Source organism: Geoglobus acetivorans (genome assembly GCF_039641995.1).
Lineage (GTDB): Archaea > Halobacteriota > Archaeoglobi > Archaeoglobales > Archaeoglobaceae > Geoglobus > Geoglobus acetivorans.
The window spans coordinates 938106-995060 of sequence record NZ_CP087714.1 but is presented as its reverse complement, the minus strand read 5'-3'; the positions used below and the strand labels follow the sequence as shown (position 1 = coordinate 995060).

The 56955-nt window shown below is 46.3% G+C and carries 57 protein-coding genes and 2 tRNA genes (2 of these 59 running past the window's edge); 27 read left to right on the top strand and 32 right to left on the bottom strand.

All coding sequences use genetic code 11. The features are described 5' to 3' along the window. From LPQ35_RS05845 to LPQ35_RS05835, 3 genes are all read right to left on the bottom strand, one after another. Positions 1–1133: the 5' portion of a transglutaminase-like domain-containing protein gene (locus tag LPQ35_RS05845; protein ID WP_193807733.1), read on the bottom strand. 160 nt of this gene lie to the left of the window's left edge; 1133 of the gene's 1293 nt are visible here — the first part of the coding sequence; it begins with the start codon at positions 1131–1133; its stop codon lies off the left edge, out of view. A gap of 5 nt (positions 1134–1138) precedes the next feature. Beyond that, entirely contained in the window at positions 1139–3412 is a 2274-nt protein-coding gene (locus LPQ35_RS05840; RefSeq protein WP_193807732.1) for a C13 family peptidase, read from the bottom strand. Positions 3413–3800: 388 nt separating this feature from the next. Then, positions 3801–3872, bottom strand: a tRNA-Arg gene (locus LPQ35_RS05835). A gap of 188 nt (positions 3873–4060) precedes the next feature. On the opposite strand from LPQ35_RS05835, the gene LPQ35_RS05830 reads away from it, so the two are divergent. Beyond that, positions 4061–5461: an MATE family efflux transporter gene (locus tag LPQ35_RS05830; RefSeq protein ID WP_193807731.1), complete on the top strand. Its 1401-nt coding sequence runs from the start codon at positions 4061–4063 to the stop codon at positions 5459–5461. An 18-nt stretch (positions 5462–5479) separates the two neighbouring features. Here the strand turns inward: LPQ35_RS05830 and LPQ35_RS05825 are convergent, their stop codons facing one another. The 6 genes from LPQ35_RS05825 to LPQ35_RS05800 form a co-directional block, all read right to left on the bottom strand. Then, on the bottom strand, positions 5480–5902 hold the full coding sequence (locus LPQ35_RS05825) for a hypothetical protein (protein WP_193807730.1): 423 nt from the start codon (positions 5900–5902) through the stop codon (positions 5480–5482). A gap of 50 nt (positions 5903–5952) precedes the next feature. Continuing rightward, positions 5953–6963: an oligopeptide/dipeptide ABC transporter ATP-binding protein gene (locus tag LPQ35_RS05820; RefSeq protein WP_193807729.1), complete on the bottom strand. Its 1011-nt coding sequence runs from the start codon at positions 6961–6963 to the stop codon at positions 5953–5955. A 5-nt stretch (positions 6964–6968) separates the two neighbouring features. Further along, positions 6969–7934 carry an oligopeptide/dipeptide ABC transporter ATP-binding protein gene (locus LPQ35_RS05815; RefSeq protein WP_193807728.1) on the bottom strand — a complete coding sequence of 322 codons (966 nt, stop codon included), beginning with the start codon at positions 7932–7934 and terminating at the stop codon, positions 6969–6971. Between the two features lies 1 nt (position 7935). Continuing rightward, positions 7936–9363 carry an ABC transporter permease gene (locus LPQ35_RS05810; RefSeq protein WP_346297579.1) on the bottom strand — a complete coding sequence of 476 codons (1428 nt, stop codon included), beginning with the start codon at positions 9361–9363 and terminating at the stop codon, positions 7936–7938. 7 nt (positions 9364–9370) lie between these two features. Then, positions 9371–10414 carry an ABC transporter permease subunit gene (locus tag LPQ35_RS05805; RefSeq protein WP_193807726.1) on the bottom strand — a complete coding sequence of 348 codons (1044 nt, stop codon included), beginning with the start codon at positions 10412–10414 and terminating at the stop codon, positions 9371–9373. Positions 10415–10512: 98 nt separating this feature from the next. Continuing rightward, positions 10513–12855 (bottom strand): ABC transporter substrate-binding protein, encoded by a 2343-nt coding sequence (locus tag LPQ35_RS05800; RefSeq protein WP_193807885.1) that lies wholly within the window; start codon positions 12853–12855, stop codon positions 10513–10515. Between the two features lie 138 nt (positions 12856–12993). On the opposite strand from LPQ35_RS05800, the gene LPQ35_RS05795 reads away from it, so the two are divergent. Then, positions 12994–13323: a nascent polypeptide-associated complex protein gene (locus LPQ35_RS05795; RefSeq protein WP_193807725.1), complete on the top strand. Its 330-nt coding sequence runs from the start codon at positions 12994–12996 to the stop codon at positions 13321–13323. Then, entirely contained in the window at positions 13320–14060 is a 741-nt protein-coding gene (locus LPQ35_RS05790) for a methyltransferase domain-containing protein (protein ID WP_193807724.1), read from the top strand. The genes LPQ35_RS05795 and LPQ35_RS05790 overlap by 4 nt, the downstream gene beginning before the upstream one ends. A 3-nt stretch (positions 14061–14063) precedes the next feature. On the opposite strand, the gene speE is transcribed toward LPQ35_RS05790, so the two are convergent. Beyond that, positions 14064–14882: a polyamine aminopropyltransferase gene (gene speE / locus LPQ35_RS05785; protein WP_193807723.1), complete on the bottom strand. Its 819-nt coding sequence runs from the start codon at positions 14880–14882 to the stop codon at positions 14064–14066. Positions 14883–14940: 58 nt separating this feature from the next. Beyond that, positions 14941–15795 carry an EamA family transporter gene (locus tag LPQ35_RS05780; protein WP_193807722.1) on the bottom strand — a complete coding sequence of 285 codons (855 nt, stop codon included), beginning with the start codon at positions 15793–15795 and terminating at the stop codon, positions 14941–14943. A 93-nt stretch (positions 15796–15888) separates the two neighbouring features. Here LPQ35_RS05780 and LPQ35_RS05775 point away from each other — a divergent pair, with 93 nt between their 5' ends. The 6 genes from LPQ35_RS05775 to LPQ35_RS05750 all read left to right on the top strand — a co-directional run bounded on the left by LPQ35_RS05775 (position 15889) and on the right by LPQ35_RS05750 (position 20214). Beyond that, the gene (locus LPQ35_RS05775) at positions 15889–16215 is read left to right on the top strand and encodes a DUF7344 domain-containing protein (protein WP_346297578.1); all 327 of its coding nucleotides are present in this window, start codon (positions 15889–15891) and stop codon (positions 16213–16215) included. 64 nt (positions 16216–16279) lie between these two features. Beyond that, a complete protein-coding gene (locus LPQ35_RS05770) occupies positions 16280–16867 on the top strand; it encodes a DUF1102 domain-containing protein (RefSeq protein ID WP_193807720.1) in 588 nt (195 codons plus the stop codon). A 14-nt stretch (positions 16868–16881) separates the two neighbouring features. Then, the gene (locus LPQ35_RS05765; RefSeq protein ID WP_193807719.1) at positions 16882–17421 is read left to right on the top strand and encodes a DUF1102 domain-containing protein; all 540 of its coding nucleotides are present in this window, start codon (positions 16882–16884) and stop codon (positions 17419–17421) included. A gap of 26 nt (positions 17422–17447) precedes the next feature. Beyond that, positions 17448–18464, top strand: a complete 1017-nt coding sequence (locus tag LPQ35_RS05760; RefSeq protein WP_193807718.1) for a signal peptidase I — start codon at positions 17448–17450, stop codon at positions 18462–18464. Continuing rightward, positions 18461–19285 carry a hypothetical protein gene (locus LPQ35_RS05755; RefSeq protein WP_193807717.1) on the top strand — a complete coding sequence of 275 codons (825 nt, stop codon included), beginning with the start codon at positions 18461–18463 and terminating at the stop codon, positions 19283–19285. Before LPQ35_RS05760 ends, LPQ35_RS05755 begins: the two co-directional genes overlap by 4 nt. A gap of 5 nt (positions 19286–19290) precedes the next feature. After that, positions 19291–20214 carry a hypothetical protein gene (locus LPQ35_RS05750; RefSeq protein WP_193807716.1) on the top strand — a complete coding sequence of 308 codons (924 nt, stop codon included), beginning with the start codon at positions 19291–19293 and terminating at the stop codon, positions 20212–20214. Here the strand turns inward: LPQ35_RS05750 and LPQ35_RS05745 are convergent. The 3 genes from LPQ35_RS05745 to LPQ35_RS05735 are packed head-to-tail and all read right to left on the bottom strand — an operon-like array spanning position 20211 to position 21652. Further along, the gene (locus LPQ35_RS05745) at positions 20211–20747 is read right to left on the bottom strand and encodes an HD domain-containing protein (RefSeq protein WP_193807715.1); all 537 of its coding nucleotides are present in this window, start codon (positions 20745–20747) and stop codon (positions 20211–20213) included. The two genes, LPQ35_RS05750 and LPQ35_RS05745, sit on opposite strands and share 4 nt — an antisense overlap. Beyond that, on the bottom strand, positions 20744–21463 hold the full coding sequence (locus LPQ35_RS05740) for a pyrroline-5-carboxylate reductase dimerization domain-containing protein (protein ID WP_193807714.1): 720 nt from the start codon (positions 21461–21463) through the stop codon (positions 20744–20746). Before LPQ35_RS05740 ends, LPQ35_RS05745 begins: the two co-directional genes overlap by 4 nt. A 9-nt stretch (positions 21464–21472) precedes the next feature. Next, positions 21473–21652, bottom strand: a complete 180-nt coding sequence (locus LPQ35_RS05735; RefSeq protein ID WP_193807713.1) for a hypothetical protein — start codon at positions 21650–21652, stop codon at positions 21473–21475. 180 nt (positions 21653–21832) lie between these two features. On the opposite strand from LPQ35_RS05735, the gene LPQ35_RS05730 reads away from it, so the two are divergent. The 4 genes from LPQ35_RS05730 to LPQ35_RS05715 all read left to right on the top strand — a co-directional run bounded on the left by LPQ35_RS05730 (position 21833) and on the right by LPQ35_RS05715 (position 25887). After that, entirely contained in the window at positions 21833–22495 is a 663-nt protein-coding gene (locus LPQ35_RS05730; RefSeq protein WP_193807712.1) for a DUF4350 domain-containing protein, read from the top strand. A gap of 142 nt (positions 22496–22637) precedes the next feature. Further along, positions 22638–24500 (top strand): DNA topoisomerase (ATP-hydrolyzing) subunit B, encoded by a 1863-nt coding sequence (gyrB, locus tag LPQ35_RS05725; protein ID WP_193807711.1) that lies wholly within the window; start codon positions 22638–22640, stop codon positions 24498–24500. A 2-nt stretch (positions 24501–24502) separates the two neighbouring features. Beyond that, complete coding sequence (locus tag LPQ35_RS05720; RefSeq protein ID WP_193807710.1) at positions 24503–25363, top strand: ARMT1-like domain-containing protein; 861 nt, start codon at positions 24503–24505, stop codon at positions 25361–25363. Beyond that, the gene (locus LPQ35_RS05715; RefSeq protein WP_193807709.1) at positions 25360–25887 is read left to right on the top strand and encodes a cysteine-rich small domain-containing protein; all 528 of its coding nucleotides are present in this window, start codon (positions 25360–25362) and stop codon (positions 25885–25887) included. Before LPQ35_RS05720 ends, LPQ35_RS05715 begins: the two co-directional genes overlap by 4 nt. Here LPQ35_RS05715 and LPQ35_RS05710 read toward each other — a convergent pair. Together LPQ35_RS05710 and LPQ35_RS05705 are read right to left on the bottom strand one after the other, a co-directional pair. Beyond that, positions 25832–26887, bottom strand: a complete 1056-nt coding sequence (locus LPQ35_RS05710; RefSeq protein WP_193807708.1) for an iron-containing alcohol dehydrogenase — start codon at positions 26885–26887, stop codon at positions 25832–25834. The genes LPQ35_RS05715 and LPQ35_RS05710 overlap by 56 nt on opposite strands. A gap of 54 nt (positions 26888–26941) precedes the next feature. Continuing rightward, positions 26942–27370 carry a thioredoxin fold domain-containing protein gene (locus LPQ35_RS05705; protein WP_193807707.1) on the bottom strand — a complete coding sequence of 143 codons (429 nt, stop codon included), beginning with the start codon at positions 27368–27370 and terminating at the stop codon, positions 26942–26944. Between the two features lie 74 nt (positions 27371–27444). Between LPQ35_RS05705 and LPQ35_RS05700 the strand changes: the two genes are divergently transcribed. The 3 genes from LPQ35_RS05700 to LPQ35_RS05690 all read left to right on the top strand — a co-directional run bounded on the left by LPQ35_RS05700 (position 27445) and on the right by LPQ35_RS05690 (position 32342). Next, complete coding sequence (locus tag LPQ35_RS05700; protein WP_193807706.1) at positions 27445–29529, top strand: DEAD/DEAH box helicase; 2085 nt, start codon at positions 27445–27447, stop codon at positions 29527–29529. A gap of 99 nt (positions 29530–29628) precedes the next feature. Continuing rightward, positions 29629–31092, top strand: coding sequence for an AMP-binding protein (locus LPQ35_RS05695; protein WP_193807705.1), 1464 nt, complete (start codon positions 29629–29631; stop codon positions 31090–31092). A 2-nt stretch (positions 31093–31094) separates the two neighbouring features. Continuing rightward, on the top strand, positions 31095–32342 hold the full coding sequence (locus LPQ35_RS05690) for an acyl-CoA dehydrogenase family protein (RefSeq protein WP_193807704.1): 1248 nt from the start codon (positions 31095–31097) through the stop codon (positions 32340–32342). Here LPQ35_RS05690 and LPQ35_RS05685 read toward each other — a convergent pair. Together LPQ35_RS05685 and LPQ35_RS05680 are read right to left on the bottom strand one after the other, a co-directional pair. Continuing rightward, positions 32333–33496 carry an MFS transporter gene (locus tag LPQ35_RS05685; RefSeq protein ID WP_193807703.1) on the bottom strand — a complete coding sequence of 388 codons (1164 nt, stop codon included), beginning with the start codon at positions 33494–33496 and terminating at the stop codon, positions 32333–32335. The genes LPQ35_RS05690 and LPQ35_RS05685 overlap by 10 nt on opposite strands. After that, positions 33484–34842: an aminotransferase class V-fold PLP-dependent enzyme gene (locus tag LPQ35_RS05680; RefSeq protein WP_193807702.1), complete on the bottom strand. Its 1359-nt coding sequence runs from the start codon at positions 34840–34842 to the stop codon at positions 33484–33486. The genes LPQ35_RS05685 and LPQ35_RS05680 overlap by 13 nt, the downstream gene beginning before the upstream one ends. Before the next feature lie 85 nt (positions 34843–34927). Here LPQ35_RS05680 and tatC point away from each other — a divergent pair, with 85 nt between their 5' ends. Further along, positions 34928–35665 carry a twin-arginine translocase subunit TatC gene (tatC, locus tag LPQ35_RS05675; protein WP_203218999.1) on the top strand — a complete coding sequence of 246 codons (738 nt, stop codon included), beginning with the start codon at positions 34928–34930 and terminating at the stop codon, positions 35663–35665. Positions 35666–35749: 84 nt separating this feature from the next. Then, a tRNA-Ala gene (locus LPQ35_RS05670) sits at positions 35750–35821 on the top strand. 306 nt (positions 35822–36127) lie between these two features. Here the strand turns inward: LPQ35_RS05670 and LPQ35_RS05665 are convergent. From LPQ35_RS05665 to LPQ35_RS05650, 4 genes are read right to left on the bottom strand one after another with little or no spacing between them, the layout of a single operon-like run. Then, a complete protein-coding gene (locus LPQ35_RS05665) occupies positions 36128–36466 on the bottom strand; it encodes a DUF555 domain-containing protein (RefSeq protein WP_193807701.1) in 339 nt (112 codons plus the stop codon). Position 36467: 1 nt separating this feature from the next. After that, positions 36468–37994, bottom strand: coding sequence for a helicase HerA domain-containing protein (locus tag LPQ35_RS05660; RefSeq protein ID WP_193807700.1), 1527 nt, complete (start codon positions 37992–37994; stop codon positions 36468–36470). Beyond that, positions 37984–38187, bottom strand: coding sequence for a hypothetical protein (locus LPQ35_RS05655; RefSeq protein ID WP_346297577.1), 204 nt, complete (start codon positions 38185–38187; stop codon positions 37984–37986). Before LPQ35_RS05655 ends, LPQ35_RS05660 begins: the two co-directional genes overlap by 11 nt. Further along, positions 38162–39493, bottom strand: a complete 1332-nt coding sequence (locus LPQ35_RS05650; protein ID WP_193807699.1) for a mannose-1-phosphate guanylyltransferase/mannose-6-phosphate isomerase — start codon at positions 39491–39493, stop codon at positions 38162–38164. Before LPQ35_RS05650 ends, LPQ35_RS05655 begins: the two co-directional genes overlap by 26 nt. A gap of 127 nt (positions 39494–39620) precedes the next feature. Between LPQ35_RS05650 and LPQ35_RS05645 the strand changes: the two genes are divergently transcribed. From LPQ35_RS05645 to LPQ35_RS05615, 7 genes are all read left to right on the top strand, one after another. Further along, a complete protein-coding gene (locus LPQ35_RS05645) occupies positions 39621–40772 on the top strand; it encodes an acyl-CoA dehydrogenase family protein (RefSeq protein ID WP_193807698.1) in 1152 nt (383 codons plus the stop codon). A 44-nt stretch (positions 40773–40816) separates the two neighbouring features. Continuing rightward, positions 40817–42514, top strand: coding sequence for a methylmalonyl-CoA mutase family protein (locus LPQ35_RS05640; protein ID WP_193807697.1), 1698 nt, complete (start codon positions 40817–40819; stop codon positions 42512–42514). A gap of 22 nt (positions 42515–42536) precedes the next feature. Beyond that, entirely contained in the window at positions 42537–42962 is a 426-nt protein-coding gene (locus LPQ35_RS05635) for a cobalamin-dependent protein (protein ID WP_193807696.1), read from the top strand. A gap of 2 nt (positions 42963–42964) precedes the next feature. Beyond that, positions 42965–44017, top strand: a complete 1053-nt coding sequence (gene meaB, locus LPQ35_RS05630; protein WP_193807695.1) for a methylmalonyl Co-A mutase-associated GTPase MeaB — start codon at positions 42965–42967, stop codon at positions 44015–44017. Beyond that, positions 44014–44508 (top strand): ATP:cob(I)alamin adenosyltransferase, encoded by a 495-nt coding sequence (locus LPQ35_RS05625; protein ID WP_193807694.1) that lies wholly within the window; start codon positions 44014–44016, stop codon positions 44506–44508. The genes meaB and LPQ35_RS05625 overlap by 4 nt, the downstream gene beginning before the upstream one ends. Beyond that, positions 44505–44783: a helix-turn-helix domain-containing protein gene (locus LPQ35_RS05620; protein WP_193807693.1), complete on the top strand. Its 279-nt coding sequence runs from the start codon at positions 44505–44507 to the stop codon at positions 44781–44783. Before LPQ35_RS05625 ends, LPQ35_RS05620 begins: the two co-directional genes overlap by 4 nt. 111 nt (positions 44784–44894) lie before the next feature. Next, positions 44895–45662 (top strand): nitrilase-related carbon-nitrogen hydrolase, encoded by a 768-nt coding sequence (locus LPQ35_RS05615; protein ID WP_193807692.1) that lies wholly within the window; start codon positions 44895–44897, stop codon positions 45660–45662. Here LPQ35_RS05615 and LPQ35_RS05610 read toward each other — a convergent pair. Further along, positions 45659–46999: a sodium:solute symporter family transporter gene (locus LPQ35_RS05610; protein WP_193807691.1), complete on the bottom strand. Its 1341-nt coding sequence runs from the start codon at positions 46997–46999 to the stop codon at positions 45659–45661. The two genes, LPQ35_RS05615 and LPQ35_RS05610, sit on opposite strands and share 4 nt — an antisense overlap. A 200-nt stretch (positions 47000–47199) precedes the next feature. On the opposite strand from LPQ35_RS05610, the gene LPQ35_RS05605 reads away from it, so the two are divergent. Together LPQ35_RS05605 and LPQ35_RS05600 are read left to right on the top strand one after the other, a co-directional pair. Beyond that, a complete protein-coding gene (locus LPQ35_RS05605; RefSeq protein WP_193807882.1) occupies positions 47200–47940 on the top strand; it encodes an MBL fold metallo-hydrolase in 741 nt (246 codons plus the stop codon). A gap of 32 nt (positions 47941–47972) precedes the next feature. After that, a complete protein-coding gene (locus LPQ35_RS05600; protein ID WP_193807690.1) occupies positions 47973–48740 on the top strand; it encodes a DUF166 family protein in 768 nt (255 codons plus the stop codon). Positions 48741–48785: 45 nt separating this feature from the next. On the opposite strand, the gene LPQ35_RS05595 is transcribed toward LPQ35_RS05600, so the two are convergent. From LPQ35_RS05595 to LPQ35_RS05555, 9 genes are all read right to left on the bottom strand, one after another. Further along, positions 48786–48947 carry a hypothetical protein gene (locus LPQ35_RS05595; protein WP_193807689.1) on the bottom strand — a complete coding sequence of 54 codons (162 nt, stop codon included), beginning with the start codon at positions 48945–48947 and terminating at the stop codon, positions 48786–48788. 41 nt (positions 48948–48988) lie between these two features. Next, positions 48989–49651, bottom strand: coding sequence for a triose-phosphate isomerase (gene tpiA / locus LPQ35_RS05590; RefSeq protein ID WP_193807688.1), 663 nt, complete (start codon positions 49649–49651; stop codon positions 48989–48991). Positions 49652–49663: 12 nt separating this feature from the next. Then, positions 49664–50848 carry a bifunctional 5,6,7,8-tetrahydromethanopterin hydro-lyase/3-hexulose-6-phosphate synthase gene (locus LPQ35_RS05585; protein ID WP_193807687.1) on the bottom strand — a complete coding sequence of 395 codons (1185 nt, stop codon included), beginning with the start codon at positions 50846–50848 and terminating at the stop codon, positions 49664–49666. 20 nt (positions 50849–50868) lie between these two features. Continuing rightward, the gene (locus tag LPQ35_RS05580) at positions 50869–52044 is read right to left on the bottom strand and encodes a CBS domain-containing protein (protein ID WP_193807686.1); all 1176 of its coding nucleotides are present in this window, start codon (positions 52042–52044) and stop codon (positions 50869–50871) included. Positions 52045–52152: 108 nt separating this feature from the next. Further along, positions 52153–53253 (bottom strand): Glu/Leu/Phe/Val dehydrogenase, encoded by a 1101-nt coding sequence (locus LPQ35_RS05575; RefSeq protein WP_346297711.1) that lies wholly within the window; start codon positions 53251–53253, stop codon positions 52153–52155. Further along, a complete protein-coding gene (locus LPQ35_RS05570) occupies positions 53225–54145 on the bottom strand; it encodes a 3-methyl-2-oxobutanoate dehydrogenase subunit beta (protein ID WP_193807685.1) in 921 nt (306 codons plus the stop codon). Before LPQ35_RS05570 ends, LPQ35_RS05575 begins: the two co-directional genes overlap by 29 nt. Next, positions 54142–55278 (bottom strand): pyruvate ferredoxin oxidoreductase, encoded by a 1137-nt coding sequence (porA, locus tag LPQ35_RS05565; RefSeq protein ID WP_193807684.1) that lies wholly within the window; start codon positions 55276–55278, stop codon positions 54142–54144. The genes LPQ35_RS05570 and porA overlap by 4 nt, the downstream gene beginning before the upstream one ends. Further along, positions 55278–56150 carry a 2-oxoacid:acceptor oxidoreductase family protein gene (locus tag LPQ35_RS05560; RefSeq protein ID WP_193807683.1) on the bottom strand — a complete coding sequence of 291 codons (873 nt, stop codon included), beginning with the start codon at positions 56148–56150 and terminating at the stop codon, positions 55278–55280. The genes porA and LPQ35_RS05560 overlap by 1 nt, the downstream gene beginning before the upstream one ends. A gap of 112 nt (positions 56151–56262) precedes the next feature. After that, positions 56263–56955, bottom strand: partial view of a helix-turn-helix domain-containing protein gene (locus LPQ35_RS05555; protein ID WP_193807682.1) — the 3' portion only. Its footprint extends 42 nt past the window's final position; the window shows 693 of its 735 coding nt (coding positions 43–735); its start codon lies beyond the right edge, outside the window; its stop codon occupies positions 56263–56265.

The window sequence follows — 56955 nt, the reverse complement described above, 5'->3', positions numbered from 1 at the left end:
CCCGGGGATATCACATTCCCGTAAACGTCCCTGACATTTTCAAGCTCATAGTAGAGCAGGTTTCCGAGGGTTTTCTTGAAGACTTCAGCATCATCTCCTATCTTGACAATGGCTGCTGCGTGATCCACCAAACCCGGAGTGGAAGTGTCTACTCCAACCACATAGGCATCTATGCCGAAGTACCTGTAAAATGCCACCTCAAGCGTCGCCATGTCCTCGCAGTCTCCAGCTTTTTCGCTGAGAGTTTCGACAGGAGTTTGTCTGTAATCTTTTCCTTCCCTGCCATCACCTACCTCAAGCCCGACAATCGTGTTCTCGGCCTCTTCATCGTCGTACCTGTAAGCCACATTGTTTTCCACCCAGTAAAAGAACTCCTGAGCCTCCCCAATGCTGAGCTTCCCGTTTTTGTCAGCATCAAAGCTCTCAAAGAAATCTGCGACGCTCTTGGATATGAACCCAGACTCTGTGTTTTCCGCGCTCATAAGTTCCCTTTCCGCAACAGGAGTGTAACCTTCTGCCTGAGTCTTGAGGATATCCTTGTATTCAGAAAGAGAGTTAGCGAGCTGGTATGTGGAGTTTGACAGAGCGTAAATTATCTCCACTTCCTCCGTGCCAATGCCAGCCTTCTGCAGGGTGTTTAGGTTGGCGTTCAGGAAGTCTGCAAGCTCATTCCAGTCATCCGCATTCTCCCTGTAGGCTCTTTCGAGAAGCTCGACTTTCGGAAGTGTAAGCTCAGCATCCTCCTCAATCATCTGGTCGAGGATTGAGCTTCCAATCTCCCTGACATTTGCCGTCTTGTAGGAAAGCGTCGCCCACCTATCCTCATACTCTATCAGTGTACTGAGAAGCTCAGCGTCTTCTTCACTCAAATATGGCTCCACCTCCCCGTAAACCTTCCTCGCCTCACCAACATGCTCCTTTGCTTTAATCGCAGAGCTTCTCGCTCCGTCGTAATTGCCATTTACGAGAGCCTGCATGCTCTCTTCAACACCCATATCTGCAGCTCTCACCATCCCGGCAATTCTGTCTGCACTTTCCTGAACGTCTCTCTGACTCACCTCATCACTGCACCCGAAGGTGAAAGAGCTGAGTAGCAAGAGAGCAAAAAGGAGGTAAATGGAAGTTCCGTTCATTAAAATCATCCCAGAAGGTCGCTTATGATGAAGTATATCTTCACAATTACTTTCACAACCTCAACCTTGATGCTCTCAACAAATCCCACGCCGGAGTACTGGATATCCCCATCACTGTAGGCTTTCTGAACCTCAGCCACAGGATCATCAGAGTTTATGATCCTCCTGACAGTCTCCTCACTCAAACTTGCTTTCGCACTGGCATCGCTCAATTTTCCTTTCTCGAATTCGTTTATGTAGGCGTTTTCCACAACCATGTAGATATCCATAACGCTGCCGTCATCCATCAAAATCTCCACATTCACCCTCGTGTTGCCAAGCCAGTCCTTTATGAATCCCGGAACCAGATTCGTGTTGTTGTTGTACCAGTCCTTCTTCTTCTCCATCAGGACAAACAGGTCTCCTGAGGCAATAAGCTCTGAAATCTCATCCTCAGTCAGAACGGGGCTGTCAGAGAGAATCAGGGTTCCGTTCACCACATCAAAGACTGGAGTGAGTTCTAATACCAGCTCTGGAAGAGGTGGTTCCTCCACAACGGGCTCTCCAGCGTCTATTATTCTCGGGATGCTGCCGGTTGAGATTATCAGCATCTCGATTAAGAATGGCTTGAACATCTCCGGCTGGTCGAAGGACAGCTCTATGACGTTCTCCCTGCCCAGAATCCCTTCATCATAGACTGGAAAGACCACCTCAAATGCATCAAGGTCTGGTGACTCGTCAAGGGCATAAACAGGCTCGATTATCTCTGGGTCGAGGTCGAGTTCGTTCAGATGAAGTGTGACGTTCCCCAGAAACTCGGAAGTCTGGTTCTCTTCAATAATATCTGCAGGTGGTAAGATCATCAGGCTGATGTAGGGCACGTTGTTATCTGTAACGTTGAGAATTTCCAGGAAGTCCTCGTCGAGTACCCACACATCCTCATTCCCCAAGGCCTCATTTTTCACTGGAATTGGCTGCCTGACCGGGTCCCTTATGAGCAGATCAAGTGCCTTTTCTGTCTTTTCAAGGTTGCCGTGATCGGTCACGAATACTACAAGCTGCTCATCCTTGTTCATTTTCCCGGAGAGATCCTTTAACGCATTCCATAAAGCCTGCTTCGTTCCAGCTCCATCCACATATGGTTTAGCAGCACTCATTCCAGAGCCTGCCAGCACCACTATGTCTTCGTCAGAGAAGCCCTGTCCCTTCAGCATGTCCACGAAGCCCTTGACTTCAGTCCAGTCGTAGGTGTCGTCGGGATCTCCGGCGAAGACTATCGCGTGCTTGCTCTTCACCCCACTCCCATCAGCATTCTTCCCAAGCCGCACCTTGTCCCCATCCCCTTCGGATTTGTACTGTGTGTGTTCTCTGCTTTTCTGCACATCTCCGCTGTACCTCTTCACGCCATACACACCATAATCGTCATTCCTCTCGACATCCCTGGCAATTTCCTTGGCTGACTTTCCGCTCTTCAATCCCGACATTACTTCTCTCGAAAACGGATCGACCTTCACTCCGACATTTGTCTCATTGTAGCCGTAAGCCACCTCATCGTGTTTTGCTGCAGAGGTTATTGCAATGTCACCATCAATCTTCTCCAGAATGTCGTCCGTCATTCCCCCTCCGAAGCACTGCTGAAAGAAAATGAGCATATTTGCGAAGCCTCTGTCAGCTATCCACATCTTGAGCATGTTGGCAAGCTCGAAATCGTAAATATTGGCCCCGCTTTTTGTAACTATGCTGCTCGATTTTGTGTCAGACTGGTCGAAAAAGTAGGAACACCTGTCAGAGTCCTCTCTAACAGGAACTGCCTCAACATAAACCTTCACAAGGAACTTCCCTGGAATGATAACGCTGTAAAACTTTTTATTCAGCGTTTTGTCCACCTTGAACTTCACGCTTCCAAGATCGTCGTCAGGGTCAACTGGCGGGTTGTCAACATCTGTAGCCCTGATCTCAACCTCCAGATCCACAGGCCAGCACTCCCGGACTTTGTACAGGATATTCATCACATCCTTACCTTCCTTGTTCTTTGGAGTGACTTTTCCGCTTAGAGAATCATGATCGTACTCGAAGTAAGTATAATAGCTCTCCCCATCCTTAGCGCTGCCGAATGCTTCGAAACGAATGTCGGACTTGCCGTTCCACCCGTCGTCGAAGTTGTCGAGCGGAGTGAAACTGAGCAGCCAAACTCTGACTTCGACTGCTGGAGGACCGGGGGGATCGTATTCAGCATCAACAACTCCCGCAAGGCTAAGGGCAAAAAATACCAGAACGCAAGAGAGTATCGATTTTCGCATCTTTTCCACCCAATTTTTTAAAGTGTGAAATTCATCATATTTAAACGTTTCTAATTAGTTCGATATACTAAACAGTATGGTCAGAAAAACTGAATAGAAAAAATACTTATTAAAAATAAATAGGCGTAAAATTATAATATTATTGGCACAACAAAAAACCAGAAAATTCAAACAAATTACCCAGGAGGTTTAAAATGAACAGTCACAGAGAAGCCGGGTACCCCCTTGAATACATGCAGCACTCGATCGCTTTAACAGGACCTCATAAACCCGGTTTGCCATCTGGATGAAGTCTTTAAAGGGGTTTTCTGGAGAGCTGATTCGAAAAGTAGATCTGTATAGAGCGGACTGAAAGTTATGGGGTAGGGATTAGTACCAGAAAATGGAGCGCCCCCGCCGGGAATTGAACCCGGGTCGAGGGTTCCGGAGACCCTCAGGATATCCACTACCCTACGGGGGCTGAAGTGAAATCATGCGAGAGTTTGAAAAGTGTTTCGTCAGACCGTTTATCCCAACCATCTGGTGTGAAACTACACCCACACATGCAGCACAGAAGATACACAAGTTCTGATTATGCACCAGTTTGCAAAAATTCTATTGATTATAGAAGAACAATTATATTTATTAACCAGACAACTTTCAATTTTCGTGGGAGAATTCGTATCGGATGGCGAACGCAAAAACAACTGGGTTCTCGAGGACAGCATTCTGAAAGTAATGATAAAGCTCGGAATGCCAATAGCAGCGAGTGAAGCGCTGAACATAATGTACTCTATGGCAGACATATACTGGCTTGGAAGGGTGGGCAGAGACGCTTTAGCATCTGTAAGTGCATCCTGGCCAGTTATCTGGCTGATAGTCTCTGTTGCAGCTGGTGTGTTCTCTGCGGGGCTTGCACTTGTATCACAGTACTGGGGCATGGGCGATTATGGCCGGGCAACCAAGGCAGGAGGTCAGGTGCTTACACTCTCCATAATGTTTGGCATACCCATAGCTGCCGTGAGTTTCCTCGCTGTCAGGTCATTTCTGTCGGTTGTGGGTGTACCAGAAACCACACTCGAATACGCTACAGGATATGCCAGAATAATCTCGCTTGGCATACCCTTCATCGCAATTTATGAGAGCTTTTCTGCGATTTATGCAGCTGCAGGAAACACAATGACTCCACTGAAGATCCGAAGTCTCGGAGTCATTATCAACGTCGTACTGGATCCGGTATTCATATTCGGATATTTCGGGATCGAGGCTCTCGGGGTAGAGGGTGCCGCAATCGCAACAGTGATCAGCGAGATGATTGTGGCGGCCGTCTCAATAACATATATTGCACTGAAAGGCATTGAAGGCCATTACCTGACCCTCAGTACGCTCATGCCAGACAGAAACTTCATCGTTCAGATTGCCAGAATAGGCTACCCCATCTCTGCCCTGACCGCGGGAGAGGCGAGCGGTTTTGTCATTCTTGTCCACATCATAAGCATCCTTGGCCCCGCCCCTCTTGCAGCATGGGGGATTGCGGACAGGTTGCTGAGCCTGTTCCATGTATTTATAGCGGGAATGCTGGGAGCAACGTCCACAATGATAGGGCAGAGTCTCGGAGCCGGAATGTACATGAGAGCCAAAAGCATCGCAAAGAGGACCTCTGTTTACGGATCAGCCATAATGGCTGCCGGCATACTCGTACTGATTCCGTTCAGATATCAGGTTGCGGCCCTGTTCTCGCCAGGAGATGAGGAGCTTATAAACCAGGTTGCGGATTTCATTTTGATAATGGGTCCGTCAGTTATCTTCTTCACAGTTTATCTCACATCAAGAGCCATCGCAAGGGGCTCAGGACATACCAAGCCAGTTATGCTGTTCGGACTGTTGAGGCTCTGGGTTCTGAGAAACAGTCTGGCATATCTGTTTGCGATTACAATAGGACTGGGTGTGAAGGGTTTGTGGATTGGGATGGCCATTAGCAATTACATAACTGGATCTGTGGCTCTCTGGTGGATACTTTTTGGCAACTGGACGAGACCTGTCGTTGGAAATGACACGAAAGGCCAGTAATTTCGCCCAAATGCCAGATTAAAGCTCTGAAAAGATTTTCATCAACCCAATGTTGACGATTACCGTGCCAGAAACCATCAGAATTAAAGCCAGATAGCCTAAGAGAGAATATGGATATCTAACAACACTTCCCGTGAGGGAATAATCCACAGCACCCTCAACGACAGAGATTTTGAGCCGGGGCTGGGTGAGATCTATTATCTTCTCCCCGGTAAAAGTTTCTTCGAGAGTGGAATTGGTGGAGAAGATGACGATCTTTGAATAATTTGACCTCAGTACAATTTTACCCCCTCTGAGATCCCCGGAAGGTAGCATCTCATTTACACTCATCACATCATGCTTTTCCAGGCTCCCGGACAGAGAAAAACTCACATAAGACGGATACATCGAAATTAGTGCCAGTAATGCAGCAAAAACCAGCATCAGTAATCCGATTTTCACCTCTTTAAACCTTAAAAGTTTCAAAAATTTCTTAATGTCGGTTTTGAGACTCATACGCTTCCGGCAAGATGGCACTCGACGTAATGATTCCTCTCAAATTCCACTGTTTCCGGGTGCTTAACATTACACAGACCCTCTTTTGCGTGGATGCACCTGGGATGGAATCTGCATCCCGGAGGAATATTGATGGCACTTGGAACTTCACCCTTTATGGGAAGCATTTTGATAATATCCTTTCTTTCGGGATCAGGTTCCGGAACTGCTTCAAGCAGCGCTTTTGTATACGGGTGTAGTGGATTGTCAATCACCCTGTCAACCTCACCCATCTCGATTATCCTGCCGAGATACATCACTCCAATCCAGTCTGAAAAGTATCTTGCAGTTGAGAGGTCGTGAGTGATGTAGAGGTAGGTCAGACCGAGATCGTTTCTCAGTTTTCTCATAAGCTCAAGAATTTCTGCCCTGATTGAAACGTCAAGCATGGAAACAGGCTCATCCGCGACCACAAACTCCGGGTTCAGAATAATCGCCCTCGCAATCGCAACTCTCTGTCTCTGTCCTCCGCTGAGCATGTGAGGGAACCTGCTCACAAATTCATCTGGAGGTGTTAGCCTCACCAGCTCAAGCGCTCTGTGTATGAGCTCCTCCCTTTCTGACCTGCTATCGCCCACCCCATGGATTATAAGGGGCTCCTCCAGAACATCATATACCCTGAATCTCGGATTGATGGAAGAAAAGGGATCCTGATATATCATCTGAACCGTTTTTCTGTATTTCAGCACCTCATCTTTCGACTTAAGATGAGACACATCCTTTCCTCTCAGAAAAATCCTTCCCTCTGTCGGTTCAATAAGTTTCATTATCAGCTTTCCCGTTGTTGTTTTCCCGCAACCAGACTCGCCAACAAGAGCAAAAATTTGCTGCTTTCTAATTTCAAACGAAATCCCATCTACGGCTCTGACAAATCTGGGAGGCTCTCTTTTCAATACGCTTTTTATCCCCCTTTTAACAGGGAAGTACTTTTTCAGTCCCTCGACCTTCAGCTCCACATTCTGTCCCATAATGATCACCCTGAAACATTATGACAGTAAACCTCCCGCCCATCACTGAGAATCGTCCTCTCCGGCTCCTTTTCCCTGCATATCCTGCTTGCATAGGGGCATCTTGGATGGAACCGGCACCCAGAGGGAGGGTTTGCCAGATTTGGCGGGGCACCCGGAATGAACTCCAGCTTATCAACTTTTTCGTGGACTCTCGGAATAGCCGCAAGCAGCTTCTGAGTGTATGGATGCTTTGGATCCCTGTAAATTCGGTCACTGTCTCCAATCTCTACTATCTTTCCTGCATACATTATGGCAATCCTGTCAGAAACTTCTGCCAGAATGCTCAGATCATGTGTGATGAAAATAAGCGAGATCCCCAGGTCCTTTTTCAGTTTCTTCAGAAGATTGATTATCTGAGCCTGAACGATGACATCAAGAGCCGTTGTGGGTTCATCTGCAATGACCAGATCAGGCTCAAGGAGAAGAGCCATTGCAATCATTACTCTCTGCTTCATCCCACCACTAAGCTCATGCGGATATCTGTTCACTATTTCAGGATCCAGACCAACATACTCAAGATATTTCGCAATACTCTCTTTGGCCTCACTTTCAGGAATATCAGTGTGGTACTTGAAGGGCTCCATCATCTGGTAACCGATAGTGTAAACGGGATTCAGAGCGTTCATGGCTCCCTGAAACACCATGGATATCCTCTTCCACCTGATTTCTTTCCTGAACTCATTTTCGCTCATCGACACCAGTTCCATGCCATCAAGTTCAATTCGCCCTTCTACAATTTTTCCAGGAGGTGGGACAAGCCTTATGAGCGAATACCCAAGAGTCGATTTTCCACATCCACTTTCTCCGGCAAGACCCAGAACATTTCCCTTTTCAAGAGTAAAGCTCACACCGTCCACTCCTCTGACAACACCTCGCGTTGTGAAAAAGTGAGTTCGTAGATTGTTAACCTCAAGCAGCATCTTCAACACCTCACAGTGTCCTCATCCTCGGATTCAGTATCCTGTCCAGCGCAACGCCAATCAGCACGAAAGCCAGTCCAACCAGTGCAATCGCTAAGCCCGGAGGGATCACCCACCACCAGTATCCGTTTATTGTGGCTCCAGCATTCTGAGCATCATAAAGCATCTGTCCCCAGGTTACTGCCGTCGGATCACCAATGCCAAGAAAGCTCAGGGCAGCTTCAGTCATAACTGCATACGGAACAGAAAGAGCCATCTGAGAGAACGCGTAGGGCATTATCTGTGGCATTATGTGCTTGAAGACAACCCTTCCTGAGCCAGCACCCAAAGCTCTTGCAGCCTCAACGAAGGTCTGCTCCTTTATCTGAAGAGCCATGCTCCTTGCAACCTTTGCAACACCGACCCATCCGAAAAGTACCAGAAGTAGAACGATCTGGGAGAGAGCCATATGACCCAGATATGCACCCAGCAAAATCAGTATTGGTAATACCGGCATGGAGAACATGAATTCGTTAAACCTCTGCAAGGCCTCGTCTTTCCACCCTCCAAAATACGCACTTGCAACACCGTAAACAATCCCAATAAGGACGCTCAGCACAGCGACCGCAATACCAACCGACAGAGAAACCCTCGTTCCCCACACGAGTCCTGCCCAGATATCCCTGCCCTTGCTATCGGTGCCCATCAACCCATAGGTCCTTCCCGAAAAGATTGCTGTTAAGTTTGAAAGGTCAAGGGTGTTATCTCCATCCTGATATGTTATTTTCACTTCAAACACATAATCTCCGTGCAGGGGGGAGGTTCCTTCAAATATGTTTTCGTCTGCTTTACCAAACAGAATTTTCATTGTGTCCATCAACGCCTGAAGCTTTATTTCTTCCGAGGGAGACAATTTTGCTCCAGAAACTTTTTTTGCCCACTCAAAAACGTTTTTTCTCACCTCAGTATTCGTTGCTATCTGAATCACCGTATTGGAGGAAACTTTTCTATCTTCAATGAGGACAACCTCGCTACCATCCGGCCTCTTCAGAGTGATCGTCATCAGCGGTTTATTTCTTGCATCGGAAGAAGACACATTAAAACCCTGCAGAATTATATCCTTCGGAGGGACATCATACGTGTTTTTGTACACAATCCTGAGCAGCACTCCCCCACCATCGAGCTCCTCCACCTGCATGTCATCCAGAGAGAGAATCTCATGAGGAGCCAGTTTTTCCGACGAAAAGTAGTTTATCCATGTAGGCGGGACGTTCGGGGGGTTTTCAACCCAGAACTCTTTTGACCATCTCTCAGGTACGTCAGGCGAAGTGATGTTTGGAGCAAAAACCGCAGCCAGAATGAGGAGAATGAGCAAAATAAACCCCAAAATTCCGCCCTTCTGATACCTGAATTCATACAGGAAATCTTTTGCGCTGTCAACGACGTCTTCGAGCCTCATTGCCAGATCACCTACCAACCCTTACTCTCGGGTCCAGATAGCCGTAAATCACATCGGCAATTATCATCGAAGCCAAGAAGAGCGCAACCGTAACGTAAGTCACACCCATGAGCAGATTAACCTCACTCTGCTGCAAAGCCACCCAGTACAGCCTTCCCATACCGGGCCAGTTGAACACCGCCTCGGTGATTATGGCTCCACCTAAGGATCCGAGAAGACCGATAATAACGTTGGTAACTATGGGTGGTGATGCTGCTTTGAGAGCATGCCCGTATATAACTCTGTTTTCCGGAACGCCTTTGGCCCTTGCAACGGTTATGAAATCCTCATGCATGGTGCTGATCATTATGTTCCTCGTGGTGTATGCCCAGCCTCCAAAGCTGACGAATACCACAGTTATCAGGGGAAGGACCATCCTCCAGAGCAGATCCTTATAGTAGGCAAAACCCTCCAGATTTGGATTTGGAAGGCTGGAAGCAGGAAATATTCCAAGCTGGAACGAAAATGCAAGGATAAAGACCATACCCACCCACCACATTGGGAGACTTGCGGTGAGCATGGCGAGAACAGATAAAAGCTTGTCCACAAACTTACCGGCCTTTTGAGCTGCTTTTATACCGAGAAGGAGGCCAATAAACGTTATAATTATCTGAGCAGTCGTGAAAAGCAGGACTGTTCTTGGAATCGCTTTTTCAATAATTTTTGATACCTTTATCTCACCAAATACCGGGCTTCTTGCGTTTCCAAAGTTAAGCAGCAGAGTATTTTTTGTTTTGGATATTACTCTCTCCCAGAAAGGCTTATCCAGCTCAAATTCTCTCCTCAGCTGTTCTTCTCTATTGCTTTTCCATTTTTCAAATGCTTCTGGATCACTTGCTTTAAGCCTCAAAATTGCCGGGTTCCTTGCCTCATTGTTTATTACCTCAGCAATCCTCGTTTTCGCATCATCCTCTGCTACTTTGACAAACAGAATCGATACAACAAATGTGACAAATATTAGCACTAATAAAGCATTAAAAATTCTGATTCCAAGATATCTGGCAAAGCTCATTGCCCCACCTTTTTTTGAAGATTGTTTTTAAAATTTTTGACGGGACAGACGCTCGCAGAATTTGTTAATAAAAATAAAAAATTTTGAAAATTCTTTAATCACCTGGCCCTTCTTCTGGCGACGTATGCTACAGCCAGAAGCCCTGCCAGTGCGAAGACTGCCTCAAAGCCTGGCGTTGACTTTTCTTCTTTGGTTGGTGTTGTTGCAGGAGTTTCAGTCTTTGCTGGCTGTTCTGTTGGGGTTGAAACAGGAGTCGGTGTCTCCACAGGCTTTGGATTCATGCTCTTCAGTTCAATGTACAGAGACTCTGGATCATACTTTGCAATGAAGTACGGACCGTTGCTTATAACCGCGTGTCCGTAGGTGTCAATGAACTTGATGTCAGCATCATATCTCTTCGCCGCTTCGTCTGCTGAGACCATTCCCTGAAGTGCTGATGGCACTTTGCCCTTCATCTCTTCAAGCGCGCTCTTTATCTGATCAACATGGTCTTTGAGCAGCATATCTATCTGGTTAATCCCCTCGGATGCTTCACTGAAGGACCATTTCTGGTCAGCATATCCGTTTGCTACCATCTCACCCATGACGTACCAGAGTTCCCATGGCAGGTCAGGGAAGAATGCGTAGTAGCTTGCAGTAAGGTCGTCGGCAACAACATGCGCGTAGTTGCCATAGACCACGTAGCCATCATCCGTGAAGACAATACCCTCTATGTTGTTGAAGACTTCAGCATTTGCCTCAAGGCTCTCGTCATAGTATGTATCGTTCTCGCCGTCCTGCGTGCTCCACTCCTTCATGAATGCTATGTAATACTTCAGATCTGCTGGCGTTACAGGCTCACCATTGTGCCACTTGCCCCAGTCGAGGACCTTGTAGGTAACCCTAACCTTCGCGGTGCCACCCTTGGCAGGTTCCCACTGATCGGTTGTCGAGTTGTAAACCACCGCATCCGCTGGCACCTGGAACTCGCCTTTCTCAACCTTGTACTCCAGCTTGACAGGCTGATACACACCGTTCTGGTCGAGCCAGAGTGCAGGAGATGTTATGAGCCTCCAGATGAGCATCGCATAGATGTCATCGCTTCCAATCGGGTTGAATGCGCTCATGAAGAGTGCACCAGTCGAAGAGTATTCGATGACCTTGAGAATTCTGTCGGATGTCTGTGCGGTGAGCAGAGCGTTTCTCGTATAGAGACCGCTAACGGGATCGACCATCATTGCGTTGACATTAACTCTGTCCTTGTTCACAGGGAAGTACTCAGTCTGAGAGATCGTGAAAACTCTAACGGAGTCCATTATACCGAGTCCCAGCCCGAGTTTCTGCAGGTCCCAGTACTGGTCAACATTCTCGAGAGTATAGGTCTTGTTGTCTTTCTCCAGTTTTCCATTCACGAGCAGCATTGTTATGTCATCCACCGTGAAGTCCAGAATTTCGTTGAGCTTATCGCCCTTGTAGTAGTTAAGCTGAATCTTATCAGCACCACCAATTGTATCAATCAGGTCTTTGACTGTAACTGTTGGTGTGTGCTGCCATCCGACGATACCCGGAAGGCCCCAGTACCAGGATGAATAGAACTGCGGCAGTTCGGTTTCTGGCCACGCTTCTGCAGCCTCAGCAACCCAACCGCCTGTATAGTAGTTCCACTCATAGTTCTTCGGATCAGTCAGATATACGGCCTGAATGGCTTTCTTTCTGTCCCAGATGTTGTTCTGGACCGTGAATCCTGCCTTCTCAAGAACCGTTGCAAAGTAAGTTCCAACATCCTTTCTCTCATCCTCAACTCTCGAGATGCCCTTTATAACCACAGGCTCTCCATTAAAGTACCATTTCCCGTCCTTCTTTTCAAGCGTGTATCCTGCCTCAGCAAGCTTCTGAGCAGCCTTGTTCATTGCATCATCAATCATCTGAATTGCGAGCTCCTCATTGCCTTCAGGCGTGAGGCCAAGTGCATTGTAGAGGTCCTTCATCTTCTCGTTGAACGGGTAGAATGTGTTGAATGCACCATACTGAACTGCTCCAGAGCCCTGATAGATGTTCTGAACTATGTGTTCCCTGCTTATGAGCCAGTTGACTGCATATCTTACCTCCCTGATGGCGAACGGGTTCAGATATACCTTGTCTCCGACCGTAACTATCGGGAGGTCTCCTTCGTCGTGCACAGGATTGAGTGTGAGCTCAGCATAAACCGATGCAGACCTTATCAGCTCAAGATTGTCAAGTATTGATGGATCGAGGTCTTTGTAAGCACCTGAAGGCCTTGAAAACAGAAAGATGTCGTATTCCCCGTTAGCTACAGATACTATGGCCGTTTCCTCGTTGGACATTGCATATACCTGTATATCATTTGCGTATCCGTCATTCGGCAGTACTTCTGCGACAGCCGGAAGAATTGTCGCTAACAACAACGCCGCCAACAACACCAAAAACCCAGCTTTTTTCATGCGTTCCACCTCTCCATTCAAGTTGGTTCACTCGATAGGGTTAGTTTCTGAATTATTAAATAACATATATTTAAAACTTCCCAAAACCTGGAAGGCATACTGAACAATTTTTATACAACAACATGAAAAGTGTCTCCAATGATGCCAATGAACCCCAAGCAAATGAAGAAGATGATGAAGCAGATGGGAATAGAAATGGATGAGATTGAAGCTGAAGAAGTGATCATAGTGACCAAGGGAGAAGAATGGATATTCAAAAACCCATCCGTGGTTAGAATTACTGCAAAAGGCGTCGAAACGTTCCAGATTTCAGGGAGTTATGAAGTTAAAGAGAGAATAGTCATAAGCGAAGACGACATAAAGCTCATCATGGAACAGGCCGGTGTGAGCGAGGAAGAGGCGAGGGAAGCTCTTGAAGAGGCAAAAGGAGACATAGCCGAAGCTTTACTGAAGCTGACAGAAGAATGAAGGCTCCAGTAGTGTTAAAATCAGGAAAGAATTTCTATCTGGTTAGCGAGTTCAGCGGGGAGCTTCACACTCACAAAGGGATAATCAGGCTCGAGGAACTCAAAGAAAAAGATTTTGGGGACACTATCCGAACACATCTCGGAGTGGAGTTTAAGATACTCCCGTTCAGAGCCTCAGATTTTTTCAGACTCTTCAAGAAAGCACCCACTCCAGTAATGCCAAAAGACATAGGCATGGTCATTGCTCATGCAGGACTTCAGCCAGATTCGCTGATTTTTGATGCTGGAACCGGAAGTGGAGTCACGGCAGCATATTTCGCATATTTCAACAAGTACGGAGAGGTAGTGACTGTAGAGAAAAGACCAGAATTCGCGAAAGTTGCAAGGGAGAATTTCAGAATGGCAGGACTGAAAAACATACATCAGATTGTTGGCGATGCAGTCAGCATTGCAGACTGTTTCAAAAAGGAATTTGACCTGGTCTTCCTGGATATGAAAAACGACGTGGAAATGGTGCCAAAGGCTCACAGCATGCTCAGACAGGCGGGATTCCTCGCCATCTACAATCCCTACATCGAGCAGACAAGAGCAGTATACGAAAAAATGCTTGATGCAGGTTTTAAAGATGTTGAGGCATTTGAAGCAATCAAGGTAAATCTTGAGTTCAAGAGAGTTGGAACCCGTCCCTTTGTAAACATATTCCACACAGGATATATAGTAATGGGCAGAAAAGTGTGAGACCTACCTATCCTTCACAATCCTTTTGACCCATTCGGGCAGTGCAAAACTTGCAGCATGCACTTCAGGATTATAATGTTCAGTTCGGATTCCTCTGTCCGCAAATCTCTTTTCAATGTCATCCAGAGAGGGAGATTCATCGGAGTGGATAAGATAGCTCCAAAGCCCGAGAGGATATGTTGGAACAAAGTTGATATATACTCTTACATCCATTACACTGGAAATGTTATCGAACATCTTTTTGAAATAATCCGGCTGAACAAAGGGAGACTGGCTCTGTGTTGCGAAAACGTCGGCTATTTTTGAACACGCCTCATAGAACTCCCGACTCATTATGTGTTCGCTGTAAGGATTCGGATCGGTGCCATCTACAATAATCACATCAAACCTTTCACCCAGGTTTTTCACAAATTCTATGCCATCCTCTATCAGAACCGTTGCCCTCGGGTCTTCAAAGGCTCCATTGTCTATACCGAGGTGTTTCTTTGAAAGCTCCACAACCTCCCCGTCAAGCTCAACCAGCACAGCCTCACTCACATCGTGCTTCAGAACCTCTCTGAGACTACCTCCATCACCCCCACCGATGATAAGAACCTTTTCCGGGTTTCTGTGAGTGAACATGGGAACATGAACGAGCATCTCGTGATAGAATGCTTCGTCCCTTTCTGTAAGCTGTATTTTCCCGTCAAGAACAAGCATTTTACCGAATTCAAACGTGTCGAAAAGCTGAATATGCTGATATTTGCTGTGAAAATCTGCAATGATCTTTTTAATTTTAATTTTTAAGGCCACATCACCATAATATTCCTCAAACCACTCCATAAACCCCAAAAATCAGTCAGATTTATAAATTTAGCCCCCTCAGTTTGGCGACCTTTCATCACCCATCAGTGGCGGGAGTAATCATCACGGGGGGCTGAGAAATCGTTATGACTGAGAGAAACACAAGTATGAGTGCGATTGCATGCCTGATTCCAATTTTCTCCTTCAAAAATATTTTGCCGGCTATGCTCCCGATGACAGGAGATGTTGCAGATAGGGGGGTGACAAGATTGCTGCCAATCAGACTCACAGAAGTTACAAATGACAGGATTCCTGCCACGGATATAAGACCGCCTGCAAATCCCATGAAAATCAAAAGATTTCTGCTTAAGGGTATTCTCCTGACGAATCCAAAGAGCAAGACTGAATTCAAGCTGAGACGCAGGAATGCCAGAGTTACCGGAGACAGATAGTCGGTGAGGTAGTCGAGAGTTACAATGGAAACCGACCAGGAAAGCGCTGCCAAGACGGCTGTGAAGCTTTTAACAGTAAATTTTCCGGTTTCTTTGGGAATGGCGATTATGGCAGATATCGTGAGCAGAGACGCCAGCAGGACATTGAGCGTTATAGGATAACCATAAACCACCAGATCAAGAATTGCAACGAAAACAGGATATGTCGAGGCGAGTGGCAGTGCGTAGCTCACCGGAGAGTTTTTCAGAGCGTTGAAATACAGAATGTCTCCAATAAAGAAAGAAAATATCGTTGACAGCACAATAAGGGCTGCAAGTTCGGCATTCAGGGGTTGCATGCCAAACGCAAATACGAAGGGTAAAAGGAAAAGTACTGAAAAGATACTTCTTATCAAATTCCCCGAAAGTTCACTCTCACCTTTTAGACCGATTTTGAACACTATCCCCCCGATTCCCCAGCATACAGCCGAAATCAGAGCAAGAACGATGCCAGTAATCACTCCGCGTAGTTTTCCATGGAGGGAATAAAAAATTGCTGTTCGAATCTCATAACAATTACTATACAATTAGTTCAATACAATTAACTATATATAATGACCAGAAGAATAAAGGTAATGGCAAATTTATCGGAGATAATTGGAAATGAGCGGAGAATGCTCATGATAATTTTTCTTCTCGAAAACGATGGAAACGCAACAGTGAGAGAGATAACAAACTACATTGTAGAGAAAAACAAAAAGGACGGGCACAAATTCCGGAAAAGCGTTTACGTCAGTCTGAAGCAGACCCATATCCCGATGCTCGAAAGAGAGGGTTTTTTGAGGATGGAGAGAGACAGAGTGATTGTCGAGAATTCCAAGCTATTTTCCGACTTTGTTTCTCTTCTTCAGGCTTTTAAGCCTCTTTTTTTCGAAAAGTAATTCGCCATTAACAGAATAACCTTTCTCCATACTACAGTTTAGAAATAAAAAAGGAGTTGAAAAAATGAGAAAAACAGGAATTGGCTTGCTGGGAATTTTCGCTACCCTGGCGATTATTCTCGGTGTGGGTGCAAATTTCAGCGACTACAACGCTGATAGAAGTGCCCACTGGACAATAGTAACAGACGATACAGAGCTTATAGATTTGGAGCCTATTCAGCCTTACGCATACATAGGTGAGGATGGTATGCTTGCAATCGATTTTTCGGCAAATAACCCGAATTATCCAGGGTATGGTGATGGAATCAGTCCGTCAAGCGAATACAATTTTGATGAGGTTTTTGCAGTTAGTAACGATTTGTGGGAGCAGTTCCCTATAGTTGTTAGAGTTACTTCGTCAAACGCAAATATTGAGTTTTACGGACATGAGGGTGGAGTGTACGCAGTTGATGGTGGACAGGCTGCAACAGCATCAGATAGCGCAAGAGAAGACGTGTGCTTTGTGGTTCAGCCAGGAGATTCAGTCAAGATTGGAATCGACCTGAGTGCAAACGGCGATAGTCCGGGAGATGTATGGGACGAGACCATGACAGTGAAAGCGTACAGAAGTGGAACTGAGCCTGCAGAGCTAAGTAATTGCGGGCAGGACTAATGAGGTGAATGGAAATGAAAAAACTATTTGGAATAGCGCTTCTTCTTGCAGGTTTGATCCTGGCAATCAGTGCCGGAGCAAACTTCAGGTATTATGAAGCAGACAGAAGTATGTCAGTCGCGATAGTTGCAGACGATAATGAATTCATCGATCTCACACCTCTTCAGCCCTACGCATACCTGAACAACGGTAAGCTAACGGTTGAAATCAGCGCAAACAACCAGAACTACAATGAAAGTCTTGGCTTCGGTACGGGTTTGAGTCCGAATACAACATATGTGTTCGAAGAAGTGTTTGAAGTGAGCAACGAGCTCTGGGAAAACAACGAAACCGCATATCCAATATGTGTGAAAATATCGAGCAACGACGGTAACCTGATGCTCTTTACCGGAGACTATAACGAATCGGCCACGTACGGCACGCAGCTTGAGTTCACAGTTGAACACGGAAGTCCGGTTACAATCGGAATGATATTCGACAACTATGGCCTGGGTCTTGGAGCACACACTGCACAGATGAGCCTAAGCGCAGATGCTGGCGAATGCCAGACATAATTTTTTAATTTTTGAGTTGAGAATAAATGCGAATTTTTCAGGTTCTTAGCAATGTCTTTATTGTGATTTCATTCATATTCCTCATATCATCAGTCCTGGGCCTGGTTTTGAACCAGCCAGTTTTGTTCTCTTACGCCATTTCAGAGAGCATGGAACCCACAATAGGCGTCGGTGATCTCTTTCTGATCAATCCACTATCAAAAGGAGATACGGGAAGCATAATAGTATTCCAAATGGGCGATATGTATGTCGTCCACAGAGTGTATGCCACGGAAGGCGATGCATACATTACAAAAGGAGATAACAACATAGCCACAGATCAGCAAAACGGGAAGAACCCCCCCATCAGCACTGATAAAGTTGTGGGAGAGGTCGTAAGCTTTGCCGGAAAGCCCATTCTCGTACCCGGAGCAGGCAAACTCGTTGAGGTTCTGCATTCAAACAGCCTGTTCCTGGCTGCTCTGCTCATAAGTCTCGGATTCCTATCCCTCGGTAAAAATAAGAAAACAAAAAAAGACAGGAAGAGAATCAAGATATCAGCAGGTCTGTTCTACGGAATTGCCTCGTCTGCCCTCATACTATCACTCATAGCATCCACGATGCTTTCATGGGGGACGCTGTCCTTCAGCTATGCCTCGACTTCTGCGGGAGGGCAAAACGAGGGGTGGTATCTACCCGGTTCCGAATTTGAAAAAACACTGAATTTCGAGAACAGAGCGTATTACCCAATGATCTTTTTCTTCGAAAAAGATGGAAAGCTTATTGGTAGTAGCCCGGCATATCTGAATCCACGAGATTCCAGAGACATCACACTGACTGTATCCGTGCCTGAAGATACGAGAATATATTCGGAAGGTGTTGAGGTTTACGCTTACCTTCCCCTGTTACCGGTTTCTGTAACGGAAGGGCTGTACAGAACCAGTCCACTTCTGCCGCTGATAGTACAGGTCTCGGCACTGTCTGCGATCCTGATAGCAGTTTACAGGCTCACAGGATTTGGGGAGGATTTCATAGTTTTGAAAAAAAGGAGGTTAAGAATATGAGAATAGTATACGGAGTTATCCTGCTTGTCTTCAGCCTGACAGTTTTGCTGGGTTCAAGCGGGAATTTTAGAGAGTACGGTGGAGAAAGAACCGCCGTCTATCAGATAACAGATAACAGCAGCTCATTCATCGCCTTTTCATGTCCCGTAGGGTCCCTCAGAGTTACCAATGGAGACGTTGTAACAGTCCTGACACTCACGAACAACCTCAATGAAAATGCAGAATTCTACATCACACCTGATGTGAACGTCCTTGAATTCAACAACCCTGTGGCCATTGATGCAGGAGATTCTGCAGACATTCAGGCGACATACGTTGGTGGAGAGGGCGAATACACCGTGCTGCTGGCAGTAGATGCTGTCTGGGCAAACGGCTCAGCAAGAGTTGAGACCTGCACGATAAACATCACTGATCCAACACTTGAAATTGAAAAAGTTCTTCTGAGCGGAAATAAAAGTGTCAGGATGGGAGAAAAAGAATACTGGACATACAGAATCGTCCTGAAAAATTACGGCAGTGATGAATTGCTGACAGTGAAGGATGTTGTTCCAGCCGAGTTTGAAGTTATCGGATTCAACCAGTCATCTGGTAACGTTACGGTAACCCAGACCGGTCACGGAATGATGGGTGCATCGAAAATTCTGTGGATCGTTAATGCAGGAGATGTGGAATACCTGGATGTTGAAATTTCGACAAAAATGAATCCTGCAGGAAAGCAGGAATTCACGAGTCCAGGAGAATATTGCATGAATAACGGTGCAGAGATTGTTGAACATGGCATTAAAAGCAATGCACTGACAGTCATTGCCGAGGAGAAGTGATTGAAATGAACGAAAACATTAAACGAATCCTTACTGCTTCGCTGATTATTATTTCAGTCCTTTCTGCAGGAATCGCAGCCTATGCATACACAATTCAGCCAGAAAATGTTGAGGAAAAAACAGTTCAGATTTCAACCTTGAAGGGCAAGCTTATACACAGTGCAATCCTTTCGAATCAATCCATTTACGGAAGTGAAGTGTCGAGGGAGTATTACCCCGCAGAAATGACGGAGAGTTTCCTAGGCAGATACCTCTTCACCACAACCACCGAAAAGACAGGAAGTTACGTGTTCACAATAGATACATCATACTACATCCAGGATGGCAAAAACAGAATTGAAATGTGGAACGAAACCAAATTTTATCAAAGCGGAAAGTACGAGAATTCTGCATCAATAAACTTCACCATAAACCCTTCAGAGCTCAGAAGCGACCTTGAGAGGGTGAAGGAAGGAACAGGAGTCTCAAGAATGCAGCAGGACATCAGGATTAATTTCAGGGCAAGTGACGAAAGTGGCGTCTTCCAGCACTCAGTATCTCTTATCAAAAAATCAGAGCTATACAGATTCTCAGATACTGAAAAAACCGAGCAGATTACTGAAAATATCAGAAACGTAAAACAAAACTATCTGACCGGAATGGAAATTCAGGATGCGAGAGTGATATATGCCACACTGACTTTCTCAGCACTCATACCCGCAGCAATCCTGAACAGAGACTATTTCCAGAACATCAGAGCGAAAAGGATGGAAAGCAACTCATACATGGTGAGCGGCAGAAAAACGGGCAATAAGGTTGTTGTGGAAAGTCTTGAAGACCTTAAAAAGGTGTTTCAGCTCACAGATAGCCCCATACTTAAAGCTGAGGAAAAAAATGAAACAGTTTACAGCATTGAAGCGAACGGCCTGACCTACGAGTTCAGAAATTAGCTCAGGCCCAGCTCATCTTTTATTTCTTTCAGGCTCTCTATCCCTACCTCATAGAGCTTTTCGAGGGGCATTAAACCTTCTATAAGCCGTATTCTGTTCCTGTCGCAGCCGGCTGCAAAGCTCTTCTCCTTGAATTTCTTTTTGACAGTCTTTGGCGTAACTTCGCTGATTTTGCCACCCTTAACAAGCGCACATGCAATTATGAGTCCTGAAACACTGTCTGCAGCCTGCAATGCGAGTTCCACAGGCTCTCGATAATCCCCATACCTCATGTGATTGTGCCTCTTGACAATTTCGGCAATGTCTCCATAGCCCTCTCTTTCAAGGATTTCTGCACCGACCTCACCATGTCTGTCCATGTCCTCTCCAACAATCTCGTAATCGATGTCATGCAGAAGCCCAATTCTGGCCCACATGTTTTCATCTTCTCCAAGTTCTCTCGCAATTCCCCTCATCACTGCTGAGACCGCAAGACAGTGCTTCACAAGTTTCTCATCACTCACATATTTTCTTAGAACTTCAAGCTCCTTCAAAGCTCCTCCACCCTCCTACTTGCTGAGATGAGTGCATCCATGAGGTATTTCTCAGCCATAACAACATTTCTCAGGCCCTCGGCAGTCGTGCCGCCGGGAGTGGCAATCCTCCTCAACATCCCGTCAAATCCGTATTTCTCGTAGAGCCTTCCTGCAGTGCCGAAAACGTTCACTGATGCTTTCAGAGCGTGTTCATAATTCACTCCCTCTCTAACGGCAGAAACCACAAAAGCATTGATTAGTTTCGCTATTATGGCAGGAGCGCTGCCAATGAAGGAAGTCATAGCTTCAAGCTCTTCTTCACTCCGGCATAAAATGAAATCTGCCTCAAGAAACCGGAGATGTTCCGCAGTTTCCGGAGGATAGCATGCGATTACCCCTCCGTCCTCGATTCCAATGTTCGTCATCGCCCTGAATGGATTATCAATGTACTTTAGCATGTCCTCAAGCTTTATGCCCGGAACAAAGCTTATCAGAGGTTTTCCCTTGACAATTTCACCAATTCTTTCGAGGTTTTTCCTGAAAACATCAGGTTTCAGAGTAACCAGAAAGATGTTCGCTTCCCTGGTTTCCTCGAATTCAGAAACGGCCGTAACGTTTTCTATATCAGGCAGGAGTTCCTTCCTTCTTCTAACAGCAATAACTTCGGCATTTCTGGATGCGTTTTTAATAATCGCACTTCCCAGATTTCCAGCCCCCAACACCGCGATCTTCATTTTTTCACCTCAGTCACATACAAAACCCATAACTTCCACGACATCCTTATCTTCAACCTCATCAGGCTTCACTGCAGAGTTATCATAAAGCAAGACCATTCCTTTTTCATAAAGTTTTCTTGCATATTCAACAGCATCTGCACCATCCAGCTTTATTTCCCTTCCATCCTCGACGTATCTGAATACCACCACTGAATGTATTTCAATTATCAAATATATCAGTTTCCAATTTCGATGTCGGATTTCGTGTGGCACCATCCAGCAGGAGCACATTTCCATAAAAACCCACAGAGAGCATAACACATAACAGGATACTGGAAAGGTCGAGAGCTAAAAAAATCTTTATTTCACAAACCAAAAAAACCACCCATGAACCACATCAGAGCTGTTGCGATCATCATTCTGGTTACTTCATCGCTCGTTCTCACCGGCTGTGCAGATTACGGGTCAAGGGATAAAGTGGTTATTTTCGATGTTGCTCACAGACCCATCTTCAGCCAGTACTCAGAACTAAAGAAGATATTCCAAGAAAGTGGCTTCAGGGTCGTCGATGGGGGTGTCGAGGACCTCAACGGTGCCTCTGCATACATTCTCATGGGTCCGGCACACAAAGTGGACGAACAGGAAATCGCTGAATTTGTCAAAAACGGTGGCATCCTTTTCATCGCCATACACATACCACCATCCAATCTGGAAAGTTTACTGAAAGAGTTTGGATTTGAGGTCGAGAAAGAGCCGATAAAGAGAGAGATTGTTACGGGCATCCCGCTTGTCGAGCACCCTCTCACGTCCGGAATAGAAGAAATCACCATGTACGGGTGCTTCAGAGTCAGCAACCCGATCATAGGTGAGAAAAAAGAGACCATGAGCTTCTCGTCAGAAAAGGAGATGGGAATCGTAGGGTTCGCAAAATACGGAAAGGGATTCATCATAGTCGCAGGAGATGATGCTGCATTCACTGACCAGCATATTGACATCTCGGACAACAGGAAGCTCATCCAGAATCTTGTACTTTTTATTTCCAACATGTAGTGAGCAGCCAGCCATTATAAGGAAACCGCAGACAAATCAAGGTCATAGCATTGAGAACTGAGGTTGAGATTTGAACAAAATAAATTTTTAAACACTCCCATTCAGTTTTCTCAGTGATAATTCTCATTCACGAGGTGAACATATGGAGTATTCTGCCGAGCACATAGAGGTTCTAAGCGACCTCGAGGCCGTTAGAAAAAGACCTGGAATGTATATAGGAGGCATTGGGATTAGAGGGCTCCACCACCTGCTGTGGGAAGTGGTGGATAACTCGATAGATGAAGCGCTTGCAGGTCACTGCAACCGCATAAAAGTCATTCTGCACGAGGACGGGAGTGCAAGTGTTGAAGATAATGGTAGAGGAATTCCGACGGAAATGCACCCTCTCGGAAAGTCGGCTCTGGAAATCGTGCTTACCAAGCTGCATGCTGGAGGAAAATTCAGCAAGAAGGCTTACAAGGTATCTGGAGGACTGCACGGAGTTGGCATATCCGTCGTCAATGCTCTTTCAGAATGGCTTGAGGTTTACGTGAGGAGAAACGGGAAGATTTACTTTCAGCGTTACGAGAGAGGGAGACCGGTAACGGAACTTAAGATTCTCGGAGAGACAGACGAAACCGGGACTCTTGTAAGATTTAAACCGGATGAGGAGATTTTTGAAACGACAGAATTCAGATATGATATTGTAGCCCACAGACTCAGAGAGCTTGCTTTTCTGACAAAGGGTGTCAGGATAGAATTTATAGATGAGAGAAAGAACAAAAGAGAGGTATTCTATTCGGAAAATGGAATACTCGATTACATCAAAGTCCTGAACAAGACAAAACCAAAACTTCATGAGCCGATTTACATTCAGGAAGGTTCCAACAGTACCGATGTTGAAATTGCAATCCAGTTTACAGATACCGACCATGAGGTTGTTCTCGCCTATGCCAACAACATCCACAACGACGAGGGCGGAACACACGTTATCGGATTCCGAGCAGGACTTACCAGAGCTTTGAACGAGTACGGCAAAAAGAAATTGAAAAAATACACTCCCCTTTCCGGGCTGGATATAAGAGAAGGTCTTACAACAATAATCTCCGTTAAGCTCCCTGAACCACAGTTTGAAGGTCAGACCAAGACAAAACTCAGCAACAGCGAAGTCAAGAGCATTGTTGAAAGTATTGTTTACAGAAGGGTGCTCGAGTGGCTGGAAGAACATCCGGACGATGCAAACAAAATAATTGAAAAGTGTCAGACAACAAGGAGAGCGAGGGAGGCTGCGAAAAGGGCAAGAGAGCTTGTTAAAAGGAAAAGCGACGTGGCAACCCTGCCGGGAAAACTCGCAGACTGCTCATCGAGAAATCCGGAGGAAAGAGAACTCTTCATAGTTGAGGGGGAGTCCGCTGGAGGTTCTGCAAAGCAGGCGAGAGACAGGAGATTTCAGGCCATACTCCCAATAAGAGGTAAAATCATAAATGTGGAAAAAGCAGGAATGGTGAAGGTCCTCAAAAATCAGGAAGTAAAAGCAATAATTTCGGCTATAGGGGCAGGAATGGGAAATGAATTTGACATAAACAGGATAAGATACGGCAAGGTCATTATCATGACGGATGCAGATGTCGACGGCGCCCACATAAGAACCCTGCTTCTCACGTTCTTTTACCGTTACATGCGACCCCTGATTGAGTACGGGCACCTCTATATTGCCCAGCCCCCGCTTTACAGGGTCAAGAAAGGCAAGAAGACGTACTACGTGTATTCCGATGCCGAGCTTGAGGATCTGATGAAGAGAATAGGCAACGCAGATGTGCAGAGATACAAGGGTCTTGGAGAGATGAATCCAGAACAGCTGTGGGAAACAACAATGAACCCGCAGAACAGAGTGCTGGTGAAGGTTGCGCTTGAGGATGCTGCAATGGCTGAGGAGCTCATCACAGTCCTGATGGGAGAGGACGTCGAGGACAGAAGAAGGTTTATCATGGAGCATTCAAAGGAAGTGAGAAACCTGGATGTGTAACCATGAGAATACACGCAAGGTGTCCGAGCTGTCTGCTCAATAGAGTCTATCAGGAATGTCGCTACATAACAGATGATGAAGACCTGATCGGCAGGATAATGGAAAGAGCGATGGAAATCGTTCTTGAGGAGTACAGAAAAAAGGGCGTAAATGCTGTATCTGCAACAAGAGTACACAGGGAAGTTTACAGAATGCTTGGTACCCATGACCCGTATGCTGACGTGAAAAAGATAGCAAATGAACAGGCAATGAACGCACTGCCAGTAGCAAGAAAATACATTGAAAATGGAGACAGGTTCAGGAACGCAGTCATAGCGAGCATAATAGGAAACAGCTTCGATTACGGGGTTCTCGGACATGAGGTCAACGACGGCGAATTCGAACTGTACTTTGAAAGAGAGTTTAAACGGGGGCTTGCCATCGACGACACGGATGAAATCCGGCACCTGGCAAAAGGAAATGTCGTTTACCTTGCAGACAATGCTGGAGAGATCATCCTCGACAGGTTGCTTGTTGAGGAGATTAAGAGACTCGGAGGTTTTGTCAGCTTTGTTGTAAGAGGAAAACCGGTTTTGAGCGACGCCACAATGGAGGATGCAAGGATTGCCGGAATCAGCGAGGTGGCTGATGAAATACTGACAAACGGAAAGGGCGCGATAGGCATAATCGAAGAAGAGCTGCCTGAAGACACGAAAGAAAGGCTCGAAAATGCAGACCTAATAATTTCCAAGGGTATGGCGAACTACGAATGTCTTTCAGAAGGCGATTACAGCAATGTGGCGTTTCTGCTCAAGGCAAAGTGTGAACCGGTTGCAGGAGATGTCGGAGTGAAGGTCGGAGACATGGTGGCGATGCTGAGATGAACCTCAGGGAGAGGACGCTTAAGGAGCTTTTCCAGACCCTGTCCGGTGTTGAAAAAGAAGAATGCGAGTACTACCCGTGCCACTTTGATGGACAGGATTGCTCTTTCTGCTTCTGCCCGTTCTACCCCTGCCTGATATACGAGACTGGAGGGAAGTTCAAGGACGATAAGGTGTGGAGCTGTGTCGACTGCCACTATATCCATAAAAAAGAGATTGCTGATGAAATAAAGCTCGAGTTTTCATCATATCCATTCCAGATTCTTGCTGAGGAGGACTGGTTTTTCTTCAACGAAATACTCCAAAACCTCCTTTTCAAAGAAGTGAGGTGGAAAAAGTCCGGAAAGGCTTTAACACTCTACGACGAAAATTCAGAAGAGTGGTATTTGATAAAGCTAAGAGGATTCGAAATAGAGAGGATAGAAAAAGGAAAACTCGAAGAGCTCAGCCAGTATGAAGGGATTCTAATCCCTAAGCAACCCCCGTCTTTTCAACGGCAAGCTCCAGCTCATCCCTTCCAGCGTTGATATCTTCCAGAATCGTATACCTCTTCTTACGGATCTGTCTTGCAAATAACAGCGCCTCAACCACCTGTTCCTTCGTCACCCCAATTTCCCTTGCGGTTGTTGGTGCCTGAACGCTTTCAAGGGCATCTTTTACAGCCTCCCAGTCTCCCGTGCCATAGTATTTCTGATGCAGATACTCCATGATTATTGCCCCAATACCAACCTGTTCTCCATGCAGTCCCTGCCCGTATCCGAGGTAGTCGAGGGCATGACTGAATTTATGTTCCGCCCCGCTTGCTGGTCTGCTTGACCCCGCAATGCTTATCGACACACCGCTCAGAACAAGCCCCCTGACAAGCATCTCGAGGGTTTTCAGATTCTGGATGTCAAGACTGGCAGACTTTATCATCAGATTTGCAGGCATAACAGCCATCGATGCGGCAACCTCGCTGTATGCCTCTCCTGTTTTATCCCTCGACAATTCCCAGTCTCTGACAGCAGTTATGTTGGATATGAGGTCTCCAAAGCCTGCCCTCAGATACCTCACAGGACTTTTCCTAAGAATTGTAAGATCCGCAAGTATTATTGCCGGGGGATTTACAGATAACGATGCAGGCCGGTTCTTTTCCTTGAAACTTGCAACTGGTGAAGCCACACCATCGTGGCTCGCAACGGTTGGAATGCTTATGAAGGGTACATTTAATTCGGATGCAAGAACCTTTCCAACGTCGAGAACCTTGCCCCCACCTATGCCCATAACCGAGTCGATGTCGCTGTAAGCCATGCTGAATTCAAGCTTTCTGACCTCCTCCATACTCGCAGTCTCGACAAAGAACACATCCAGCACGCTGCCCCTTATTTTTTCCCGAATCTTCTTTCCTGCAAGTTCGTAGCTTTTCCTACCGCTAAGCAATACAGTGTTCGACAGTCCTGAGAGCTCCATTACCTGAGCGACTTTTTTTCTCGCACTTTCACTGATTTCCACAAAACTCGGTATTTCAGCAATTTTTGTCAGCCTCATGAGGAGTCACCGGAAATGCCAGATAAAATCAGGCAACGATGAAATAAAAATTTTTCAGATGTCAAGAATTTTCTCAAGCTCCTCTTTGGTTACAAATCCTGACCAGCCATTGACAGGAACACCATCAGGAGAGAAGATAACAAACGCTGGATAGCCGAAATCCCCTCCAAAAAGCTTTGCAATACGCCTTACATCCTCAACGTCCTTTTCAGCATTAACAAGTGCGGGAATGTATTTGGATTTGAGTTTATCCATCAACTGCTTATCGCTGAAAACCTCAACTTTCATTTTTTCGCAGTAAACGCAGGTATCGGAGCTTACAAAAACAAACACCATTTTGTTCTCTTTTTTAGCAAGTTCCAGAGCTTTTCCAAGACTGTACCATTCACTTTCATCAAATGAACCTGAATTCGGCAGAATTCCGTACGCTATGAGAGCCAGACCGGCAACTATGAGGGCAGAGGATAAGAGGGTTTTGTTCATGTCCAGTCCTAATCTAACATTTTTAAAAAAGTTTTGCGAAACTGCTATAAAATGAAAAAACGAACAGCTGGAAAATGGACGTCGGAGAGCTTGAACCATTCATCTCGAAGTTCGGAGTCGATGTGTTGAGGAAAAGGGGAATAAACGAACTGTACCCTCCACAGAAGGAGGCCGTCGAGAAGGGCATTTTCTCAGACAGGAACTTTGTCATAGCCATACCAACTGCAAGCGGCAAAACCCTGATTGCCGAGCTTGCAATGGTTCACGAGACCATTAAAGGAGGAAAATGTCTCTACACCGTCCCGCTGAAAGCCCTCGCGAGTGAGAAATTCAAGGAATTTAAAAAATGGGAGGAAATTGGACTGAGAGTTGCAGTTTCCACGGGAGACTACGAGAGCAAAGACGACTGGCTGGGTGAGGCAGACATAATTGTAACGACGAGCGAAAAGGCGGATTCCCTCATCAGAAACCAGGCAGGATGGATAAGAAACATAAGCATGCTGGTAATTGACGAGGCACACCTCATAGATTCCGCCAGAAGGGGAGCAGTTATAGAAATTCTGGTCGCGAAGCTGAGAAAAATTAACCCCTCTGCAAGAATTATCGCGCTTTCTGCAACAATTCCCAACGCGGATGAGATTGCAGAGTGGCTTGGTGCAGAACTTCTGACCAGCGAATGGCGGCCCGTTCCTCTTTACGAGGGAGTATTTTATCCCGGAAAAGTTCTGAGGATAAACGACGGTAGAGTTACAGAGATAAAAGCCGGAAAAAGCCTTGAAAGCCTTGTTAAGGAAACCCTTTCAGACGGCGGTCAGGTTCTCATATTCGAATCCACGAGGAGATACACGGAAAGTCTCGCGGAAAAACTCATCCCTGTTGTCAGGGAATATTCAGACGAAAATCCTGAACTCTCCGAGGATATTCTGCTTGAAAATGATGGAGAGATGAGCAACAAACTTGCCAGATGCGTTAGATTCGGGACCGCTTTTCATCATGCAGGTCTGCTCGGATATCAGAGAGAGATCGTTGAAGAGGGTTTCAAAAAAGGCAAAATAAAGGTCGTAACCGCAACGCCAACACTGGCTGCTGGAGTGAACCTACCTGCAAGGAGGGTCATAATCAAGGGAATAAGAAGATACGAATCGGGAATCGGAAACGTGTTTATCAATGTTAGCGAATACAAGCAGATGGCTGGAAGAGCCGGAAGACCAGGGCTTGACAGCCATGGTGAGGCTCTGATAATATCAAAAACGAAAAATGAGGCTCTTGAGTTGATTAAGAGATTCGTGATGGGAGAACCTGAAAAGGTAATCTCCAAGCTCGGAAGTGAAAACCATCTGAGGTTTCACACTCTCAGCATTATAGCCGAAGAGATTGCAAACAGCGAGGATGAAATCGAGAATTTCTTTTCCTCAACGTTCTTCGCACACCAGAACGAGTTCACGATGAAGTGGGAAATAAAGAGGATACTTCTCCAGCTCGTTAAATGGGACTTCGTAAATGCCGATGGAAGTCTTGTCGCAACAGAGATTGGAAAGCTTGTATCCAAGCTGTACATTGATCCATTAACAGGCTTCATATTCAAAGAAGCCGGAAAAAGGTTTTCCGAGCTCACAGATATGGCAATCCTCCATCTGATATGCAGAACACCGGATATGGAGCTGCTCTACCTCAGAAAAAGCGACGACTGGATAGAAGACGAAGCCGGGTTTTTCAGAGAGGAGCTTACGTATTTTCCCTCTTACTACTCTGCAGAATATGACTGGTTCCTTAAAGAATTCAAAACTGCGCTCATGCTCTACGACTGGATAAACGAGAGAGATGAAGACATTATCTGTGGAAAATACGGTATCGCTCCTGGAGACGTCAGAAGGATCGTCGAGACTGCCGAATGGCTCCTGCATGCACTGACAAGGATGTTCGAGTTCATGGAGAACCCGATGACCACAAGAACTGCAAGGCTCGAAGAAAGGGTAAAGCATGGAGTGAAAGAAGATCTCGTCGAGCTTGTAAAGCTGAAATGGGTCGGAAGGAAAAGAGCAAGGAAACTGCTCAATGCAGGAATAAAAAACATTGAAGATCTCCATGAAAAGAGAAATATTGCTGAAAGACTCATTGGCAGGAGAATCGTTGAGAAGATACTTGAGGATACCAGCTGATTCACATTCTGCTGAATTTTTCAGTCTCCCCGGTATGCTCCAGGTTGTAAATTATTGATTATAACAAATGTTAAATACTGGCAGTATACCTTTACGTCCATGAGAACTTTTGGCAACCTGCTGGAGAGGGCCTCGAAACTATTTTCGGATGTCGAGGTTGTGGGCCCAGAGGGCAGAACAAACTACAGGAAGCTTTTCGAAGATGTTTTGAAACTTGCTGGCTGGCTCAAGGGAGAACTCGGTTTGAAAAAAGGGGAGGTTGTTGCCGTTGCGGACTGGAACACTCTCGAATTCATGAAGCTCGTGTATGCCATTCCGATCGCAGGTGGAATTGTTTATCCCGTAAACATCAGGCTTCCTCCTGAACAGATACTGTACACTCTTGAAAAATCAGATGCGAAGACCCTGATATTTTCCAGAGACTTCGAATTGCTCACCAAAAAATTTGAGGGCAGACACATAAGCATTGACGAGGTTGGAAGGGGAGAGAAAATACAGGATACGACAGAACAGCAGGACGATGCGGTTATAATGTTCACCAGCGGTACCACCGGTCTGCCCAAGGCAGTGAAATACAGCCACGAGAAATTCATAGATGGTGCTTTGAGCATCGCCACCCAGCTTACAACCCAAGAAAGTCCGGCAAAGCTAACCCGGAATGATGTCATATTCCCTCAGATTCCAATGTACCACATAGTCTCATGGGGTTCAGTTTTCATAGCCCCTTACCTGGGACTGAAACTGGTTCTCGGAGGGAAATTTGAGCCGGGTACAGTGGTAGAGACAATAAAGAGTGAAGGGGCCACATGGATAAACGCCGTTCCAACGATGATACACATGCTCATTGAGAGCAGTCAGGACTTTGGCGGCATCAAGGCTCTTGTCGGAGGGAGTGCAGTTACGAAAAAGCTTGCAGAAAAGATGAAAGAACGAAACATAGAGTTCTCAATGATATATGGAGCTACAGACATGCTTGCAGCCTCAATTTCGATCTACACATCTTACACCAGAAGCGAAGATATGCTGAGGGAAATCACTCACCCAGTACCATTTGCAGATTTTAAGATAAGGAAATTCGAAAACTCTGACATGGGGGAAATCCTCTTCAGGGCGCCCTGGCTTCCGATGGGATATTACAAGGACGAGCAGAAAACAAAGGAAAGCTACACAGAAGACGGGTGGTTCATCACCGGAGATATAGGCATAGAGATGCCGGATGGTGGCATAAAGATACTCGACAGGTTCAAGGATGCCATAAAAAGCGGTGGAGAGTGGATCCCCACGAGCATTCTGGAAAGCGTGATTTCAGAGATTGAAGGTGTGGAGCTCGTCGCCGTTGTTGGCAAAAGGGATGAAAAATGGGATGAAAGGCCAGTGGCAATCATAAAAGCCTACAAAGAAATTGAAAAAAGTACCGTCACAGAATACCTCAAAAAGGCTGCTGAAGAGGGGAGAATAGCTAAATGGTGGATTCCAGACGAAATCGTATTTGTGGAGGACATGCCCCTTACAAGCACAGGTAAAATAAGCAAGCTTGAGCTTAAAAACAGACTGGGGTGGTAGCGTTGCTGGAGAACAACTTTTTCCTTGACGAGGAGATTGTAAGGCTGAGAGAGGAGGTAAAGGAGTTTGCAAGTTCTGTGGATCCGGAACTGCTCAGGAAAATGGACAGGGATGAGGTGGATTACCCCCTCGACTTCATAAGAGATGCGGGGAAAAAAGGCCTTCTCGGACTGAGGTTTCCGGAGGAGTATGGAGGAAGAGGATTAACCTGGCTTGCAGAAAGTGTCGCTGTTGAGGAGGTTGGCGTTCTTGGAATGGGGCTTGGGTGTGCATATTCAATGATCAGCATTGTGGGAGAAGCGATCTATCGCTTTGGTCAGGAATGGCAGAAGGAGGAATTTCTCAAGTCAATCATAAAGGGAAAGAAGATTGCCGCAGAAGGACTTACGGAGCCGAGAGGGGGCAGTGATTTCTTCGGCACGACAACAAGAGCCGAAAAGAAGGGCAACAAATGGATCCTGAACGGAGCAAAAAGATTCATAGCTGGTGGAAAGGTAGCTGATTTCTACCTCATATACGCAAGAACAGACCCAAACGCCCCTGGACACAAGGCCATGACTGCTTTTCTGGTTGAAAGAGACATGGGGGTTGAGATCGAAGACCTGCACAACCTCATGGGGTTCAGGGGAATGGGTACGGCAAGAATAGCATTCAACAATGTTGAGGTGCCGGATGAGTACAGGGTTGGCGAGGTTAACAACGCAAGGGTGATATTCAACAGGATGATGATTCCTGAAAGGTTGACATCCGCTGCAGGAGCTCTGGGACTTGCAAGAGCAGGTATCGAAATCGCCATGAGATATTCTGCCAAGAGAAAGGCATTTGGAAGAAAAATAAGAGAGTTTCAGGGTGTGAGCTTCAAAGTTGCTGAAAGTGTGGCAAAACTTGATTCTGCCAGAGCGCTTGTTTACACGGCGGCGAAGGCCGTTGATGAATACGACGCTGGAAGAAGCAGTATGGATCCGAGAAGACTTGTAAGCGAAGCCAAAATGATTGCAACAGACTTTGGATGGGAGATCATAAACAACGCCATGCAGATTCTCGGAGGGATTGGATACACCCAGGTTTACCCTGTCGAAAGGATGCTCAGAGACATGCGTCTTGCCCCGATCTGGACGGGAAGCAACGAAATCATGAAGCTCCTGATACAGCATGAAGCATACAAGATGCTCGACATACCATCAAAGGACAGAGACTACGAAAAGGACGCGATGGACTGGTATAAAGAATTTGAAAAAGTTTATGAATGATCTTTTTTCATTTTTCTGTCATCTGGGAGGATCATCGTAAAGAAGAAAGCAATGGTTACGACTGAAGCCAGGAAGGTGAAGTAGGCCCTTGCACTGTAGATGAAGTATGGAGCTATGAACATCAGCATAACCGATATTGCCCTGCTAACGAGCCCGACAAAACCTGTTGCACTACCCTGTATTCTTTTTTCATGGAAGTAACCTATCCAGTCCATTATCAGGGGATACGCTGGAAGCATAAGCAATCCCGCAAGTCCAAGAAAGACAAAGACCAGTAGCTTCGATGGCAGAATGGCGAGTATGACAAAGAATCCGGCTATAAGCGGAACCACCCCTCTCATGTACCGGGTTCTTGCATTTTTAGCTGAGATGAAACCGGGAATTGCTGCCACGCCAACGAGACCAAGAACGATCGAAACTGCAACTGCATCTCCTGCAATCTCACCGAGCTTCACGGATTCGAGAGCCGGCTGGAGCCATGTTGCAAGGTTGTCAAATGCAGCAACTCCAAGTCCGAGGATTATTCCGATTATCCACAGGTCTTTTCTTCCAACAACGTCAGAAAACCTGAAAGCACGCCGGTCGACTGGGACTGAATCAAGCACCCTGTAGCCAGAAACGAAAAATGCAAAGCCGATAGCCGAGAGCAGAGCAGGGGGCATTATAAGGGCGAACAAGCCGCCATCTGCGTAAAACTCATACCCCACCAGGAGGGAGAAAACTGTGCCGAGATACATGGAGAGGCTCAGCACTGATATGACCACAGACCTCCTTTCAGCATACATCCTCGAAGCGAAGGGAACGAACGCATTCAGAAGGAATGGCTGGCCTGTTGCAGAAAAAAGCTGACACAGAAGGAGCCAGAAATAATTTGTGTGATCCAGAAGCCTTCCAGCACCACCGATGAACGTCATAACCGTGCCAAACAAAAGCCACAGTCTGAAGTTTCTGTCAAGAAGAATTCCAGAAGGAACCGTGAGAATCAGAAAGAAGAGAGGGTAGGTTACCGCCAGATAACCAACATACTCTGCAGGAACTCCGAGATTCTGGGCAACCAAAGTCGTTACCGGAGAGAACGTTACCCAGATTGCCTGAGAGGCAAATGTTATGAGCACGAGGCCCGTAAGGAGTAAGGTCTTTCTCACCGATACCATCCCACTACCAGCTCCTTGACGATTTCATTCGCTATTTCTTCGTCCAGCTGCTCAAGAAGAAGCGGTGCCATGCTTGAATCAATCTTCCCTTCCCGGAACTCATTCAGAAGTTCCTGAAGCTTACCTTCTGCAATCTTTTTGAAAAGCTCCTCAGCATTAATAGAACTTCTCTCGTTCACAGCATCACCTGCATCTCTGACGAAATCTTCTGCTGTCTCATCGTGCACGGGTGAGACTGTCAGGTGAATGTTTGGCTTTATACCGTATTTCTCCACACCCTTCTGAAGATGGAAGTGCCATCCTCTTTTTCTCATACCCTCCATGAAACCGAGAATGTCGACACTCTCGTTGTAAAGGGAGAGCACCTGAGATTCGATGGGGCCAACGCTTTCAAAACCGAGGTCTCTCATTCCCCTGTAAATTTTATCCCGTGCTGAAAGGATTTTTCTGGCAAGGTTCAGATAGCCATCTTTCCCAAGGTACCTCATTACGGCAAACGCAGATGCAAGCGGACCCACTGACCTTGAAGACAGCACCGCCGGATTGACAAAAACGTAGCCAGGATTTGCAGTATCAACGAAAATGGCATGCTTTTTCAGCTCAGTATTTCTGAAAATTACGGATGAGGCACCCTTGGGCGTGTATCCATACTTGTGTGCGTCTATCGAGATCGACGTAACTCCATCTACTCTGAAATCGAATTTTTCCACTTTTTCCCCAAGTTTTTCAAAGAAGGGCAGTATGAACCCTCCCAGACAGGCATCAACATGAAGCAGCACATTGTTATCCTCAGCAATTTCAGCCACAGCTTCGACCGGATCAACAGTCCCGTATGGCCAGTTTGGTGCCGACAGAGCTATAAGGGCAGTATTCTCATTTACAGCAGAGTTTACAGCATCCACATCTGCCTTGCAATTTTCATCGATGTCAACCATTCTGACTTTCAGACCAAAATAATGGGCGGACTTGATAAAAGAGGGATGGATAGTAAACGGCACAACCATTTCTGGGGTGCCACCACCATTCCTCTTTCTGAAATAATTCCTCGCCGAGAGAACGGCAAGCATTATGCTTTCTGTCCCGCCATACGTAAACGTTCCTACCGCATTTTCATCTGCATTGAGAAGAGTTTTGCAGAAGCTGATCACTTCCCTTTCAAAGAATATTGCGCTCCTGAACACCGTGAAGTCGAGGATGTTTTTGTTGTAAAACCTCTTCAAAACTTCAAGAGCCAGTTCTCGCAGCCTTTCATCACCCGTCTCATATATATAGGCGAAAAGCTTTCCCGAGTGCGGGTCTATGTCCACACCATCAAGTTCCGAGAGAAGGTCTTCAATTTCTTTCATGAATAATCGATAAGAAATTAATCATACTTAAATTTTAACTGCAGTTCAAACACTTTTTATACTCTAAAGTGAAACAGCCAGACAGATGTCAGACCAGATATCAGAGATTACCGTAACAGAGGTCGCAGAGGTTCTTGCAAATTTAAGAGTGAAACTGATGAGGATTTTCATAATCATTGCTATCGTCTGGGGAATATCTTTCGCCACACTTTCAAACGTGATAATAGAGAAAATAAAAATGGATCTCCTCCCGGAAGGGGCCGAGCTGATTTATCAGGCTCCGCTTGAGGTGATGATGCTCAGACTGAAAATATCAATAATCCTCGGTGTTGTGGTTGCACTGCCCTACATAGTTTACCTGACATATCAGACTCTCAAGGAAAGGACGGAACTTCTGTCAAACATTGAACTTACACGGGCAAGAGTTATCATCTATGCATCCCTCGCCGCAATTCTTTTCATATCAGGTGTCGCCTACGGATACGTCCTGATGCTGCCGCTCTTTCTTCAGTTTCTGTATGAGAGTGCACAGGGTCAGGGAGTACTTGCCATGTACTCGATTTCTGAGTTCATCAGCTTTGTCGTCATGATGCTGGCCGTATTCGGGTTGATATTTCAGATGCCGCTCTTCATGTACGTTACCGTCAAAAACGGGCTTGCCAGACTAGACACCTTCAAATACTACAGGAGACATTTCTACATAATCTTCTTCACGCTGGCAGCAATAATAACACCTCCTGACGTGTTTACCCAGCTCATGGTCGGTGTCCCAATGGTTCTGTTCTTCGAAATAAGCCTGATCATCGTAAAGATTTTTGCATGATCCCCTATCGGGAACGGTAGATGTTCAGCACAATCAAAATCAAACCCGCAATATATATTAATCCGAAACCCTACCAAACCTTAGGGGCTCGTAGCTCAGAGGCAGAGCGCCGCATTCGCAATGCGGAGGCCCCGGGTTCAAATCCCGGCGAGTCCACTTTAATTATTTTATGTTCAAAAAGAAGACAAGCAGAAAACAGATTATCAAAATTTTGGGAGAGTGAGTTGCTGAAAAATACGGTGCAATAGCTACTTACGACAGAGGACTGATGAGAGATGCAGAGAATCTTGGACTCTCGATTTTTCCTGACTGAATGAAATCAGAGTATCCTCCATCAGAAACTTTCATCTTTACCTTCAGCCAATTATTGATATCCTCGGCATCATGACCAGCAAAAAGTAGTTTGTAATTTTTCAATCAGAAAAAAAATGGTTTGAATTACTTTGCTCAGCAGCAACTAAATCAAATCCCCCTCACCTCTATAACCTCCAGTGGAACCCTCTGCAGTCTCTTCCCGATCTCGGATTTTGCAATCTTTGCGGCATGCTCTTCGCTCTGAGCGTTGAAAACCTTCATTTCAAAAATTAGTCCAACGAGGGCCATTCCTGCCACCATGAAAACACTTTTCAGCGGGCTGTTGCACTGCGGACACTCGGTATCCCCAACATCGATCTCCACAAAGTCCAGATCGGGCGTGAGCCTCTTTCCAGCCTCCGCAACAGCAATGTTCATGGCGTCGGTTACGCTTTTTGCTTTCCTCACAACCCATGCACCCTGAAGAACAACAAGATAATCCGGCATGTCAACCACCAAATATTTTCTTCAAAAGACCACCATCACTCTTTCTCGTCCCGAAGTCAGTTTTTCTTCCCTTTTTCGCAGATTTGCCGGGCTTTGTCTCGAATATCTCAACAGCATGACCATGTCTGCTTTTTCTAACTCTGACTCTCACGACCACAGGTCTTTCCAGCTCCGGACTGACCACAATGGCGTTCCCTGGCGGGAGACGTTTAACATCCTCTACCATCTCGGCAGTAAGTCCCTCAACACCCTTCTTTATGGCGTTGATGTCGTTAGGGTTTGTCAGCCTCAGTATAATCTGGGTGTTGCACTGGCTAATCACATTCTTGTCCACCCTTGCAGGTCTCTGGCTGATTACCATCAGCCCCAGGCCGAACTTCCTGCCCTCACTCGCTATTGTCCTCAGAACCTGGGTTGACACTGCCTTGCCATAACCCCTTTCGGGAATGAAGTTGTGCGCCTCTTCAAGAACAATCATTCCCGGAGGGATTTCTTCCCTCTTCCTCATTTCGAAAAGCTCGCTGCACACCCTCGCCACTATCAGGTCCTGATAGGACGGATCCACACCGCGCATATCGAGAATTACCGCTCTGCCCTTCTGCAGGAGGATATGCATGGGTGTCGGGCTATCCGAAAACAGACCCGATTTCTGGATTTTTATGAGCGCACCAAGCAAAACGGGTTTAGAGCTGTTCTTAATCTCCTCCACCTTAGAGATTATGTCATCTATTGTGTAATCCCCATCAAGCTCCCGTATAACCTGATATAGAAGAGCCTGAGCTGCGGGACTTGTTATGTTGCCCAGCTCTATCACTTCCTCCGCTTCAAGATTTCTGCCGTCGAGATAGAAAATACCATCAGCCCTGTCGGCAAAAGGTGAGCCTGGAGGGACGTAAATCCTTATGTTGCCGTAACCTTTCGGTTTAATCCCGAACTCGTCCATCTTTTCAATCTCGTCTTTCACGTCATTCGGATGTTTAAGTGAGGCATACTCGCCATGGGGGTCAATGATGAGCAGGGGGACTCCTTTTTCTATCAGCTCCTCAATAATAACGCCTGCAGTGTAACTCTTCCCGCTGCCAGTTTTAGCGAGAATACATACATGTTTCTGAACGAGACTGTTCACGTCCAGTTTTACCTTTATTGAAGTGTCTCCAAGAAGACCAAGATAGGCACCATCGCTGCTCATCCCCAGAACTTCGGAAACTATTTCCTCCTCGGCGATAAAGACCTTCTCCCCTGGCACAAACGGGGTTCTCGGTGCTTTCAACACCCCGTTTTCTCTCTTTCCGATGACCACAGCCTTTCCCACATAAATTTCGGAATCGACGTTTCTGCCCTTGATGACGTCCTCGCCGCTCATATCGGATTTTGCCCTGATGTCTGTAACATATGCTACAACCCACCCCTCGACGTCATTCCAGACCTTGATGTAATCCCCTCTTCTCACGTCTCTCGGATTGAATATCACGAATTCGAATTCATAAGCTGAGGTTTCTCCAAAAATTTTACCCACTTCACCCCTCATAGTATCCCCACTGCCTGTCAAGCTCAGAATCCTGCTTTTCCGAAATCGTGCTGACTTCCATCAGCCTCCACCCATGCCTGTCTCTGACGACAGCGACCATTTTGCCCCTGCACTCAATAATGTCAACCTTTTTCTCAACCACATGCATCTTTCTGCAAACGGGACATTTAAGCTCCACTTCTTCCATATTCATCGTCAAACCTCTCAATATCATCCTCGGCCAGATAATCCCCTATCGCAACTTCAATCATTTCAAGCTCTATTTTGCCTGGATTCTCAAGTCTGTGCTTCACACCAGCCGGTACGAAAGTGCTCTCTCCAGGCCTTAAAAAGTATTCTTCCCCGTCTCTTATAACCTTCGCCATACCCCTCACAACAATCCAGTGCTCACTTCTGTGCATGTGTCTCTGAAAGCTGAGCCTTCTTCCCGGTTTAACAGTTATGACCTTTATCCAGTAATTCTCACCCCTTTCAAGCAGAGTGAAGCTGCCCCAGGGCCTGTGAACCGTGGTGTGAAAATCTGCCCTCTCATCTCCCTTTTCTCTGAGATATTTCACAACGTCCCTTACTCTCTGTGCCTCGCCTCTTTTGCATATTAATAAGGCATCCCTCGTATCAACGACCAGATAGTCTCTAAGCCCTATGGACGATACGAATCTTTCGGAGATTATTAGATTGTTCTCTGAATCGATCTGAAAGACCTCTCCTTTAACAGCATTTCCACTTCCATCCTTATCAAGAATTTCGTAAATGGAGTCAAAACTTCCCAGATCGTTCCAGAAGATGTCAAGCTCTATAACCCCAGCTTTATCCGTTTTCTCCATCACCGCATAATCAAAGCTTGTTTCGGGGCATTTTTCATATCCCTTTTCAGCATCGCTCTCAAACAGCTCATACAGGCCAGGATACAGCCTTTCTATTTCGCTTTTCAGGACTTCGCTGCTCATGGCGAATATGCCGCTGTTCCATAAATAGCCCTGGGCAATATACTCCCTTGCAGTATTGTAATCGGGCTTTTCCATGAATTTCTCAACCCTGAAGATTTCTCCATGCTTTTCTCCGGGCTTTATGTATCCATAGCCGGTGTGAGGTTTTGAGGGCTTCACACCAAACGTAATTACATAATCGCGAACGTATTTTTCCGCGATGCCAACATACCTTGAAAAATCTCCCTTCATGAAGTGGTCTGACGGCATCACAACAAAATCCCCACCAGCAACAACCGAGGCCATAAGCACGGCAGCAAACGTGTTTTTTGAAACCGGCTCTACAATAACATCAGCTTCACAACCAAGCTCATCAAGCTGATCCATTACGATGAACTTCTGATCTTCATTCGTGATCACTACAATATCCTCAGCAAAAGACTCTGCCCTTTCCACAGTCATCTGAAACAGAGACTTTGAATCAAAGATTTTGAGATATTGCTTTGGATACTTTCCTCTGCTCAATGGAAAAAGTCTGGTACCTTTTCCACCCGAAAGAATTACTGCTTTCATTGAATTTTTATTTTAGCAGGCTTAAATTAAAAATTTTCTGAAGCAGAGTCGATTAATTCTGATAAATTACGAAAACAATTTAAACTTAATGACTCGAAAACTTAACATTAACTGGAGGTGTTGGTAAATGAATTTTGAACTGACTCAGGATCAGAAAGACATTCAGAAGGCTGCGAGAGAGTTCGCACAGAACGAGTTCACTGCTGAGAGGGGAAGATACTACGACCAGAAGGAAGAATTCCCGTTCGATTTATGGAAAAAAGCATGCGAGCTTGGGTTTATAGGTGTGCATTTCCCCGAAGAGTACGGTGGAGCCGGACTTGGGATCCTCGAAAATATTCTCATAGTTGAAGAATTCTGCAGAGCAGATAGCACAATCGGGAGCGCTCTGATTCTTTCCGACTTCTCATCTGAAGTTATAATGAGGTTCGGCAGTGAGGCGCAGAAGGAAGAAGTCCTCCCAAAGGTGGCCGGAGGAAAGGCGATCACCGCAGGATGCTACACGGAACCTGAGGCGGGAAGCGATCTCACGGCAATAAAGACCAGGGCTGAAAAAGATGGCGACGAGTGGGTGATAAACGGATCCAAGACGTTCATAACGAACGGAACCATTGCGGATTATTACGTGGTGCTTGCAGTCACAGATCCGGACGCCCAGCCCAGATACAGGGGCTTCAGTACGTTTCTTGTAAGAAAAGATGCAGAGGGGTTACAGACAAATAAGATAGATGGTAAGATGGGCATCAGATCATCTCCAACCGCAGAGGTTGTTTTCAAGAATGTCAGAGTTAGCGATGATGATGTTATCGGTCAGGTCAACAGGGGATTCTACCAAGTCCTTGAGTTCTTCGATGAGAGCAGAATTGAGATTGCCGCACAGGCTCTTGGTATCGCTCAGGGTGCTTTTGACAAAACACTCGAGTATGTCAGACAGAGAAAACAGTTCGGACAGGCAATAGGAGCCTTCCAGGCTTTGCAGCACAGAATAGCGCATCTTGGCACCATGCTTGAAGCAACAAGGCTTCTCATCTACAAGGCGGCCTGGAATTACGACAGAAACGGCATAGACCCCACGCTGACAAGCATGGCAAAGTACCTCGCAGGAAAACTTGCGGTTCAGGTTTGCGACGAGGCAATTCAGATGCACGGCGGATATGGATATGTGGCTGAAAACGATGTCGAGAGGTTCTACAGAGATGCCAAGATTACAGAAATCTACGAAGGGACAAAGGAAGTTCAGCTCAATACCGTTGCCAAAGGCCTCTTAGGTAAGCTCTAATCAGTTTTATCAAATTTTTACTGTCTGAATGGACGGTGATCAGAATGTTCGACGAGAAAAAACTTGAGGAGTTGAAAAAAAGACGAGAGGGCTGGGAGAAATCCTGTCTGAACCCTTACCTCGAGAAGTATGGCGAAAGAGACGAAATGTTCGAGACTCTTTCCGGTATAAAGGTGAAGAGAGTTTATGACCCAACAGATGTTGCCCACTTAGACTACATGAAAGACCTCAACTACCCCGGCGAATACCCATATACGAGAGGAGTATACCCGACAATGTACCGCGGAAGACTGTGGACAATGAGACAGTTTTCAGGATTTGGAACTGCAGAGGATACCAACGCAAGGTGGAAAATGCTTTTGAGGGAAGGACAGACAGGTCTCAGCACAGCCTTTGATTTCCCAACGCTGATGGGTGTGGACAGCGATGATCCACTTGCTGATGGCGAGGTTGGGAAGGTAGGTGTTGCTATCGACACCCTCAAGGATTTTGAAGTTCTGTTTGACGGTATTCCTCTTGACAAGGTTTCTACTTCATTCACGATAAATCCTCCAGCGGCAATAATTCTGGCAATGTATGTTGCAATTGGAGACCTCCAGGGAGTTCCGAGAGAGCAGCTCAGAGGAACGATTCAAAACGACATGCTCAAAGAATTCCACGCCCAGAACACCCTCGTTCTTCCTCCAGAGCCGTCAGTCAAGGTGATAACAGATATATTCGAATGGGGTGTGGAAAACGTTCCGAAATTCAACCTGATCAGCATTTCAGGATACCACATCAGAGAGGCGGGCTCAACAGCTGTTCAGGAGCTTGCATTTACAATAGCAGATGGAATGGCCTATGTTGAGGCTGCGATTGAAAGGGGGATCGACATCGACAGGCTCGCGCCACAGCTCAGCTTCTTTTTCAATTCACACAACAATTTCTTCGAGGAGATTGCCAAATTCAGGGCTGCAAGGAGAATGTGGGCCAAAATAATGAGAGAGGAATACGACGCCAAGAATCCGAGATCCTGGTGGCTCAAGTTCCACACTCAAACAGCGGGATGCTCTCTCACCGCCCAGCAGCCACTCAACAACATAGTGAGAACAACAATCCAGGCAATGGCGGCAGTGCTTGGAGGCACGCAGAGTCTGCACACCAACAGCTTTGATGAGGCATGGGCTCTGCCAAGTGAAGAGGCGGTTAGAGTTGCCCTGAGAACCCAGCAGATCATTGCATACGAGAGCGGAATCCCGGACACGATTGACCCGCTCGCAGGATCGTACTACGTGGAATGGCTCACAGACAAGATGGAAAAGCTCGCCTGGAAGTACATTGAGCAGATAAGAAAGATGGGAGAAGGCAGCATGCTGAGGGGCGTACTGACGGGAATTGAAAACGGATTCTTCGTCAAGGAGATAAGCAGAGCAGCAGCAGAATACCAGAGAGACGTTGAGGAAGGCAGGAGGACGATAGTCGGCGTTAATAAATTCGCAATCGAAGAGGACCTCAACATTCCGATCCTCAAGGTGGACGAGGAAGCACAGAGAAGACAGGTTGAAAGGCTAAAGAAGATAAAGGCCGAGAGAGACAACGATGCGGTCAGGGAAGCTCTTGAATGGCTGAGAAGTGCTGCGGAGAGCAACGAAAACGTTATGCCTCCAATTCTCGAAGCTGTGAAGGCTTACGCATCCGTCGGAGAGATAATGGGGGTCCTGAAAGAAGTTTACGGAACCTACAGGAAGCCAATAATCATCTAAATTTTTTCCGGGGGTGATAACCTTGGACAGAAAAATTAGAGTTCTTGTTGCGAAGGTCGGGCTGGACGGTCACGACAGGGGCGCAAAGGTCGTCGCAAGATTTCTGAGGGATGCAGGCTTTGAAGTCATATACACCGGTCTGCACAGAACCCCTGAAGAGGTTGCGATGGCTGCCGTACAGGAGGACGTCGATGTTGTAGGCATCTCCCTCCACAGCGGCGCACACCTGACCCTCGTACCCAAGGTCATGAAGTACATAGAAGAGTTCGGCGGAGACCTGAACGAACTTGTCGTGATCGTCGGAGGAATCGTTCCGGCAGACGATATTGACAAGCTCAAGGAGATGGGAGTTGATGAGGTATTCATTCCGGGAACACCCATAGAGAAGATAATAGATTATATCAAGGCAAGGGTTCCCGAAAAGAAGAGAACCGGAGAGAAGGTATAATCATGAACGTGGAGGATATAGTAACGGGAATTGAAAAAGGCAACAGAAGAGCGCTTGCAAGAGCCATAACATACGTGGAAAACGAGTATCCCGAAGGCAAAGAAATAATGAAAAAAATTTACCACAGAACCGGGAACGCACACGTCATAGGTATCACCGGCTTCCCCGGAGTGGGAAAATCAACCACAGTGAGCAAGCTAATCCAAAAATTCAGAGAAAAGGGAAAAAAAGTCGGAGTGGTGGCTGTAGACCCCGGTTCACCATTCACAGGTGGCGCACTGCTGGGGGACAGGCTGAGGATGGAAGGTTATGACGTCAGCAAGAATCTGTGGGTCGATCCGGGCGTATTTTTCAGGAGCATGAGTTCAAGGGGGAAGGCTGGCGGACTTGCAGCGAAAACAGGAGATGTTACCAGGCTCCTGGATGCTTTTGGCTTTGACGTTATAATCGTCGAAACGGTCGGTGCAGGACAGAGCGAGGTTGACATCGTCGAGGTTGCGGACACGACCATCGTAGTTATGATGCCAGAGATGGGAGACGAGATCCAGATCAACAAGGCCGGAATACTGGAAATAGGAGACATATACGTTGTCAATAAAGCTGACCTCGGCGGTGCAGAGAAAACCGTGAAATGGCTGAAGTCGATGATTATGATGGACCAGGAGGCAGTGGACATCCTCAGCAAAACAAGCCATGCTGACGAGGCAAGGGTGGAAAGCGGGGAAATCTTCGAGAGAATGAAAAAAGGAAAAGACTGGATACCACCTGTCGTGGTTACGGTGGCTGACAAAGGTGAAGGTATTGGGGAGCTTGTCAGCTCAATAGAGGAGCATTTCGAATACCTCAAAAACACGGGTAAACTCGTGGAAAGAAGAGTCAGAAGGCTCAGCAGAGAGGTTTTTGATCTGATCATGGACGAGATCAGACAGATCCTGGCAAGAAATGACAGAATCGACTTCAGGAACCACATAGAAAGAGTCGTGAAAGGCGAGATAGACCCACATTCCACCGCAGAAGATATAGTGGAGGAACTCCTCAGGCTGGGATGCAGATGAAAAAGGCAAACAAAACCCATCTATTTAATCTCGAACTGGTGGACAAAGACGACCTGAGAATAGAGGCAGTTGGAAGTATAGACGAGGCAAATGCGTTTATTGGGCTTGCAAAGACCAAAATCGAAGATAAAAAGCTCAGAGAAATTCTCACAGATGTTCAGACAATGATGTTCAAAGCCGGTTCACAGTGTGTTGGAGGGGATGTTAAAATATCTGAGGGAGATCTCAAGAACCTGCTGAATACCATAAATTACCTCCAGAACGCTGTCAAAATGCCCGACAGCTTCATAATTCTCGAAAAAGATGAAATTTCAGCCCTGCTGAGCATCGCAAGAAGTACTGTCAGAAGGGCTGAGAGAAGAGCTGTGACGCTTTACAGGAATGGAGCAGTGGAATATCTGCTCGTGGAATGGCTCAACAAGCTGAGCTACCTGCTGTACCTGATGATACTGGCAGTCCAGAACGGAGAATACGAACCCATAGAGCTATGAAAGAAAGCTGGAGTGAATACAGCAGTTCAATCGAGAAAAGCAGGGAATTCCATAAGAGATATCAAATAGCTGTAAACCATCCACTTAGAAGAAAAATTCTCAAACTGTTGCACAATGGAAAAAGCCCGGAAGAAATAAGAGCAGAGCTGAATCTCGATGAAAAGGGCTTTGAATACCATCTCCAGCTTCTGGAGTGGGGGTTCTGCATCGAAAGAGACGATCAGGAAATAAAGATCACAAAAGAGGGAAGCATAGTGGAATACATTGACCGGTAGCGACACCTTTAGTACCGAATTTATTAAATTTCAGAAACAGAACTTCAGGAATATCCCGCAATTCAAAGGATTTATAATCAGGTATTCAAAGACCCATTTAAAGGTGATGCCATGGAGCTGATTGCTGCATGCGGACAGCAGAGGATTATCAGAGACGTCAGGACGAACAAATCAAAGGGACTGAGCCTTATAAAGAGGGCCGTGCAGGTGAACGCCAGCATCATTGTGTTGCCAGAGGCTTCGAACACCGGACTGTTTCCAGAAAATTATGAGAACGTCAAAACTGCAGAGGAAGAGCTGGACACAGTTCTCAAGCTCTCAGAAAAAAAAGATATCCTGATAATAGCAGGAGTGGTTGAGAAGGAAGGCGGAAAGCTCTACAATTCAGTCTGCTTAATACACAGAGGAGAGATCACAGGAAAATACAGAAAAATTCTCCCGTTCCCCCTCACCCATGAAAAAGACCACTTCACCCCCGGAAAGGAACTTAAGGTTTTTGAAACGCCTTTCGGGAAAATAGGAGTTCTTGTGTGCTACGAGATAAGATTTCCAGAATTTGCAAGAAAACTCACAAAAATGGGTGCAGAGATTATTGCCATTCCTGCTGAGTTTCCTTCAGTCAGAATAGAACACTGGAGAACGATTATAAGAGCGAGGGCGATAGAGAATCAGGTATATGTGCTTGCAACAAACTCTGTTGATTTTGAAAAGAACTACAACGGGTATTCAGCAATAATTGATCCGTACGGAAGAGTTTTGAATGAAGCTGGTGAGCTTCAGGAGCTTATTTTCGCAAAGATCAACCTTGAAGAGGTTGAAAAATGCAGAAGACAGTATCCATTCCTCAACGATCTGAAAAAAGTTGAAAAAATTGTTTAACCACTATTTATCCTGTTCACAGCAATCAACACGGCAAACCCAGTTATCAGGGTTAGAATCCCTCCATACCAAAGTCCTGCCTTGCTGGCAGCTATTGCGACAATGAATCCTGCAACCAGTGCCTCAATTCCCCTTCTGTACTCAGTGTGCACAAGAGCAATCACAAGGGGGAGCGTGGACAGCAGCAGAGAAGAGGACATCACGGATAGCTCGACAATATAGCTGGGCCTCGTGGATGCAAAGAGAGCAACAGCTATGGTAAGCACGACAATTGATGCCCTGCCTGCAAATGGATTTCTGAACATATCCCTCGAAACCATTGACGAGAGGCTCAGAATTATTGAGTTTGCAGTTGTTATCGCTGCCGCAAGGATACTCAGCGCTAGTATGAGCGACATCCATTCAGGCATTATTGAAAGCAGGGCAGGCATCACCATATCTCTGTCTTTTATCAGAGGGAACATACCATTTTCAGCCATAACCCTCAAATTGAGGCCTATCAGCGTAACAATGACTGTGTAAATCAATCCAAAGGCACCGAAGTAAACCACCATCCTTTTCAAAGCTCTATCGTCCTTAGGTATGAACAACCTCTGAAATACTTGTGGATTTGTCAGGGCAAAGAAGAACCACGGAACGGTGAGCTTTATGAATAGCTGGGGTGTCCAGATTTTGTTCGGCACCTGCATCAGATCGCCAAGCTTTGCCACCTCTCCTGTAAATCCCGGATTGAGCGAAAAAAAATAACCTATCGCGAGGAAAGCTGCAAGGAGCATGATCACTCCCTGAAGTGCGTCGGTCCATGCCACTCCTCTAAGGCCACCTATAAACGCCCAGAGAGCAATCAATATCGCCGAGATGGCAAGACCCGTGTAAAAGCTTATTCCGGCCATTTTTTCAAGTATGAGAGAGACGCCAATCAATTGAGAAGAGGTGTACGGGATGAGAGCAATCAGAGATACAATGGCGATTGCCATTGCAGTTTTCTCACCGAACCTCTTTCCAACGAGTTCTGCAGGAGACACTGCATCATACTCTCTCGACAGCCTCCATATCTTCGGAGCGTAATATGAAAGAAGCATTAAGGTGCCAACAAGGTAGAACATCTCAAAGCCGTAAGCTCCAACACCACTCGCATAGCTCAGCCCGACGAGTCCAACCATCATGAATGCCGAATACGTTGTTGCCGCATACGTTAATGCTGAAACGATTCCGCCAACATTCCTGCCGGCTATATAGTAGTCAGCATCGTCTTTAAATCCGTGCTTTCTTGCATAAATCGCGATGGCGGTTCCAGCAACTGCGTAAAAAAGCACAAGTGCTATGAAGCTATTCAATCTCCCACCTCCTGTAGGATATGTACGCAAGGTATGTCGCAACTACGGCGGTCCAGTATATGTACGCTGCAAGGTCGTGGCTCTTTATGGCTATAAACGGCACCAACATCGCCAGAAGTACAGCAGCAAATTCCACAGCCCTCATCGAACACGTGTTCGGTGAAGTGGTTTTTTAAGTATTTCGGGTGAAGAGAATAGACATGGCTGCAAAAACCGTGAAAATCATAAAGCGGGGAACGGTGACTGTTGAAGCGTTTGAAGATCCACAAAAAGCACCGGCGTTGAAAAAACTCTCGGGTGTCGGAGGGGGTTCGACTGTAACACTAATAGAATCCGACGCAAAAATTCTCGTAGATACTGGATTTGACTGTGAATGGAATCCAAGTAAGTACAACATCATGAAAAATGAAAAAGTGCTGTCCTTTGCACTCAAAAATTTTGGTTTGAAGTCAGAAGACGTAGACATTGTGTTCATAACCCACTGGCATCGAGACCACTACGGAAACCTCAGGCTGTTTGAAAACTGTGAGATTGTAACATCAAAACCGGCTGTCGAAAGACATGGCTTGGATTTTACCGGGGCAAGGGATGGGAAGCGTATAGCTGATGGCGTTTGGGTTATGTACACACCTGGACACACAGTAGACCACGCATCATTGATTCTCGAGACTGAGAAGATGAGATATACAGAGAAGGGTGGCTTCGGGGGTCAGATCGTGGGTATAGGTAGTGTCAGAATCGCAATTGCTGGAGATGCAGTGGTTTCAGAGAGTTACTATCTGCTTGGAAAGGTTTGGAGATATAATCAGGATTTTTACTCGGAAAAAGAGGCAATGGAGAGCGTCAGAAAGATTGAGTCCACGGCAGACTACATAATATCAGGACATGGAGGGATGTTTGCCATTCATCGTGCTAATGCGACCACGACTGAAAACGAATGACAGATAAACCTGAAAACAAAGGTTGTGATAACATGGAAATTGGAGTCCTTTACTCTGGAGAATTCGGAAAGCGCTTTGTCTCGAACCTTGCCTATCCTGACAGTTGCCCTCACTTTGGAGCCTGTGGAATAGATGAATGCGACCACTGCAAGACCTACAGCTTTTCAGACATGATCGCTCTTGTCAGGGAATTTGACGAACCCGCTGCATACGGAATTTATATAGAAAATCCCGATGAGATTGTTGGCAAAGTTGAATGCGATATCCTTGTGGCAATAAACCTCCATCCGGACATAATTGCTGAGCTTCCCGGGATCGCAGATGTGCAATCGATAATCGTCCCGGTGGAGCATCCAGCATGGCTTTCAGTTGGCTTAAGGGAGCAGGTGAGAAGGAGGTGTGATGAAGCTGGAATCGAGTTTCACGCCCCAAAACCGTTCTGCTCCTCGGACACACCTCTGGCAAATCTGGGTTTCGGAAAGCCAGAATTCAGGGTGAAGATGGACGGTAACACCATTGAGAGCGTGGAAATCGTGAAAAGTGATCCATGTGGTAACGCATACTATGTCGCCAGAAGAATGCAGGGGTGCGAGATATCAGACTTGAGAGAATTCTGGAAGGAGATTCATCAGCATCAGTGTGCATATCCCTGCCTGGCGAGCATGGAAAGAGACGCTGAAATAAAAGAAGCTCCGTTCCACCTTGCAGGCTACGTTATGGTTTATCAATTCAGCATGGCGTGCGGTATTGATGCGGAAAGCTTTGTGCCGGAATACATGAAAAAATTTGTACTGAGATAGCTCCATTATCTGCTGTTTGCTTCGGATGTTTGAGACATAAAAGATTTAACCTCTTTTGCTCCTGAAATAGCCACACTTCTTGAACCTCAGCTCCCCTTTCCTGAAATCATCAACCCATCTTGGAAAAATCCTCGAAATCCTCGCCTCAAACCATCTGCATGAGTATCTGCCATCGTATTCGTAAAACTTGCATTCCACACATCCCATAAATCAAGTAAATTTGATAAAATATAAAGTTTACTGAATTTTCATCTCAGACCTACAAGCTCCTCCAAAGCCTTTTTCTGATCCTTTGCCTTAACAACGCCACTCGCAAGCAGAACTCCATCCGCTCCAAGATCCATAGCAGCCACAACGTCCTCATAGGTTGCTATTCCTGCACCACAAAGTACACGTATTTCGGAGTCCATTTTCTTTGCTGCTTTGACAGAGTTTTCAACGACCTCAGGTTCAGCTTTGCTTACAGGTATTCCACTCCCGATCAGCTCAGGAGGTTCAATTGCTACATAATCCGGGGAAAAAGCCGCTGCAGCCTGTGTCGTTGCCACATTGTTCGTGCATACAACCGACGTAAGCCCAAGCTCTCTGAATCTTGAAACAAGAAATTCTATGTCCGCAAGCCTAAGTCGTCTCTCACTGTGGTTGATCAGACTGCCCCTGATGCCTTTCTCCTTCAGCATTTCTGGAGGAATCCTTCCGGTATTGCTTCCATAACCAACAGCATCTGTGTGCTGAGCAAACACATCGATTTCCACATTTCTGAGAATATCAGAGATGTCAAGAAAGCTGGGCGCAACTGCCATGTAAAAGTCTGCCTTCTCTGCAACCTCTCTGACGGCTTTTGCGAGGGCTACAGCCCTCTCACCACTCCCTTCCCTGTACGCCTTGAAGTTGATGATTATCGTCGCCATAGCCCGACACCCTCAGAAGTCGGTCATGACTCTGAACTGGTCTGTATCGGGCTTCATGCTTGCAAGGAATCTCCTTGCCGCCCCCTCTATATCTCTCGCTCTCGTTATGGCTCTGCCCACGACAAGTATGTCAGCACCGCCGCTTATGGCAGCCTCAACATTCTCAGGCCTTATTCCACCCGCAACAGCAACAAGCACGTCGTGCCTCTCTTTTATGGGCTTAGCGAACTTCCAGGGTGGTTCTTCATGTTCTGAATCGATTGCCCTGTGAAGCTCAACAACATCCGGCTTCACTCCTGCTTCAACAATTCTGTCAAGTCTGCCAACAGGGTCTTCCACGTTCAGCATATCCACAACGCAGTAGATTCCGAGCTTCTGGGCCTCATTTATCGCCTTCTTTATCGTGTTTATTGGGGCAAGACCTGAGATCACAACGGCATTTGCTGTAGCATCGACAGCCATCCTTGCCTCGAGGTTGCCGGTGTCAAGGGTCTTGAGATCAAGGACGAAGAACGCGTCCGGTCTCTCTTCCCTCAGCTTGAGGATAACCTCAGCACCATGCCTCTTGGCCAATGGCGTGCCAACCTCGAAGATTATGTGGTCGCTGTCCGGAATGTACCTGAGCACCCTCTGCACCTCGTTCAGGTCCGGAATGTCGATGGCTATCTGCAGGTATGGTGGGTCCCAGAGCTTTGTAAGTTTCCTTCCCGCGAAGGGGTGGAAACTTCTGTCCTTTTCATAAAGCACGGTATCCACATCGGGGAAGCTGGACATGGCTCTCTTTATTGCGAGTTTGGTTGCGCTGTAGTTGTAGTAAAACACCTTTTCCTTGTTTTTAGCCTTCGGATGAATGAACACGCTCACAATTACAAGATAATCCTCTGCTCTCTCTTTCGGAATTATTCCCTCCTCAACCGCATCAGATATGGCCTTTGCAACAGCCATTTGCGCTGGCCCAAATATCAGTTCTGCCTGAAACATGTCCTTTACCGTAACCTTGGGTATGATTACGGCCGGTGGCTTGGTTATGAGGTTCGGTCTCAGAACTGCAAGCAGCGGAGTGTGACCGGCTGAGAGCTGAGACAGAGCATTTGCAAAAGCCTCACCAACGGGACTATCCTTTGTGCCAATCATAAGATCAATGTGAGCCACCTCATTTCCCGTCCCGACCAGAGCTTCACCTATCCTGTATTCCATAAAATTCACCTCAAAAAGAATTAAAATTCAAATACTTCCTCATAGAACCTCCTTACCATCTTTGAATCCATCAGGAGTTCTTTTTCTTTGAGGATTTCTCTCTCGAGTTTCTTCAGTGTTGCATGGATTGCGAATTCTATGCCCCATCCTTCACCGGTTGCAAAGAACGTGCCTCTGTCACTCGACATCTTCAATCTAACATGAATCAGTGGCAATCCTCTGAACCTCTCCTTATGCTGTTTGATATAAACGAACAGCACGGCATCGCTTATGAAGTTCTCGAACTTTCTCATGAATTTCTCGATATCCTTCTGAAGAGTAGCCATATCAAACTCATCGGGTTCAATTCCTCTCAGAATCAGCTCTATCCTCAATTCTCCTTTCGGTTTAACCTCAGAATACAGTTTCTCAAGCAGATCCTTCTTTGTTACAATCCCTTCAGGCGTCTGATCGTCGTCAACAACAACGACACTCGAAACCTTGTGCTCAATCATCTGTTCAATTACTTCTGCAACACTATCATTTTCGAAACACGTCACGGGTGGATAACTCATGATGCTTTCGACCATTATTGCCAGAGTTTTATCTTTCTCTCCCTTCGCATCACCCATTCTGGCTCTCTTTCTGGGAGCAATTATCCTGTCCACAATATCCTTGCCGGTAACAACACCCACAACCCTGTGCCTGTCATCAACCACAATAAGCCTGTCAACGCCGTGGGTCCTCATCAGAGAGAGTGCCTTTCCGGCAGAATCGTGGGCATTGATTGTGACAACATCCGGATTCATGACGCTCCTCACTTTGACACCGGAAAGTTCATCCTTCAGAGAAATCAGAAAGTCGTGGATATAGATCACTCCATAATCTTCATCCTTTCGGACGATCACGAATGGAGTGGAATCTTCGATAAATCTCCTCACAACCCTCTCCACACTCAGATCAGAAAAATTGACTATGCCTGTTCTAATGACAAAGCTCTTCACCTTTGTTTCGTGTGGATTGGTCATCGCACTTCCCCGGATAAGATCCCTCTCCCTTATGACACCGATTATCTTATCGCCCTCCTTTACGACAAGCGCACTGGCCTTGTCGGGGTCGAGCTTATCAAGAAGTGGAAATACTTTTGATATTGTATCATCAGCATTCACAACCTCATAATCAAACCTTATAAGATTTTCAAGCTGCTCCCTGTCCATCTCATCACCTCCCACTCTTTTTTATTCTGGCAAAGTTTAAAAAAGTATGCCCGACGCTTTCGAGAGATTCTGACAATATTGATCAAGGATAAAAATAAAAAGAACCGATCAATGTGGCAGATATATTCTTCTCAGGCACCTTATCCCGTCTATCCTGCGCATAGCAAAAATATCTGCTGCTTTTACAGTAGAAATTCTCTTTCCCGAGCTATTAACGATTTCTTCACTAAGTCTGAATACTTCTTTCAACCGTTCACCTATTTTTCTGACCTCCCTGTATATTTCATGTTCATTAAGTGTTTCACACCTCCTCGCACACTCATACTCACGGGCAACGGTTATAAGCCCTCCCGCATTTATGATGTAATCAGGAGCGTACAGAATTCCAAGGCTTGAAAGCTTATCTCCCATACTCCCGTTCTCAAGCTGATTGTTTGCAGCTCCGGCAACAATGCTGCACCTTAACCTTCGGACTGTGCTGTCATTTATAACCCCTCCAAGCGCGCATGGAGAGAAAACATCACACTCTACAGAATATATCTTCCCCGGATCAACATACTCTGCACCCAGATTAATTGCCTCCTTTATCCTCTCAGTATCCACATCAGTTACCGTTACCTTGGCTCCGTTCTCAATCAGGAGTTTGACCAGCTCGCTGCCAACCTTGCCAACTCCCTGAACTGCGACGTGAATGCCCTCAACATTCCCATCTCCAAAGACATATTCCAGGCAGGCCTTAATTCCACAGTAAACACCATATGCCGTAAATGGAGACGGATCCAGATTAACACCGGTAACGTACTCTGTCTCACTCATCAGAATCCGCATGTCTTCCAGTGTTGTTCCGGCATCTTCCGCTGTGATGTACCTTCCTCCGAGAGACTGCACAAACCTGCCGTAGCTTCGCAGGAGAACTTCATTTTTGTCTCGCTTGGGATCACCTATTATGACCCCTTTTCCGCCACCGAAGTTCAGTCCGGCTGCAGCAGCCTTGAACGTCATTGCTCTTGCAAGCCTCATAACATCCCTCAGCGCTTCGATCTCATTTCCATAGTTCCACATTCTCGTCCCTCCGAGAGCGGGACCGAGAGTGGTATCATGAATGACAACAATCGCTTTCAACCCTGAGTGTGAGTCCTGGAAAAATACTATCTGCTCAAAATCTTCCCTTTCCATCATTTCAAACATAGAATTCTGCTGAAGCTGCATGCACACCACCTGCCAGTTTTGCAAGGTTGCTCCACCTTCTTTCCACATATTCTCTAATTGCCCCGATATCCTTCTGGCTCAGATGGGCAAACCTGCCCTGAGCGAGCAGATATTCCTCCACATCCTTTAGTTCCCTTTTACCCTCTGCAATTGCTTTGCTCAATCCCGTTAACCTGAATTCTCCATTTTCGTACTCGTAAAGAATCCACATACCCGTCTCAACAGCCATTCTACCCATCTCGACAGTCCTGTCCATCGGATACTTCCATCCCGGAGGGCAGGGTGCCAAGATTTCAACATATCTGAAACCCTTCACATTCTTTGCCTTTCTGATTTTCTTGTAGAGGTCTGTAAGATATCCTGCAGATGCGGTTGCAACGTAGGGTATGTCATGTGCGATCATCATTTCGGCAACATCTTTTCTATGCTCCTTTTTTCCACTCCATGTTGTGGTGGTCCAGGCCCCATAAGGTGTGGCACCACTCCTCTGAACCCCGGTGTTGGAGTACATCTCATTGTTGTAACACACATACAGGATGTCCTCATTTCTCTCTGCTGCTGCGGAGAGAGCCTGGAGACCGATATCATACGTCCCGCCATCACCAGCCCAAACAACCACTGTGGCATCAACGCCTTTTTTCTCAAGAGAAGCTTTAATTCCAGAAGCGGTTGATGCCGAGGCGGCAAAGACTGTGTTAAATACAGGAACGTCAATTGCAGATCCAGGGAACATGCCCTGATATACAGATGTGCAGCTTGCTGGAACAACAAGCACGGTTCTTTTTCCGATAGCCTTCAGTACCGTACGAAGGCACATCGAGGAAGCACACCCATGGCATGCGGCATTTCCAGGGAGAAGATACTCTTTCTCAGGAATATCAGATATTTTCATACCACCACCTCGTTAATCCACCCATCACGGAATTCTCCACATACAGCCTTTTCAATGGCCCGAAATGTTACATCCCTCCCTCCCAAGCCAGCAACCTTTCCAATAATCTCTGGACGGTTCCTAGAACTGTAGAGAGCAGATTTTATTTCAGAGAAAAGCTGACCCTCATGTCCTGGGCTTATTGACCTGTCAATAACCACGGCCGTATCAACACTCTCAAGGGCTTCAACAACATCAGTCGAGGGAAACGGCCTGAAACACTTGATTCTGAGCAGTCCAACTTTTTTACCGTCTCTTCTCAATTTTCTAACCGCAATTTTTGATTCTGAAGCTATTGCCCCGATAGCCACTATGGCCGTCTCAGCATCGTCAAGCATGTACTTTTCCAGCAGAAGAGGCGAATATCTTCCCGTCAGAGACTCAAACGCCTCTTCAGTTTTTTTAATAATTCTAATCGCCTTTCTGTGCGATTCGAAGACATCCTTTCTGAGTTCCATATAGTAATCTGAAGAGAGTATGTTTCCGAATGTTTCAGGTTCATCGAAATCCACCTTCCAGGGCGCTCTGTATTCTTCTAAGAATTCCCCTATTCCCGTTACCACAGGCATTGCGGTGTGTGACAGAACGAAACCATCATAGCATACCATCGCCGGGAGAAGAACCTGTCTGTCCTCAGCCACCCGGTATGCCATAACTACTGTATCATATATCTCCTGATTGCTACTGCAATAGAACTGAATCCACCCGGTATCCCTCTGAGACATTGTATCGCCAAGATCTGCCCAGATATTCCATCCTGGCCCAATGGCTCTATTTGCAACGGCCATGACAACGGGAGTTCTGGCATTTGCCGCATAATGCAGAAGTTCGTGCATGTATGCCAAACCATGACTTGAGGTGGCCGTGAATACACGTGAGCCTGAAGCTGAAGCACCTATACAGGCTGCCATTGCCGAATGCTCAGATTCAACCAGGATAAGCCTTGCATCCATCTCACCGGACTCCACCATCCTGGCAATCTCCTCCACAACCGGAGTTGACGGAGTGATTGGGTATGCGGCCACAACCTCAACACCAGAATCTCTTGCAGCAAGTGCTGCAGCCTGGTTCCCAGTAATCAGTTTCCTTTCCATCACCCCATCACCTCCCTTGCAACACTTATTGCAGTCTTAGGGCAGACTGAGCTGCATACAAGACACCCTTTGCAGAAATCATAGTCTATCCTAACTTCCCTCCCATCTCTCAGAACTGCACTTTCCGGGCAGTGCAGCCAGCAGTTCAGGCAACCAGTACATCTGCTGTAGTCGATCTCGGGCACAAAATCCCGCCATATCGATGTCCTGCCTGCCACACCTTTTACTGGTTTTGAAACAGGTACCCGAACTGCAATGCTGCATTTACTCTCCTGGCTCATCGTTTTTCCAGACCCTTTCACTTTCCTGATCACGGCATTTTCGTAGCCCTCCCACATAGCCCTGACATTGGCCTTCCAGTTTCTTCTGAACCTTTCTCTTATCACATCCTCAGTAATCTCAGGTGGAATGCGGGAAAATATCCTCAAAAAGGCGCCAAGCAGGGGTATGTTAACAACAGGGGTGCCTGAAACTACCAGATGATTTCGAATTGCAATATCTACGGCATCAACTGTGCATATCGTCAGCACGTTTTGATGGAATCTGAACTTCTCCGGAGCATCTGTGGTGTTTATTACTGCAATCCCTCCATTCTTCAACCCGCTGAAGATGTTCACAGTGCCTGGAAGTACCGGATCAAGTACAATGACACAGTCAGGTGAGTATATCTGACTCCTTTCAAGTATTTCCTCTTCAGATATTCTTGTGAAGGCAAGCACCGGAGCACCCCTTCTTTCAGCCCCAAAAAACGGAATGGATTGAGAATAGTATCCGCACCGAAATGCAGCTTCTGCGAGGAGTAGAGATGCAGTTACTGCCCCCTGACCACCCCTTCCATGAAAGCGGATTTCCCATCGTACCCCTTCTACCACCTCATCATCTTCCTGCATATCTCATCACAGTATTATTTCTGTGGCTTTACCTATATAACATAACAATAAATCATGATAGTTTTTAATATCCAGTTTTATTTTTTAAAAATTATTAAAAAATATGTTTTGCTGCAGAAGCGCTGTCAACAAGGTGCGGTTCCCTGTCTCTAAGCTCCTCCACAAATCTTTTTACAATTTTAGACTCCGCAACTCTGAGGTGGTGAAGGCATGTGGATTTCGCTATCCCGAAGCTTTTGGCAAGCTCATCAACACTCGTTTTTCTCGGCCACTCAAAATAGCCCTTTCTGTAAGCCTCCACAAGCACCCTTTTCTGTTTCATTGAAAGCTTTCTCGAGATCTGCCCCACAATATCTCCTTCCTCCTCGTCTTCAAAGGATTTGAGGTTCGAAATGCTCAGCACATCCACCTCAATTCCATCAATCTTTAGAAGTCGGTTGAGCGTGTCGCTCAATCTTTCTTCGTCTATGAGTATCGTCCAGTACTCAAATCCGCCAGATATCGAAACTCGCATTGGCATGAATTCGAGAGAAAATACCTTATCGTAGAATGTGGTGTGCGCAGGAAAACGAGCATGTATGTCGGCCTCCAGATCGCTTTTACCTATAATATAAATCTCCTTCGCATACTTTCTGTATTTCTCCATGTCCTTCATGTAGCTTTTCAGAGCGTCGTAACTCTCCGCACTTAGGTGAAAGTTTGCCCTAACCTCTCTCTCAAGCTTGAAAACACCTTTTGTTACCAGACATATTCCCGGATGATCTCTTGTCGATTCAATTGACCAGCA

What these genes read in the sequence shown, in the direction of transcription:
- LPQ35_RS05840 (WP_193807732.1), bottom strand. Translation starts at nt 3,412, where the DNA reads ATGCGAAAATCGATACTCTCTTGCGTTCTGGTATTTTTTGCCCTTAGC.
- LPQ35_RS05820 (WP_193807729.1), bottom strand. Translation starts at nt 6,963, where the DNA reads ATGGGACAGAATGTGGAGCTGAAGGTCGAGGGACTGAAAAAGTACTTC.
- LPQ35_RS05810 (WP_346297579.1), bottom strand. Translation starts at nt 9,363, where the DNA reads ATGAGGCTCGAAGACGTCGTTGACAGCGCAAAAGATTTCCTGTATGAA.
- LPQ35_RS05805 (WP_193807726.1), bottom strand. Translation starts at nt 10,414, where the DNA reads ATGAGCTTTGCCAGATATCTTGGAATCAGAATTTTTAATGCTTTATTA.
- LPQ35_RS05800 (WP_193807885.1), bottom strand. Translation starts at nt 12,855, where the DNA reads ATGAAAAAAGCTGGGTTTTTGGTGTTGTTGGCGGCGTTGTTGTTAGCG.
- LPQ35_RS05795 (WP_193807725.1), top strand. Translation starts at nt 12,994, where the DNA reads ATGATGCCAATGAACCCCAAGCAAATGAAGAAGATGATGAAGCAGATG.
- LPQ35_RS05790 (WP_193807724.1), top strand. Translation starts at nt 13,320, where the DNA reads ATGAAGGCTCCAGTAGTGTTAAAATCAGGAAAGAATTTCTATCTGGTT.
- speE (WP_193807723.1), bottom strand. Translation starts at nt 14,882, where the DNA reads ATGGAGTGGTTTGAGGAATATTATGGTGATGTGGCCTTAAAAATTAAA.
- LPQ35_RS05775 (WP_346297578.1), top strand. Translation starts at nt 15,889, where the DNA reads ATGACCAGAAGAATAAAGGTAATGGCAAATTTATCGGAGATAATTGGA.
- LPQ35_RS05770 (WP_193807720.1), top strand. Translation starts at nt 16,280, where the DNA reads ATGAGAAAAACAGGAATTGGCTTGCTGGGAATTTTCGCTACCCTGGCG.
- LPQ35_RS05765 (WP_193807719.1), top strand. Translation starts at nt 16,882, where the DNA reads ATGAAAAAACTATTTGGAATAGCGCTTCTTCTTGCAGGTTTGATCCTG.
- LPQ35_RS05760 (WP_193807718.1), top strand. Translation starts at nt 17,448, where the DNA reads ATGCGAATTTTTCAGGTTCTTAGCAATGTCTTTATTGTGATTTCATTC.
- LPQ35_RS05755 (WP_193807717.1), top strand. Translation starts at nt 18,461, where the DNA reads ATGAGAATAGTATACGGAGTTATCCTGCTTGTCTTCAGCCTGACAGTT.
- LPQ35_RS05750 (WP_193807716.1), top strand. Translation starts at nt 19,291, where the DNA reads ATGAACGAAAACATTAAACGAATCCTTACTGCTTCGCTGATTATTATT.
- LPQ35_RS05740 (WP_193807714.1), bottom strand. Translation starts at nt 21,463, where the DNA reads ATGAAGATCGCGGTGTTGGGGGCTGGAAATCTGGGAAGTGCGATTATT.
- LPQ35_RS05730 (WP_193807712.1), top strand. Translation starts at nt 21,833, where the DNA reads ATGAACCACATCAGAGCTGTTGCGATCATCATTCTGGTTACTTCATCG.
- gyrB (WP_193807711.1), top strand. Translation starts at nt 22,638, where the DNA reads ATGGAGTATTCTGCCGAGCACATAGAGGTTCTAAGCGACCTCGAGGCC.
- LPQ35_RS05720 (WP_193807710.1), top strand. Translation starts at nt 24,503, where the DNA reads ATGAGAATACACGCAAGGTGTCCGAGCTGTCTGCTCAATAGAGTCTAT.
- LPQ35_RS05715 (WP_193807709.1), top strand. Translation starts at nt 25,360, where the DNA reads ATGAACCTCAGGGAGAGGACGCTTAAGGAGCTTTTCCAGACCCTGTCC.
- LPQ35_RS05710 (WP_193807708.1), bottom strand. Translation starts at nt 26,887, where the DNA reads ATGAGGCTGACAAAAATTGCTGAAATACCGAGTTTTGTGGAAATCAGT.
- LPQ35_RS05705 (WP_193807707.1), bottom strand. Translation starts at nt 27,370, where the DNA reads ATGAACAAAACCCTCTTATCCTCTGCCCTCATAGTTGCCGGTCTGGCT.
- LPQ35_RS05700 (WP_193807706.1), top strand. Translation starts at nt 27,445, where the DNA reads ATGGACGTCGGAGAGCTTGAACCATTCATCTCGAAGTTCGGAGTCGAT.
- LPQ35_RS05695 (WP_193807705.1), top strand. Translation starts at nt 29,629, where the DNA reads ATGAGAACTTTTGGCAACCTGCTGGAGAGGGCCTCGAAACTATTTTCG.
- LPQ35_RS05685 (WP_193807703.1), bottom strand. Translation starts at nt 33,496, where the DNA reads ATGGTATCGGTGAGAAAGACCTTACTCCTTACGGGCCTCGTGCTCATA.
- LPQ35_RS05680 (WP_193807702.1), bottom strand. Translation starts at nt 34,842, where the DNA reads ATGAAAGAAATTGAAGACCTTCTCTCGGAACTTGATGGTGTGGACATA.
- tatC (WP_203218999.1), top strand. Translation starts at nt 34,928, where the DNA reads ATGTCAGACCAGATATCAGAGATTACCGTAACAGAGGTCGCAGAGGTT.
- LPQ35_RS05665 (WP_193807701.1), bottom strand. Translation starts at nt 36,466, where the DNA reads ATGCCGGATTATCTTGTTGTTCTTCAGGGTGCATGGGTTGTGAGGAAA.
- LPQ35_RS05660 (WP_193807700.1), bottom strand. Translation starts at nt 37,994, where the DNA reads ATGAGGGGTGAAGTGGGTAAAATTTTTGGAGAAACCTCAGCTTATGAA.
- LPQ35_RS05655 (WP_346297577.1), bottom strand. Translation starts at nt 38,187, where the DNA reads ATGAATATGGAAGAAGTGGAGCTTAAATGTCCCGTTTGCAGAAAGATG.
- LPQ35_RS05650 (WP_193807699.1), bottom strand. Translation starts at nt 39,493, where the DNA reads ATGAAAGCAGTAATTCTTTCGGGTGGAAAAGGTACCAGACTTTTTCCA.
- LPQ35_RS05645 (WP_193807698.1), top strand. Translation starts at nt 39,621, where the DNA reads ATGAATTTTGAACTGACTCAGGATCAGAAAGACATTCAGAAGGCTGCG.
- LPQ35_RS05640 (WP_193807697.1), top strand. Translation starts at nt 40,817, where the DNA reads ATGTTCGACGAGAAAAAACTTGAGGAGTTGAAAAAAAGACGAGAGGGC.
- meaB (WP_193807695.1), top strand. Translation starts at nt 42,965, where the DNA reads ATGAACGTGGAGGATATAGTAACGGGAATTGAAAAAGGCAACAGAAGA.
- LPQ35_RS05625 (WP_193807694.1), top strand. Translation starts at nt 44,014, where the DNA reads ATGAAAAAGGCAAACAAAACCCATCTATTTAATCTCGAACTGGTGGAC.
- LPQ35_RS05620 (WP_193807693.1), top strand. Translation starts at nt 44,505, where the DNA reads ATGAAAGAAAGCTGGAGTGAATACAGCAGTTCAATCGAGAAAAGCAGG.
- LPQ35_RS05615 (WP_193807692.1), top strand. Translation starts at nt 44,895, where the DNA reads ATGGAGCTGATTGCTGCATGCGGACAGCAGAGGATTATCAGAGACGTC.
- LPQ35_RS05605 (WP_193807882.1), top strand. Translation starts at nt 47,200, where the DNA reads ATGGCTGCAAAAACCGTGAAAATCATAAAGCGGGGAACGGTGACTGTT.
- LPQ35_RS05600 (WP_193807690.1), top strand. Translation starts at nt 47,973, where the DNA reads ATGGAAATTGGAGTCCTTTACTCTGGAGAATTCGGAAAGCGCTTTGTC.
- LPQ35_RS05595 (WP_193807689.1), bottom strand. Translation starts at nt 48,947, where the DNA reads ATGGGATGTGTGGAATGCAAGTTTTACGAATACGATGGCAGATACTCA.
- tpiA (WP_193807688.1), bottom strand. Translation starts at nt 49,651, where the DNA reads ATGGCGACGATAATCATCAACTTCAAGGCGTACAGGGAAGGGAGTGGT.
- LPQ35_RS05585 (WP_193807687.1), bottom strand. Translation starts at nt 50,848, where the DNA reads ATGGAATACAGGATAGGTGAAGCTCTGGTCGGGACGGGAAATGAGGTG.
- LPQ35_RS05580 (WP_193807686.1), bottom strand. Translation starts at nt 52,044, where the DNA reads ATGGACAGGGAGCAGCTTGAAAATCTTATAAGGTTTGATTATGAGGTT.
- LPQ35_RS05575 (WP_346297711.1), bottom strand. Translation starts at nt 53,253, where the DNA reads ATGCAGCTTCAGCAGAATTCTATGTTTGAAATGATGGAAAGGGAAGAT.
- LPQ35_RS05570 (WP_193807685.1), bottom strand. Translation starts at nt 54,145, where the DNA reads ATGAAAATATCTGATATTCCTGAGAAAGAGTATCTTCTCCCTGGAAAT.
- porA (WP_193807684.1), bottom strand. Translation starts at nt 55,278, where the DNA reads ATGGAAAGGAAACTGATTACTGGGAACCAGGCTGCAGCACTTGCTGCA.